We start from the raw sequence: 57,671 nt of genomic DNA on the forward strand, positions 1-57,671 counted from the left end.
GGCGAACGCTCCGGGCACCTGCTGGCGCTGGCGCGCGAACTGGAATCCCGGGCCGAACTGCTGGCCGCGGTGGAAACCGCGCAGACCGGCAAGAGCATCCGCATGTCCACCGAGTTCGACGTGCCCGGCTCCATCGACAACGTGAACTTCTTCGCCGGGGCGGCGCGCCACCTGCAGGGCCTGGCGGCCGGGGACTACGCCGGGAACTCCACCTCAATGGTGCGCCGCGAGCCGGTCGGGGTCATCGGGTCAATCTGCCCCTGGAACTACCCGCTGCAGATGGCCGCGTGGAAGATCCTGCCGGCGATCGCCGCCGGGAACACCATCGTGCTCAAGCCCAGTGAGCTCACCCCCGGCACCACGCTGCTCTTCGCCGAGGCCGCCCACGCCGCCGGGCTGCCGGCCGGGGTGATCAACGTGGTGGTCGGTCCGGGGCCGAGCGTGGGTGAACAGCTCGTGGGCCACCGGCTGGTGCGGATGAGCTCCTTCACCGGTTCCACCGCGGTGGGCCGGCGCATCATGGCCCTGGCCGCGGAAACCGGCAAGCGGGTGCACCTGGAACTGGGCGGCAAGGCCCCGTTCGTGGTGTTCGACGACGCGGACCTGGAGGCCGCGGCACACGGCGCGGTGGCCGCCTGCACCATCAACGCCGGGCAGGACTGCACGGCCGCCACCCGCGCCTACGTGCACAGCTCGGTCTTCGAGGCGTTCACCGCCCGGGTCACCGAGCTGATGGAAACCATGGTGGTGGGAGATCCCACGGACCCGGACACGGACATGGGGTCCCTGATCAGCGACACCCACCTGCGCCGGGTCGCCGCCATGGTGGACCAGGCGCTCGCCCAGGGCGCCACGGTGCGCACCGGCGGAACCCGGCTACCGCGCCCCGGCTCATTCTTCCGTCCCACGCTGATCACCGGGGCCCGGCAGGATTCGGCGATCGTGCAGCAGGAGGTGTTCGGCCCGGTGCTGGTCGCCCTGCCCTTTGACACGGACAATGAGGCGATCACCCTGGCGAACGACACCCCCTATGGCCTGGCGGCCAGCGCCTGGACGCGGGATGTGAACCGGGCCCTGCGCGCCGCGGCGGAGATCGAGGCAGGCTGTGTGTGGATCAACGAGCACATCCCGATCATCTCCGAGATGCCGCACGGCGGCTACAAGGCCTCGGGGCAGGGCAAGGACATGAGCCAGTACTCCTTCGACGAGTACACGAACATCAAGCACGTGCTGCTCTCCCACGAACGGGCCGCGCACCGCCCGTGGCAGGACACGGTGTTCCGCCAGCGCTAGGAGCCGCAGACCAGCCGGCCCAGCAGCTCCGTGGCCTGCCCCGGGGTGGTGGTGGCGAAGAAGTAGCTGGCCAGCTCCTGCTGCCCGGCACTGCCGGCCCGGCCCAGTTCCAGGACCCGCTCGGCCAGGTCCTGGCCCGCCGCCGCGGAGCCCAGCAGCTGGTCGGCCGGCAGCCGGCGGGTCAGTTCGCAGTCCTGGCTGCCAACCGCCAGCAGCGGCACATTCAGCGCGATCGCGTCATAGGCCATCGCCGAGATGTCGCAGATCGCCACGTCGCTTTCGGCCAGGGACTGGCCGGGGTCGGCGACCGGGTCCAGGTGCGCGGCGTACTCCCGGCGCAGCCCGGCCAGCAGCTTGCCCACCGGCGCCGAGGTGTCCCCGGTCTTCGGGTGCGGCCTGAAGCGCAGCTCAATGCGCTCGTCCCCGGCCAACGCCTCCAGCAGCTGGGCGCCATGGGTTTCCAGCGAGGTGTAGCCCATCGCCTTCGAATCGCCCTCCCAGGTGGGGGCGTAGAGCACCCGCAGCCGGCGCAGCCCGGTGGTGCGGGTAATCCCATCCAGCTGTGGGCGCCCGATCGGCACCAGCGCGGCCGGGTCAAAGCGCGGGATGTGCGCGGTGATGCGCTCGATGGCCGCCGGCCCGGCCACCGCCACCCGGTCGTAGGCCTTGAGCTGGTTGGAGACCATGGAGATCTTCTCGCTCTCCCCATGGTTCAGGTGCACGTGCAGCGGGCCGTTCATCCGCAGCATCGTGAAGTTGCCCTGCGCGTTGTTCACGTAGCAGATGGTCCTGGTCCCGGCCTTGGCCAGGCGCTGCTCGACCTGTTCCATGGAGCGGGAGAAGAACACCGGCAGCCCGGTCATCTGAAGCAGCTGGCGGGCGGTGAGCGCGTTCATCACCACGATTCCGATCCGCGCCCCGGATTCGGCCAGGGCCTCGAAGGGACGCAGCCACACCTGCAGCTGGTAGATCTGGCTGGGCGGTTCGGAGAAGAACAGGACCGTGTGCGCATGGCGCAGTTCCCGGTGCTGGGCGTTGATGCTGCGGCGCACCGCCGGTTCGGCGGCCAGGGCTCGGGCCCGGCCCACGGCCAGGCGCAGTTGTCGGGTGATCAGGGACATGGCTTAAGTCTACGGAACCACCGCGCCCGCCCTGCCCGGCGCGCCACGGGCCGGTGCTCCACGGGCCGATGCGACCGCCGGCTCGACCGCCGGCTCGACCGCCGGCTCGGGGGGCTCCTGCGCTATTTGCCTGCCGCGGCGGCCAGGTCATCGACCTGGGCGCCCATCCAGCCGACGTAGTCCTCATCCGGGCCCATGGTCTCGGCGAAGTCGACCACCGGCACCGAATGGGCCTCGGCGGTGGAGCGGATCGCGACGCTGTCGTGCCCCTCGGTCTGGATGTTGTAGGCCAACAGGTCAATCTGTCCGTCGGCGAGCGCATCGTTCATCTTCTTCAGGGTCTGCGGCGGAATGTCGCCGCCGGCCTCGACCGCTTCGCTCAGCCCCTGCGGGGTGGCGTCGTGCATCCCGGCGTCCTTCAGCAGGTAGAAGGGCACCGGCTCGGTCATCGCAAAGCTCTTGCCGTCCAGCCCGGCGGCCGCCGCCCGGTCCTTCAGCTCCTGCAGCTCGGTGCTGAACTGCTCGGCGTTGGCCTGGAACTGCTCGGCGTGCTGCGGGTCGAGTTTGCCGAACTCGCTGGCCAACCGCTCCCCCAGGGCCTGCATCGAGTCCAGGTCGAACCAGACGTGCTCGTTGTACCCGGCATGCTGGTGGCCCTCATGCCCGCCATGCTCGTGCTCGTGCTCTCCCTGTTCATCGTGCCCGGCCTCGGCGCTCTCTTCGACGGCCTCGGGCGAGGTGTCCACGGCGTGGATCTGCTGGGCCACCTGTTCGGAGGGCATCGAGGAGATCAGCTGGTCCATGAAGGCGTCGTAGCCGCCGCCGTTGGCCAACACCACCTCGGCCTTGGAAATGGTCAGCTTGTCCCGTGCGGTGGGCTCATAGGAGTGCGGGTCCTGGGCCGGGGAGGAGATGATCTCGGTGGCCTGCACGCGGTCGGCGCCGATGCGCTGGGCAATGTCACGGTAAACGTTGGTGGTGGCGACCACCTCAATGGCATCGGGGTTCTGCTGCTCCTGCGGGGACTGGGCGCTGCCCTGGGCGCACCCGGCCAGGATCAGTGCGCCCACCGGCAGCAGCAGAAGCGTCGGGGTCAGGTGGCGTGCGGTCACGGGCGGCTCCATTCCAAAGAATCACTAATGAGAACTATTCTACATTAATGTGAGAATGGTTCGCACCAGCGGTTTCGGTGCCGGCTCGCCGGGCCCGCGGCAGGGTCCCATGGGCTCCCCCGGTTCCGGTGGCCTTGACCACCAGCACCGCGATCAGCGTGGTCACCGGGATCGCCAGCACCAGCCCGATCGAGCCAATCAGGATGCGGATGACCTCCTCGGCCATCGACCCGGTGCTCAGCGTGCTGCCCACCCCCTGGTTGCTCAGCGCCGCGATCGCCAGGATCGGCAGCGCCGCCCCGGCGTAGGCGAAGGCGATCGTGTACACGGTGGAGGCGATGTGGTCCCGCCCGATGCGCATCCCCTTGGCGAACAGTTCGCGGGCCGTGGCCCGCGGCGCGGCCTCGGCCAGTTCCCAGACGGTGGCGGACTGGGTGATGGTCACGTCGTTGAGCACCCCCAGCCCGCCGATCAGCAGCCCGCAAATCAGCAGCCCCGTTAACGACACCTGCGGCGCCACCGTGGACAGGGTCATCGCGTGCTCATCGGTGGCCCCGGTCAACGCCGCCGCATCGGTCAGCCACACGGCCAGCCAGGCGGTGACGCCCAGCCCGAAGAGGGTGCCCAGCAGCGCCGTGGAGCTCTTCGCGTTCAGGCCGTGGGCAAAATACAGCGCCCCGAACATGATCACCGTGGAACCCACCAGCGCCACCAGCACCGGGTTCTGCCCCTCCAGCAGGGCCGGGACCATGAACATCATCATGAACGCCACCCCGCCCAGCAGCCCGATCAGTGCCCGCCCGCCACGCCACCCGGCGACCAGCACCACCACCAGCGCGTAGGCCAGGGCCAGCAGCACCATCGGCGTAGTGCGCACGAAATCGACGAAGACATAGGGCACCGCCTCGGTGCTGGCCCCCGCCAAATCCAGGTAGCGCACCCGATCCCCGGAACCCACATCCCGGGAGCTGAGCGTTTCGGGCGGCACCTCCAGCTGAATCTCCGCCCCGCCGCCGTCGGGCATCACGTAGGTGACCGGGCACTGCAGCTCCTTGCCGCCCACCTCGTCCAGCCCCTGGCTGGAGGGGCAGATCTGCGACTCGGTGCGGGTGACCGTGCCGGTGGACATCTGCACCGACCCGCTGGTGTCCATCGGGCCGCTGAGCGCGAAGCGATCGTAGTTTCCCTGGGGCCACAGCACGATCACCATCACCAGCGCAATGGCTCCCACCGGCGCCAGCAGCGCCCAGAGGATGATCGAGGCGCGCTTGCGGCGCCGGGGATCCAAGAGGATCTGCGAATGTTCGTGATGGTGATGGCCCACGTGCCTGCCTTTGTCGTCCTGCCCGAAATGGGCCGCTGCGTGCCCGGATGTCGCGGCACCCCATCGAAGACGATGCGCAATGGTGCCCGCACCAGTGTAGCCAGCGCGCCGGGGCCAGGGCAGCGGCGAATCGCGCACCGCCCGTGCGGTAACGTCCGAGGGGATGAGCAAACAAATCCACCCAAAGGTTCATGGGTTTACCCCACCGCACCAGCGAGAATTGCCTTATGACCAGCCAGCCAGATCGCCTTGAGCCTTCGCCTTCCCCTGCGGGCGCCGATCCGCATACCGAACCCCGCTACGCCTTTCACCGCCTGATGCGCCGCGACCGGCAGTACCGGTGGTGGCGGCCGCTGGCAGTGGGCGGCACCACCCTGGGCTTCTATCTGGCGCTCACGGTCCTGATCGTCATCGCCATGATCGCGATGATGCTGGCCTCCCCCACCGCGTGGATGGACACCGGCACCGGCGACCCGTTGGCGGCCAGCGAGGAACTGGCACTGGACATGAGCAATCCCTCGGATTTCATCCTGACCATGCTCTCGCTCATCCTGCTGATCCCGGCCTGCTTCTTCGCCTACCTGCTGCTGGGCCCCAAGCCGGTGGGCCTGCTGTGGTCGGTGACCGGCAGGCTGCGCTTCCGCTGGCTGGCGGTGTGCCTGGGTGCGGCGCTGGGGGTGTACCTGCTCTACTTTGGCGGCGGGCTGCTGCTGGAAAAGACCGGGGTGCTGCCCTCCGCGCCGGTGCCCGCCCAGAGCGTGCCCGATTCCCCGGTGCTGATGGTAATCCTGGTGCTGCTGCTGGTGCCGTTCCAGGCACTGGCCGAGGAGTACCTGTTCCGCGGGATGCTGATGCAGATCATCGGCGGCTGGCTGAAACATCCGCTGTTCGCGATCCTGCTGCCCCTGCCGTTGTTCGTCTTCGGGCACCTCTACGACGTCTACGGCCTATTGGATGTGGCGGCCTTCGCGCTGGCCGCCGGCTATCTCACCTGGCGCACGGGTGGGCTGGAGGCGGCCATCGGGATGCACGTGGTGAACAACGTGCTCCTGTTCCTGATGGGCGCGGCCGGGCTGATGGACATGAACGCCACCGAGGGATCCCTCGCGGCCCTGCTGCCCTCACTGGTGCTGACCGCGGTCCTGACCTTCCTGCTGGTGCGCCTGGCCAATCGTTTCGGCGTGCAGCGCACCGCCGGGTCGGCTCCGCTGCCGCCGCAGCCGGAATACCTGGTGCCGTGGTCAACCGGCGGTCACCCGCATTTCCCGCAGTACCACCAGCAGCAGTACCCGGAGCAGCAGTACCCGGTGCCGGGGCACCCGGCCCAGGGGAACTACCCGCCGGGCCAGGCCCCGCACCCCGGGCACCCCACGGGCGCCTATTGGGCGCCGCCGGCCGAACAGCTTCCGCCGTACCCGAACCCACCGCAGCAGGGACCGGGCACTGCGGGGCAGGGAACCGAGGACCCGCCGGAGCAACAGCCCGGCAGCTAAGCGCCGCCCCTGGCGCCCTGGTCGGCGGCGGGCAGGGAAAAGGCGTGAGCATTGGGTAATGCTCACGCCTTGGGACTAGTGGGATCAGTGGTTGTTGCGCGGCCAGCGCAGCAGGGCAGCGATGCCCACCCCGTTGGGCAGCAGCCCGTCGGGGACGTAGCGGATGGTCGCATCGGTCAGCGCGGTGGCCCGCAGCAGCACCTCAGGCGCCGGCCATTGGCCGATGACCAGTTCGGCGTGGTTCGGATCATCCTCCACCGCCACCCAGGGTTCGGCGCTCAGGGCCCGCAACGTGTGCTCATCCTGGTACTGGCTGACCAGGATCGTGTCGGCCTGCGCCTGCTGCAGGGCCTCCACCACCTCGTTGATGCCCAGGGCCAGGTTCGCCCGCGAGTTGCCCGAGTTGTCGGCCACCCGCTGGGAGAGCGTCTCCAGCTCGGTCGCGGTCACGGTATCCACCAGCTTGCGGATTTCCGCGTCCACGGCGTTGCGGTCGGCCCCGCCGGTGCGGGTATTGGCCTCCAGCATGGCCACCAGGGGCCGCAGCGAGGAGTGCACATAGTCGCGCACCATCTCCCGGGATTTCACATCCCCGGAGATCACGATGAGCCGCACGTAGTTATCGTGCGCCATCTCCCGGATCAGGTCGGCGACCTCCTCGGCGTTGCGCCGGGCCATTTCTTCGGCCGCGGCCTGGTTCTTGGGCTGGTCGTATTCCCCGGGCACCTTGCGGGCCACGTGGGTTTCCTCCGGCACGCCCACGATGCCCCGGCTGGCGACCCGTTCCGGGGAGGTGGTGTTGTACAGGTGCACTTCACCGCCGGCCCGCCCGGCCTCGGCCACCAGATAGGAGAAGGCCCCGCCGCGGGCGCGGGCCAGGGCCACAAAGTTCGGGAACGGTCCGGTGTCCACCGCGGTGTTTTCCACCTTCAGGCCCGGGATGATTTCATTGAGCACCACCTGTCCGTCGTGGACGGCAACCATGCGGGCCACCGGGGCGCGCAGCCCCTCGACCGGCTGCAGGGCTTCGGTCATTGCTGAGATGTCGCGAGGATCCGCTTGCTGACTTTTGAGGGTCTTGGCAACTTCATCAGGTAGCCGGTCAGCGGCCTCCTGCGCCGCCGTGGTTCCCAGCGAAGCATCTGCCAAAACAGTGCTCCAAGAGCCGGTCTTTCGATAGAGCGAAGCGTCGATTCCATTAGAATCCGCGCGCAGTGCCATGCTGACTCCCTTCCGCACGCGACCGTTGCAGTCGCGCAGCGACTAGATCCGTGTGACTAACCTAACACCCCAAGTGGTTCCCCGGAAGAGGTGCGGCTCATCAGCTGGTGTCTTGCCAGTCTGCCCCATCGCAACGGATCATGGCACCGCAGAAGACCGGTTCTGCGGTGCCTTTGAGGGAACTACCAGCGCCCGCGCCAGTAATGCGGTGGGATGGCAGGTTCGGCCTGTAGGGTGTGCGCGGCGCGGTTGGCCCACTGCGGGTCGCCCAGCGCGGCCCGTCCGATGCTCACCCCGTCCGCAGCGCCGGTGACCAGGACCTGTTCGGCCTGCACCGGGTCGGTAATCGCCCCGACGGCGGTGACGAACGCGTCCTGCGGCAGCCCCTGGCGCACGGCGGCGGCCAGCGGCACCTGGTAGCCCGGGCCGCTGGGGCCGTGGAAGGCGCCGATCCCGGCACTGGAGACGTCAAAGGCCCGCACCCCCATCTGGTACAGCTCCCCGGCCAGGCGCACCGTGTCCGCAATCCCCCAGCCCTGCGGCACCCAGTCCTCCCCGGAGAAGCGGATGCCCAGCACCTTCTCCTGCGGCCAGACCTCGGCCACCGCCTGCACCACCTGCTTCAGGTAGCGCACCCGGTTCTCGTAGCTGCCGCCGTACTCGTCGGTGCGCGTGTTGGACAGCGGGGAGAGGAACTGGTGGATCAGGTAGCCGTGGGCGGCGTGGATCTGGATCGCGTCGAACCCGGCAACGTCGGCCCGCTGCGCGGCCGCCGCCCAGTCGCGCACCGAACGCTGGATCTGCTCGATGCTCATTGCGGTGGACGGGGCCAGCCCGTAGAGGTCAGAGGGGCTGGAGGTATAGGTCTGCCAGCCGCCGTCCTGCTCGCCGATGCTGCCGGTCTTGCCGTCCTTCGCCGGGCCGGGCAGCCAGGCGTAGGTGGAGGCCTTCGCCCCGGCGTGGGCCAGCTGCACGCTGATCTTCGCGCCGTGGGAGTGGACGTAGTCCACGATCGGCGCCCAGGCCCGCTCCTGTTCGTTGTTCCACAGCCCGGCATCCCGATCCGAGATCCGCCCCTCGGCGGCGACCGCGGTGGCCTCGGTGTGGATCAGGGAGAACCCGCCGTGGGCCATCGAGCCCAGGTGCACCAGCTGCCAGCTGGTGGGCACCCCGTCGCGGGCGTCGACCGCGTACTGGCACATCGGGGCCAGCACCACGCGGTTGCGCAGCTCAAGGCCCTGCCCGTCGCGGGTGGGAATGGTGATGGGGGTGAAGAGTTTGCTTTGCGCCATGCTAGGTGTGACACCGCGGCCGGCGGCATTATTCCGTACCGCACGCGCTTGGCGCCCAAATGTTGGCGGTGTCACACCCCAGCGCCGCTACATCCCGCCGAAGTTTTGCACCACGCTCATGGCGACGCTGAAGTACACGACCAGCCCGGCCGCATCGACAAACGTGGAGATGAACGGGTTGGAGAACACCGCCGGATCCACCCGCAGCAGCTTGCCGATGATCGGCATGATCCCGCCCACCGCCGCGGCGATCGTGCACAACGCCACCAGGGTGACGCCGATGATCACCGCCACCTGCAGGTCAAAGACCAGGCTGGCGATCAGCAGCGCCAGCGAGCCCAGGCACAACCCCAGGATCCCGCCCACGCGCACCTCGCGCAGCAGCACCCGGCCCAGGTCCGCCACCCGGATGTCCCCAACCGCCAGGGCGCGGGTCACGGTGGTGGCCGCCTGGTTGCCGGTGTTCCCGCCGATGCCCACCACCAGCGGGATGAACAGGCTGAGCACCACCATGGACTCCAGGGTCTCCTCGAAGCTGGAGAGCACCTGCACGGTCAGGGTCGCGCCGATGCCCAGCACCAGCAGCCACACCAGCCGGGACTTGACCAGTGAGCGGATCGGGGTGGTCAGGTAGGGGCGGCGCAGCGGCTCGGTGCCGGCCCCGCGCGCCGAGCGCTCCTCTTCCTCCAGGTCGATCAGCCGGATGGCATCGTCGATGGTCAGCACCCCCACGACCCGTTCCTCCAGGTCGAGCACGGGCATGACCATCACCCGGGTGTCGATGGTGCGCCGCGCAGCGACCGCCACCGGTTCGTTGGCGGTGGCGGTGTAGGGCTCGCTGGCCAGTTCGCCGACCAGCTGCTCATCATCGGCCCCCATCAGTTCACGCAGGCTGATCACCCCGACCAGGCGCCGCGCGCCGTCGGTGATCAGCACGGTGTAGATGCTTTCCACATCGTCCATGACCCGGTGGATGCGCCGCATCGTCTGGGCGACGCTGAGACCGGGGTGGGTGGTGACGAAGTTCGGGCTCATCACGTGGCCCACCACCCCGGAGGAGTAGCCCAGCAGCACATTGGTTTCACGCCGTTCACGCTCCCCCAGGCCCTGCAGCAGTTTCGCGGCGACCTGGGCGGGAAGCTCATCCAGCAGCGCCACCCGGTCATCGGGGTCCATCGCGGCAAAGACCTCGGTGACCGGGTGGCCCTGCATGGCCTCGAGCAGTTCGGCCTGCACGGGGGCGTCGAGCATCTCGAAGACGTCCATGGCCCGGTCCTTGTGCAGCATCCGGTAGGCGATCGCCGAGTCCTTCAGCGGCAGGCTTTCCAGGTGCTCAAGCACCTCGGGGACCTCCAGGGCGTCCAGCACCCGGGACAGTTCGGCCATGTCGCGCTCGTCAATGGCGCGACGGATCATACGGGAAGTAGTTGAGAAATCTACCTTGTCGGTGGTGTTCACTGGCATCAGTCCAAAAACGGTTCAGGGGCGCGCCGAGACCCGCCCTTCCGCAGATTTCCGCGGGCTTTTGCAGGAAGCCCGGAACGAAGCCCGCTTCTTGGATGCGGGGATAAATCTACTGGTCAGGCAGCTGGCGCGCTGGCGAATGGGGTCATGGTCGCGAGACCCCCGTGCATGACTGAGTACTTCCGGGCTAGTGGGCCAGGAACAAAGAGGGAACGGAGGTTCGCGTGGTGGTAGATCGACTCGGTCCGTCTTCCATGCGGTTCACCTCCTGGATTGGTCGGGGATCGGCACCCCGGAACGTAGCCTTACCTTTTAGTTCTATCACCGAACGGTTGCTTTCCCGAATCGGTGCCGCGAATCTCACAGCCCGTGACGCCCCGGCAGGGCCGCATTCGGTGGAACGCTGCCAGGCATCGAACGGTGCAGGATGAGCGCTTTACAGGTGTGTCCCCATTAATGACGGCGCGGTCAAGGGGTGTTTCTCCCGTCCCGGCGCTCACCGCGTTAAAGGACAACGGGTGGCGGAGCATTCCGCCACCCGTTGGGTGTCCGCGGCCGCCGGCGGTGCTGCCCGCCGCGGCTCAGGCGTCGGCGATCAGCATTCGACGACGTTGACGGCCAGGCCGCCCATCGCGGTTTCCTTGTACTTGTCGCTCATGTCCTTGCCGGTTTCGCGCATCGTGATGATCACTTCGTCCAGCGTCACGTGATGCTGCCCGTCGCCCATCAGGGCCATCTTCGCGGCGTTCACCGCCTTGGCGGCGGCGATCGCGTTGCGTTCGATGCACGGTATCTGCACCAGTCCCCCGATCGGGTCGCAGGTCAGACCAAGGTTGTGTTCCATGGCGATCTCCGCGGCGTTCTCCACCTGGGCGGGGGTGCCGCCCAGCACCTCCGCCAGGCCGCCTGCGGCCATGGAGGAAGCCGAACCGACCTCACCCTGGCAGCCGACCTCTGCCCCGGAGATGGAGGCCTGCTCCTTGTAGAGCACGCCGATGGCCCCGGCGGTGAGCAGGAACTTGACCACGGCCTCGTGCTTTTCCTCTTCGTTCCAGAACTTGGCGCCCGGAGCGTAATGGGTGGCGTAGAACAGGACGGCTGGGATGATGCCGGCGGCCCCGTTGGTCGGGGCGGTGACCACCCGGCCACCGGAGGCGTTTTCCTCGTTGACGGCCAGCGCCACGAGGTTGATCCATTCCTGCCAGTAGACCGGGTCGCGGTCCTTGTCTTCCTTGCGCAGCCGGGCATGCCATTCCGGCGCGCGGCGGCGGACGTTCAGCCCACCGGGCAGCACCCCGGTGCGTTCCAGCGCCGAGTCCTTGCACTGTTCCATGACGTTGTAGATGTGCACCAGCCCGGAGTAGATTTCCTCCCGGGTGCGCCAGGTTTCCTCGTTGGCGAGCATGATCTGGGCGATCGACTTGCCGGTCTCGGCGCAGTAGTCCAGCAGCTGCGCGGCGGTGGTGAACGGGTAGGGCTGGGCCTTGACCTTTTCCTCGAGGTTTTTCTCGATCCGTTCCTCGGCGCCGTCCTTGACGATGAACCCGCCGCCCACCGAGTAGAAGGTCTCCTCCAGCAGCGTTTCACCGCTGGCGTCCAGCGCCGCGAATTTCACGCCGTTGGTGTGCCGGGGCAGGATGGTCAGCGGGTGTTGGATCATGTCGGGCACCGAGTAGGCGATGTCCTTGCGGGAGCCGAGCTGCTCGGCCAGGCGCAGCGGTGCGCCGGATTCGATGTCGGCCAGGCGCTCATCGACCTGTGCGGGCAGGATGCTTTCCGGCTCGTAGCCCTCCAGCCCCAGCAGGATGGCGGTGAAGGTGCCGTGTCCCCGCCCGGTGGCAGCCAGCGAACCGTAGACATCAACCCGCACGGTTTCCAGCTGCTCCAGGTATCCCTTGTTCACGACATGGGAGATGAAGGCATGGGCCGCGCGCATCGGGCCCACGGTGTGGCTGGATGAGGGGCCGATACCCACAGAAAACAAATCAAAGACGCTGATTGCCATCGCAGATCACTTCCTTAGGTATAACGAGACCGGCCGGGCCGGCCCTAAATAGGTGCGGGTTCCAGGACTCGGCCTGGAAGACCCGCGGTGTGGGAACGCGAAGTTCCCGTGATGACGAAGGGTCCGGAAAGTGCGTCCAGCGCACTTCCCGGACCCCTCATCGGGTGTTACCGGGTGTTACTTGGACACCTTCGGCAGCTCCGGGTAGAGCGGGTGGGCCGCAGCCAAATCCAGCACCCGCTGCTTCAACTCCCCAAGCTTGCCCGTACTACCCTCCACACCAGCAATCAACGTCTGCGCAATAACCTCAGCCACCTCAGCAAACGCCTCCTCCGAGAAACCACGAGTCGCCAACGCCGGAGTACCAATCCGCAACCCCGAAGTCACCATCGGCGGACGCGGGTCGAACGGCACCGCATTACGATTCACCGTGATCTCCACCTGCGCCAACAAATCCTCCGCCTGCTGGCCATCGAGCTCGCTGTTACGCAGATCCACCAACACCAAATGCACATCAGTGCCGCCGGTCAGCACGCTGATACCCTTGGCCTCGACATCGGCCTGGGTCAAACGCTCCGCCAGAATCCGCGCACCGGCCAACGTCCGCTCCTGGCGTTCCTTGAACTCTTCCGACGCGGCGATCTTGAACGCCACCGCCTTGCCCGCGATCACATGCTCCAGCGGGCCGCCCTGCTGGCCCGGGAAGACCGCCGAGTTCAGCTTCTTGGCAATCTCCGCGTCATTCGACAGGATGATGCCGCCACGCGGACCAGCAAGGGTCTTATGCGTGGTCGAGGTGACCACATGCGCATGCGGCACCGGCGACGGATGCAACCCCGCAGCCACCAAACCGGCAAAGTGCGCCATGTCCACGAACAGGTACGCACCCACCTTGTCCGCGATCTCACGGAAGCGGGCGAAGTCCAGCTGGCGCGGGTACGCCGACCAGCCGGCCACGATCATCTTCGGGGAATGCTCAACCGCCAGACGCTCGACCTCGTCCATGTCCACCAGGTTTGTCGCCTCATCCACCCCGTACGGCACGATGTTGAACAGGCGCCCGGAGAAGTTCAGCTTCATCCCGTGGGTCAAGTGCCCGCCGTGGGCCAGGTTCAACCCGAGCACGGTATCCCCCGGACGCACCAGCGCGTGGTAGACCGACGCGTTGGCCTGCGCCCCGGAGTGCGGCTGGACGTTGGCGAACTTCGCCCCGAACAACTCCTTCACCCGCTCGATGGCCAAGGTCTCGATCACGTCGACCTCTTCGCAGCCGCCGTAATAGCGGCGGCCCGGGTAGCCCTCGGCGTACTTGTTCGTCAGCACCGAACCCTGCGCCTGCATCACGGCCTGCGCCGTGTGGTTCTCCGAGGCAATCATCTCCAGGCCACGCTGCTGACGCGCCAACTCAGCATCAATCCGCGCCGCCACCTCAGGATCAAGCTCACCCAACGACTGGGTCAGCGAGGCGGGGGCCATTGACTGGAAAGTGGTGTTGCCCATTTACTCGACGCTCCCGCCGTTGGCGCTGGCGTAGTCGGCGGCCGAGAGCAGCGGGCCTTCCTCGCTGACCTCGACGGTGAACAGCCAGCCGTTGCCGTACGGGTCCTCGTTCAGGATGGCCGGGTTGTCCACGGCCTCCGAGTTGACCTCGACGATGGTGCCGGTGACCGGGGAGTACAGGTCGGAAACCGACTTGGTCGACTCGACCTCGCCGCAGGTCTCACCGGCGGTGACGGAGTCGCCGACCTCCGGCAGATCCACGTACACCACGTCGCCCAGGGCATCGGCTGCGACCTGGGTGATGCCGACCTTGGCCGGGCTGGAATCGTCAATCCACTCGTGCTCGGCCGAGTAGCGCAGGCTTGAAAGAACTTTACTCATGATGGTTCCTCTCCGAAGGGAATCAATGGGCGCTGTGCGACGCCCGTCGGTATCAACGTTACTTGGCGCGGGTGTAGAACGGCAGTTCGACAACTTCAAATGGCAAAGTCTTACCGCGCAGCTCCACTTCGAGCTGCGTGCCGACTTCACTGTGTGCAACATCCACGTAACCCAGGGCCACCGGGTAGCCCAGGGTTGGCGAGGGCAGGCCGGAAGTGATCTCGCCGATGACTTCCCCGTCCTTCAGGATCGGGTAGCCGGCTCGCCCGGCCCGCTTGCCCAGGCCCTTCAGGCCCACCAGCTTGCGGGCGGTGCCGTTGGCGCGCACCTCCTCCAGGGCCTGGCGGCCGATGAAGTTCTCCTCCTTCTTGAAGGAGACCACCGGGCCCAGGTTCGCCTCGAACGGGTTGCGTTCGGTGGACAGCTCGTTGCCGTACAGCGGCATGCCGGCCTCCAGGCGCAGCGAGTCGCGGGCGGCCAGCCCGCAGGGCACCAGCTCGTGGTCCTTGCCGATCTGCACGATCTGCTCCCACAGGCCTTCGGCGTCCTCGTTCGCGATGATCAGCTCGAAGCCGTCCTCACCGGTGTACCCGGTGCGGGCCAGGATGGTGTCCACCCCGCCCAGGGCCAGACGGGCGGCGGAATAGTACTTCATCTCCTCCACGACGCTTGCGCCGGCCTCGTCGGCGGCCAGCGCCTTGACGATGGCCTGCGCGTTCGGGCCCTGCACGGCGATCAGCGAGGTTTCGGCGGTGACGTCCTGGACGGTGGCGTCAAAGCCATTGGCGCGTTCGGCCAGTTCGCGGGCGACCAGTGCGGCGTTGCCGGCGTTCGGCACGACCAGGAACTTTTCCTCCTCCAGGCGGTAGACGATCAGGTCATCGAGGATTCCGCCGGCCTCGTTGAGGATCAGCGAGTACTTCGCCTTGCCCAGCTTCACCACCCCGAGGTTCCCGGCCAGGGCGGTGTTCAGCGCGGTGGCGGCCTGCGGGCCGCTGACCCACACCTCGCCCATGTGGGAGAGGTCGAACAGGCCGGCGGTGGAGCGCACCGCCTTGTGCTCGGCCAGTTCCGAACCGTAGCGCAGCGGCATGTCCCAGCCGCCGAAGTCGGTGAAGTTCGCGCCGAGCTGCTCGTGCTTGGCGTGCAGCACGGTGTGCTTGATGTCAGTCACGGTAGTCATGTCCTAGTCTTCGAAGGCTTCAGGGGCGGGGCAGGAGCAGATCAGGTTGCGGTCGCCGGCGGCGCCGTCGATGCGGCCCACCGGCGGGAAGTACTTGTCCTGCTTCAGGCTCGGCACCGGGAACACGGCCTGCTCGACCGAGTACTTGCGGTCCCACTTGCTGGTGATCACCGCGGCGGCCGCGTGCGGGGCACGGCGCAGCGGCGACTCGGCGACCTCGTACACCCCGGCCAGCACCTCCTCCATTTCCTGGCGGATGGTGATCATCGCCTCGATGAAGCGCTCGATCTCGGCCAGGTCCTCGGACTCGGTGGGCTCCACCATCAGGGTTCCGGCCACCGGGAAGGCCAGGGTCGGGGCGTGGAAGCCGAAGTCGATCAGGCGCTTGGCCACGTCCTCGGCGGTGACCCCGGTCTTGGCGGTCACTTCGCGCAGGTCCAGGATGCACTCGTGGGCGACCAGGTTGCCGTTGCCGGTGAACAGGATCGGGAAGTGCTCGTTCAGCCGGGTGGCGATGTAGTTCGCGGAGAGGATCGCGGTCTTGGTGGCCTGGGTCAGGCCCTCGGCGCCCATCATGGCGATGTACGCCCAGGAGATCGGCAGCACGCCGGCCGAACCGAAGGCGGTGGCCACCACCGGCACGCCGTCACGCTCGGTGTAGGCGCCGTTGGCGTCCCCGGGCAGGAACGGCACCAGGTGCTCGGCCACGGCCACCGGGCCCACGCCCGGCCCGCCGCCGCCGTGCGGGATGCAGAAGGTCTTGTGCAGGTTCAGGTGCGAGACGTCGCCCCCGAACTGGCCCGGCTGGGCCAGGCCCACCAGGGCGTTCATGTTCGCCCCGTCGATGTACACCTGGCCGCCGGCGGCGTGGACCTTGTCGCACACCTCGCGCACGTCGGTGTCGTACACCCCGTGGGTGGAGGGGTAGGTGATCATGATCGCGGCCAGCACGTCCTTGTTGGCCTCGATCTTCGCGTCCAGGTCGTTCGCGTCGATGGTGCCGTCGGCGGCGGTCTTGACCACCACCACCTTCATGCCGGCCAGCACCGCGGAGGCGGCGTTGGTGCCGTGCGCGGAGGCCGGGATCAGGCAGACGTTGCGCTGCGCCTCGCCGCGGGAGGCGTGGTAGCCGCTGATGGCCAGCAGCCCGGCGTACTCGCCCTGCGATCCGGCGTTGGGCTGGATCGAAACCCCGGCGTACCCGGTGATCGCGGTCAGCCGGCCCTCCAGGTCGGCGATCAGCTCACGCCAGCCAATGGACTGCTCGGCCGGGACGAACGGGTGGATGCCGGCGAATTCGGGCCAGGTGATGGATTCCATCTCGGCGGCCGAGTTCAGCTTCATGGTGCACGAGCCCAGCGGGATCATGGTGCGGTCCAGCGCCAGGTCGCGGTCGGACAGGCGGCGCAGGTAGCGCATCATCTGGGTTTCGGAGGTGATGGTGTTGAAGATCGGGTGGGTCAGGTAGTCGCTGGTGCGCACCATCGCCTCGGGGATCTCAAAGCCCTCGGGGGCGCTGAGCTGCACGCCGAACACCTCGGCCAGGGCGGCGATGTGCGCGCTGGTGGTGGTTTCGTCGGTGGAGACGCCCACCTGGGTGTCGCTGACCTTGCGCAGGTTGATCCCGGCCAGGGAGGCCTGGGCCAGCACGGCGGAGGCGTCCTGCACGTTGACCACCACGGTGTCGAAGAACGATTCGGCGGCCAGGGTGTAGCCCCCGGCGATCAGCGAGCTGGCCAGCACCCGGGCGTGGTTGTGGGTGCGGCTGGCGATCTGCTTCAGCCCGGCCGGGCCGTGGTAGACCGCGTACATGGAGGCGCAGATGGCCAGCAGCGCCTGGGCGGTGCAGATGTTGGAGGTCGCCTTCTCGCGGCGGATGTGCTGTTCGCGGGTCTGCAGCGCCAGGCGGTAGGCCGACAGCCCGGCGTCATCGGTGGACACCCCGACCAGGCGTCCGGGCATGGAACGTTCCATGCCCTTGCCCACGGCCATGTAGGCGGCGTGCGGGCCGCCGAAGAACAGCGGCACCCCGAAGCGCTGGGTGTTGCCCACCGCGATGTCAGCGCCCTGCTCCCCCGGAGGGGTGATCATGGTCAGCGCCAGCAGGTCGGCCACGACGGTGACCATCGCCCCGGCGTCCTTGGCGGCGGCGATGATCTGCTGGTGGTCCACGATCGCGCCGTCGTTGCCCGGCTGCTGCAGCACGATCCCGGAAATCTCGCCCTCGGGCAGCCCGGCGCCCAGATCGGCGATCTCGATCTCGAAGCCCAGCGCCTCGGCGCGGCCCTGCACGACCTTGATGGTCTGCGGGAAGAGGTTCGAATCCAGCACGGTCTTGCCGTTGGCCTTCTTCTTGTTGGCCCGGCGCATCATCAGCACGGCCTCGGCCGCGGCGGAGGACTCATCGAGCAGCGAGGCGTTGGCGATCGGCAGGGCGGTGAGGTCCATGACCATGGTCTGGAAGTTCAGCAGCGCCTCCAGGCGGCCCTGGGAGATTTCCGGCTGGTACGGGGTGTAGGCGGTGTACCAGGCCGGGTTTTCCACGATGTTGCGGCGGATCACCGGCGGGGTGATGGTGTCGTAGAAGCCCTGGCCGATCATCTGGGTCTTGAGCACGTTCTTCGACGCGATGCCGCGCAGGGTGGCGAGCACCTCGGTCTCGCTCAGTGCGGCCGGCAGGTGCAGCGGCTCGCCCTGGCGGATGTCCGCGGGCACCGCGGTGTCGACCAGCTCATCCAGGCTGGAGTACCCCAGGGTCTCGAGCATGGTCTGGATGTCGGATTGACGTGGGCCGATGTGGCGCGAGACGAATTCGCTGCTCGTCGATGGCGAGGTCTGCGTGATGGTCATGGTGCAGGAAACTCCGTGGGATCTGTCAAGGCGCATGCCAATGGAAGGTCGTTTCCCTCCCCATCCCTGTTGTCATACCTGAGAGTTTTACGTAGCCGGCAAACGGATGCGACTACTTGCACCTTCGGTGAACCGGTCAAACCGGCTGCTTTCCAGAGTTGCCTCTTGATGGCGGTACGGTGGCCTGAGAGTTTCCCGGGGAGGAATTGCTCCTTCGGCGCCCTTCCGTGGCGTGGGAGGGTCTCTCCCGCCATCCGTCAGCGGCGTGGATCCCGGGGCCAGCCCCGGAACTCCTCGTTAAGGATAGCCGGTGCGTGGCGGAACCCACAACACCGGCTGTCAGCCGCGCGCCCGGCACAGATGCGCCCGGCGCGGGCAATGCCGCGGGCTACTGCCCGGTGCCCAGCGTGATGTAGTGCGGATACTTGGCCTGCAGGGTGTCGCCCGAGGAAGTGCCGGTCAGCCGGCGTTTGATCCACGGGGCCAGGTGTTCGCGCGCCCAGCCCAGGTCCTGGCGGATCTTTTCCCCGCGCGAGTTCTCCGGCACCGGGGCCAGCACCGGGGCCGGGATCTGCTCCTGCCAGGCTTCGGGCACCACGCCGTGGGCGCCAAGCACCCCCAGCACGCGCCGGGCCATCATCGTGTGCCCCAGCTCGTTCATGTGCAGCCGGTCCACCGCCCACAGGCGCGGGTCGCTGAATTCGCGCCAGCGCCAGTAGTCGGCGATCATCGCCCCGTGGCGTTCGGCGATGGTGCGCACCAGCTCGTTGTACAGCGCGGTGCGCGGGCGGGTGCGGGAAAACAGGGGCGAGTCGGCCGTGTCGAACCCGGTGAACAGCACCACCTTCGCCCCGGAGTCCGTGAAGCGCTGCACCATGCCCTCATACCCGCCCATCAGCGAGTTGATGTCGACCTTCGGACGCAGGATGTCGTTGCCGCCGGCGTAGATGGTCACCAGGTCCGGCTCCAGGGCCAGGCCCGCCTCCAGCTGCTGGTTGATGACCTGGCGGATCTTCTTGCCGCGGATGGCCAGGTTCGCGTACTGCCAGTCCCCCTGGGCGCACAGCACCTCGGCGACCCGGTCCGCCCACCCGCGCACCTGGTTTGGGCGCAGCTGGTCCACGTCGCCCACCCCTTCGGTGAACGAGTCACCCAGTGCCACGAACTTCATTACTTCTCCTTCGCTTGCAGAATCTGGCGGATCGTTCGGCTGAGCTGGACCCCGGTCGGGTTCTGGGTCTCGCCTTCCGGCCCGGCCGGCAGGTAGGCGACCGCGAGCTTGTGCGCCGGATCGGCGAACGCGATCGACGAATTCGCCCCGTTGTGCCCGTAGGCGAAGATCGAGCCGTACTCCTGGCCGGGGGTGCCCTTGGTGAACCCCAGCCCGAAGGACTGCGGCTGCCCGCTGATCCGGTCCGGGCCGAAGACCCGTTCGCGGGAGACCTGCGCCCAGATGTCCGGATCCAACAGCCCGCGCTCGATACCCAGCTCCGGCACCGGCCCAAAGGAGGCGGCGTAGATCGCCGCCAGGGCCTGGGCGTTGGCCACCCCGCCCAGGCTGGTGGGCCCGGCGGCGCGCACGTTGGGCTTGTTCGCCCACGCCAGCAGCCCGGCCTGGCCGTGGCGCACGCCGTCCACGGCGAACCCCGCCCGCGAGTTCAGCGACATCCCGGACAGTGACAACGGGTCCACGAACGTCTCGGGCGTATTGGTGATCAGGGTGGGGCGGAAGCGCGGCTCCAGCTCGGCGGGCTGGCCGATGTAGGCGTCCACGCCCAGCGGCCGGCGGATGCGCTGTTCAAAGATCTGCTGCAGCTCCTGTCCGCTGACCCGGCGCACCAGTTCCTCCATCAAGGTGCCCATGCTCAGCGAGTGGTAGCCCACGATGTGCTGGCTCAGCGGCCAGTAGCTGGGGATCTGGGCCAGCATCCCGGCCAGCCGGCGCGAGTCCAGCAGGACCTCTTCCGGCACCCCGCCGGGCACCCCCAGCACCCCGGCCTGATGGCTGAGCAGCTGCCCGACGGTAACCTGCTCCTTGCCGGCGACCGCGAATTCGGGCCAGTAGCGCCCCACCGGGGCCTCGGGGTCCAATTTGCCCTCCTGCACCAGCAACGCGATGACCAGCGCCCCCAGCCCCTTGGTCACCGAGTAGATGCAGGTCAGCGCGTCCCCGGCCAGGTAATCTCCGGCGGTGTGGCTGAGCACCAGTTCCCCGCGGTGGTAGACGGCCAACTGGGCGCAGAATTCGGTACCCTGCCCGGCCCGCTCATCGAGCTGCGCGGCCAGCTCGGCGAACTGCTCGGTGATCACTTGTTTCATGGTTTCCGATCCTATCGCGGCTGTTCGGCGGTTTCCTGCCGGAAGCGCAGCTTCCAACCCTGCTCGGTCTGCTGCCACCAGGAGGAGCACACCAGCGTCGCCGACCCGTCGGCCGGCTTCATCCGGTAGGCGAGCAGCACCAGGTCATCGGCCAGCGCGTGGGCGGTGAGCAGCTGGGTGGGACCGGTGGCCGGCAGCCGCTGCCCGGAGTCGAGCACCTGCTGCACGGTGGCCACGTCCAGCAGCCCGCCGTGGCGGCTGACCTCCTGGTATCCGGGGTGCAGGAAGTCGACGAACTCCTCAAAGGAGGTGCGCACCTTCCCATCGAGCATCCCCCGCTCCAGGCCGAACACCATGGCGGTGGTTTCCGCTCCGGCCGGCTCCGCCTGGCCCGATGCGGCCAGCTCCCCGGGCGCCGCGGCATGCGACCCGGTGTGCACCGGCGCGGCCTGGCCCGCGCCGGTCTCAGCCTCGGTCTTCGCTGTGGTCCTCGGCCCCGCCGCGGACACCGTCGTGGCCGCCGTCGTGGCCGCAGCCGCCGACCCGGGGGCGGCGTCGCGGGTGAAGCCCGGCCCGTGCGGGACCGGGGCGGAGCGCTGGTGGGCGGTGGCCGCGGCCCGCGCCCGCTCATCGGCCGCCTCGTTCAGCTCATGTCCGGCGTGGCCGCGCACCCATTCGAAGGTGTAGGAACGGTTCTGGATCGCCGCATCCAGCTCCTTGAGGATTTCCTGGTTCATGACCGGCTTGCCGTCGGCCTTCTTCCAGCCGCGCTTCTTCCATCCGGGCATCCACTTGCTGATGCAGTTGATGGCGTACTGCGAATCGCACAGGATCCGCAGCTCCTCGCCCGCCAGGTGCTCGGTGGCCCGAAACAGTTCCAGCACCGCCTGCAGCTCGCCCATGTTGTTGGTTCCGTGGTCCCACCCGCCGGCCGCCCAGTTCTGTTCGTCGATGTACCAGGCCCATCCCGCCGGCCCGGGGTTGCCCAGTGCCGATCCGTCCGCTGCAGCAATGATCGTCATGGGTTTAATCCTGCCACGCGACGCCCACGGTTTCCGCTTTGCGCCCCGGCGCGGTACGGGTGTGGCGCGGGCACGGCACCGGCAGGACAGCGGTCCGAAAATTGTTATCCACAGATTTGCTTCATCGGCTCCAGCCGCCGGTTTTTGCGGGCATCATCGGGTCATGGCATCAACACTTCCCGGTTCGCTCATGGACCGGCTCACCCAGCTGGTCACCGGCGGCGAGGCCGACTCGCCCTCGGGGCGCGGCCTGCGTGTGCTCGCGCTGCTGGATGCCGCCGCCCGCCAGGTGCTTGACGGGCTGGATGATGAGCAACTCACCGCCGCCGAGGCGCTGAGCATGCTGCGGGTGACCGAGTCGCTGCAGCGCAGCGCCACCTATGCCCGGGTGCGGGCGGCCGGTGCGGTGGCGGGCACCGCCGCGCACCGGTTGCAGGCCGACTCGCTTTCCCATGCGCTGGATACCTCCACCACCGAGTTGGCCACCGGGGCGCCGCTGCCGGTCAACGCCAAGATCCCCGCCGCGGCCAAGTCCCGGTTCCGCTCGGAAATTGACCTGGTGGCCCGGGTCATCGACGCGAACTTCTTTGCCGCCAAGGCGCTGGTGCGCACCCACCGCCAGCTGGTGGGCAGCGGCAGCCGTCCGGCCCAGTTCACGCAGCTGTCCAGCCGTTTTGCCGACGCCTCCCAGAACCCGGCCACCGTGGGCGCGGCCGCCGCGAAGCTCGGTTCGCTGCAGCTGTCCGGCGCAAGGCTGCGCGATGCCGAACGCCGGGTGGACGGGGCCGCCGCGCAGGGGCATTCGGCCGTGAAGTCGGAGCTGAAGTCGATCAGCGAGGAGCTCAGCACCCCGGATCTTGCCGAACGCGAAGCGGTGCATGAACGCTGCGCGGGCCTGCGTTACCGCGGGCTGGGCCCCTACGGACACGTGTGGGAACTGACCTGCACGACCACGGATCACGAACTGCTGCTGATGACCGCCGACCGCTTGTCCAACCCGAACCTGGCGGCCAACCGGCAAGCCCGGGCCTCAGCCGGTGCCGCCCCCGAAAGCCCGAGCGGAGAGACCACCGACCCGAGCGCCGTGCGCGCCCGCAAGCTGCTGCGCACGCTCCTGGACATCGTGCGCCAGTCCCTGTTCAGCCCCCGTCCGGCCACCGCCACGCGGCGTGGTCCCGGGGAGCCGGCCTCCATCGCGGTACCCAACGGCTCGGGTCTGGTGCTGCCCTCGATGGTCGACCTGCTGGTCACCATCGAATACGACGCACTGCGCGGAATGACGGACGCGGCGGGGCTAACCAGTCACGGCCAGCGGATCAGCGCCAGCGAACTGCGTTGCAGCGCCTCCATCGGCGGAATCATCCCGGGAATCCTGGGCGGGGCCGGCGAAGTGCTGGACCTGGGACGACGACGAAGACTCTTCACCATCGGGCAGACCCGCTCGGTGGTGGCCCGAGACCGTGGATGCATCAATCCCGGTTGCACGATGCCGGCTCACCGGTGCGAGGTGAACCACTGCCAGCCCTGGGTGCTGGGCGGGAAAACCAGCGTGGACAATGGATGCCTGCTGTGCAAGTCCTGCCACCTGGCCTTCCACGCCGGTTTCCTGAAAATCCGCATGGTCAACGGGGTTCCCTATGTGCTGCAAAGTCCGCAGCAGGATCCGGAGCAAAGATACCGACGCAACTGGGTCTGGCACCCCAACCAGCCGGCATTGGCGGCGTAGGGCCACTACCGGCTGGGGCGTCGCCCGGGCTGGGGGCACCTGGGGCGTCGGACTAGGCCGGGTAGAGCGGGTTGTGCCCGGCCGGAACCCGTTCCTCCTCCCGCACCGGATCCGGTGCGGTGCCGTCCAGGAACTGGGGACCGTTGGCCAGCGACTCGCGCCCGTGGGGTTCGAGCCACACGGACAGGTCCGGGCCCTTGGGCACGATCTGGGTCGGGTTCACGTCCTCGTGCACGATGTAGTAGTGCTGCTTGATCTGCACGAAGTCGATGGTGTCGCCGAACCCCGGGGTCTGGAACAGGTCCCGGGCGTACCCCCACAGATTGGGCATCTCGGTGAGCTTGTTGCGGTTGGACTTGAAGTGTCCGTGGTAGACGGCGTCGAAGCGCACCAGGGTCACGAACAGGCGCACATCCGCCTCGGTGATGTGGTCCCCCATCAGGTAGCGGCGGGTTTCCAGGCGCTCCTCGAGCTGGTCCAGGGCCGCGAACAGGCGGTCGTAGGCATCCTCATAGGCCTGCTGGTTCCCGGCAAACCCGGCACGATAGACCCCGTTGTTCACCTCGGTGAAGATCAGCTTGATCAGCGGCAGCATTTCCTCCACCTGCTCACGCGGGAACAGGTTCGGGGCCCCTTCGCGATGGAGCTGCTTCCACTGGGTGGAGAAGTCCCAGGTGATCTGGGGGTAGTCGTTGGTGACCACGCCGCCGCTGGGGATGTCCACAAGCGCCGGCACGGTGATGCCCCGCGGGTAGTCGGCGAAGCGCTTGAGGTAGTTTTCCTGCAGCCGCTCGGTGCCCAGCACCGGGTCGCGGCCATCGGGATCCAGGTCGAAGGACCAGCTGCGGGCGTCGTGGGTGGGCCCGGGCATGCCGACCGAGATCGCGTCTTCCAGGCCCATCAGCCGGCGCACGATCAGGGTGCGGTTCGCCCAGGGGCAGGCGCGTGCCGCGATGAGCCGGTACCGCCCGGCCTCCACGGGCCAGGTTTCGGCGCCCTCGCCCAGCGCGGCGTCCGGGTGGCCGATCTTGCTGTCCGACGGGCCGGTGGCCTGCTCCAGGTCGGTGTCCGCGGCCACGATCCGGTCCTGGATGTAGTTGGTGTCCCGCTTGAACTCGTCGCCGGTCACATAGGTGCCCTTGGTGGAATGTTCCTCGCTCATGATGCCCTCCTGCAATCATTGGTCACGGATGCAGCTCATTGATCACACCCTAACGCGTTGGCATGGCAGCGCAATGAGCGGGGTCGCTGAAAAATGTTAATGCTCGGTGGAAAACGTTAAAGCACTGGCGCGGGGGCGGGGAGGCGCTGCTCCGCGCACTCCCGCGCCGTGCGATGGGTTATCGGTGTGCCCGCCTTCGCGGCTCGCGGTCGGTGACCGGCTCGCGCGAGGCGGCGTGCAGGCTGCTAGGCGTCGGCCAGGGCCGGCTTGCGCACCGAGTTCATGGCGGTGGTCCAGGCGGCGAGCTGGTCAAACATCGGTTCCACCGAGGTGGCCGAGATCTCGGTCGGGGCGAAGCTGGTGAAGTTCTCAAAGTCGGTGAACAGGGAGAACAGCCCGGTCTTCTGCACGTGGGCGACCTGCAGTTCGGAGAGCATCCCGCGCAGGTGCTCGATCGCGCGGGCGCCCATGGCCGAGCCGTAGCCCACGATGCCGGCGGCCTTGTTGTTCAGCTCCAGGTTCACGTAGCTCAGTGCGTTGGCCAGGGCCGGCTGCACGGAGTGGTTGTACTCGCCGGTGATGAAGATGTAACCGTCGAATTCCTCCAGCTTGGCGGCCCAGGCCTTGGTGTGCTCCTGCTGGTAGTTCTGGTAGGCGGCCGGGAACGGCTCATCGAGCACCGGCAGGTTGAAGTCCTGGATGTCGACGATTTCATATTCGGCGTCCCCGCGCTGCTGGGCACGCTCCAGCACCCACTGGGCAACGGAGAGGTTCAGGCGTCCGGGGCGGGTGGAGCCGGTAACGATGGCGATCTTGTTCATGTGCTGCTTTCCTCACTGGGTCGAACTGCGCCATCAAATTGACGCGTCATCTATGTTTGCCAAAAACAGAATGCCACGGAATAATTGATGTGTCAACAACATCTAGCATTCCGGGGTTCCGACGAGGAGATGACGGCACATGGCCGAGGAAACGCGCTGGCTCGATGACCAGGAGCAGCGCCTGTGGCGCATCATCCGCGAGTTCCTGTGGCACTTTCCCAGTGCCATGGACCGCCAGCTGATGCGGGATTCAAAGATGCAGTCCGGAGAGTACTCCGTACTGGCCACCCTATCGGAATCCAGCTCCAAGCAGCTGCGCCCGGCCGATGTGGCGCGTGAACTGGATTGGGACCGCTCCCGCCTGTCCCACCTGTTGCGCCGAATGGAGAACAAGGGGCTGATCGAACGCTGCACGGACGCCCGCGACGGGCGCGGCAACCTGATCAGCCTGACCGAGCAGGGCTGGCACACCATCCGCACCGCCGCCCCCAGCCACGTGAACTTCATCCGCGAAGCCATCTTCGATCAGCTGGAGGCCGACGAGCGCGAGGTCATCGGCCGCGCCCTGACCGGGATCCTTTCCAACCTCGACGGCCAGCAGCCCGGCGGGCAGCCGGAGGCTAACTGCTGAGCTGGCGCGAGTAGTCGCTGCTGCCCAGCAGCCGGGCAAAGGCGCCGCCGGCGGCAGCCAGCCCATCGAACGAGCCTTCTTCCACGACGCGCCCGGCATCAAGCACCACGATCTTTTCCGCCCGGGCAATGGTGCTCAGCCGGTGGGCGATCAGCAGCGTCGTGCGCCCCTGGGCCAGGCGGTCCAGGGCCCGCTGCACCTGCGCCTCGGTCACGGTATCCAGCGCACTGGTGGCCTCATCGAGCACCAGCACCTTCGGATTGCGCAGCATCGTGCGGGCGATCGCCAGGCGCTGCTGCTCCCCGCCGGAGAAGCGGTGCCCGCGCTGGCCGACCATGGTCTCCAGCCCCTCGGGCAGCGAGGAGATCAGCTCGGCGATCTGCGCATCCTCAAGCACCTGCCACATCTGCTCCTCGGTGGCCTGCGGTGCCGCCCAGGACAGATTCTCGCGGATCGTGCCGTGCAGCAGGTAGCTCTCCTGGGAGACCACCCCCACCACCGCGGCCACATCCTGCGGGTCCAGGGTGCGAAGATCCTGCCCGTCCAGCAGCACCCGGCCGCTGGTGGGATCGGCCAGGCGCGGGATCAGCGAGCCCAGGGTGGACTTGCCCGAGCCGGTGGCCCCGACCACCGCGGTCGTCTGCCCGGCGACCAGTTCCAGGTTGATCCCGCGCAGCGTGTCCTGGTGCCCCTGCGGGTAGCGGAATCCAACGTTCTCCAGGCGCACCTGACCGCGCACCCGCGTCGACTCCAGGCGCACGGGCCGCTCCGGCAACGGCAGCGCCTGGTCGGTATCCAGGTACTCAAAGACACGGCTGAACAGCGCCAGGGCGGAAACCCACTGCACCGAGACGCTCATCAGCCCCATGACCGGGCGGAAGATCCCGGCCTGCAGCCCGGTGAAGGCCACCAGCGTGCCGATGGTCATCCCGCCGGAGGTGGCCGGCAGCCCGGCGGCCAGGTAGAGCAGCGCCGGCACCACCGCGAAGATCACCGACATGGTGGCCATGCGCCAGCGTCCGGCCAACTGGCTGCGCATTTCCAGGTCGATCAGCCGGGCGCTGGATTCGGAGAAGCGGGCGCTGTCCGCGGCGGTGGTTCCCATCAGCTTGGCTAGGCGCACCCCGGAGATGCTCAGCCGCTCCTCGATCAATGAGGTGAGCGTGGACATTTCGGCCTGCCGCCGGGAGGTGATCCGGCGGCGCAGCTGCGCGACCTGGCGGGCGAGGATGATGGCCGGGGGCAGCACCACCAGGGAGATCAGGCTCAACCGCCAGGAGATGGCGACCATCGCCGCCGCGGTGGCCACCACCGTGGTCAGGTTGGAGGCGATGGTCGTCGCCGAGTTGGTGACCACGGACTGCATCTGGCCCACGTCGTTAATGAGCCGGGACTGCACCTCCCCGGAGCGCGACCGGGTGAAGAACGCCAGCGACTGGCGCTGCAGGTGGCTGAACAGTGAGGTGCGCAGCCCGTGCATGACCTTTTGCCCCATCAGCGTGGCCCGCCAGGTCTGGATCACCCCGAACAGCGCGGTGACCACCGCAACCCCCACCAGCCCGGCGGCACCCAGCACCAGCGCGCGCACGTCCTGCTGCGGAATGGCGTGGTCGATCAGCTCGCGCACGATGAACGGCTGGGCCAGCCCGATCAGCGAGGAGGCCACGATCAGCAGCACCACCACGATCAGCGTGGCGCGGTGCGGGGCGAACAGGGCCCCGATGCGGCGCAGCGAGACCGGGTGCTGCTCAAGCTGGGCGCGGTCCTGGCGCAGCTTGCGTTCGCGGTTGGATCCGCCGGCGCGCTCGGTTCCGGGCGCTGCCCGATGGGTTTGGCTCATGTCCGCCTCCTGGGTGCGGGAAAACTTACCACCCAATAATAACAGAGGTAACCTCACTATGTGGCTGCATCTTGAATTTCTTGGCGGCACTGCCATATTCTGAATCCATGCCCGATGCGAAAACACAGCCCGACTTGGCCTCCCTCTTCCACCGTGCGGCCCGGTCTGTGAGGCGGCAGACACGCCTGGCCCTGGACCCGCACGGCATCACCCCGCACCAGTCCCGGGCGATGATGCTGCTCGCGCGCGCCAGCCAGGGTGGGGATGGCCCCGGCGGGCTGCGCAATTCCCAACTGGCCGAACAGCTGCGCATCGCGCCGCGCTCGGCCACCGAGGTGGTTGACCAGCTGCAGGACAAGCAGCTGGTGCGCCGCACCCAGGACCCGGCCGACCGCCGTGCCTGGCTGATCAGCCTGACCCCGGCCGGCGCGGAACTGAGCGCCGTGCTGCGCGAGGACCGCCGCGTGCAGATGAACGACTTCTTCGCCCGGCTGGACCCGGCGGACCAGGCCCAGCTGGCCCGGATCCTCACCGCGCTGATTGACGACGACTGCTAGGCACGCCCCTTGGCGCAGCGCAGCGCACCGCACCGCACCGCATCCGCGCCGGGTTCGGGTTAACGACCGCGGGGCAGGAGCGCGGAACATCCGCACTCCTGCCCCGGCAGCAACTCCGTCTGGCGTCGAAAAAGGGAGGGTGGCAGCCTAGTTTTCGGTCTTCCCCTCGCGCCAGTAGCCCATGAAGGCCACCTGCTTGCGGTCGATGCCAACGTCCTTGACCAGGTAGCGGCGCAGCGTCTTGACCGCGGAGGCCTCCCCGGCGATCCACGCGTAGAACGGCCCGGCCGAGCCGCCGCCGGTTTCCCACAGGATCGTCGAATCGATGTCCACGTCCTCCGGGTCGGCGTTGGTGTGCACCACCCCCGCCGCGGGGATCGCCACCGCCTCCCGCACGGCGGACTCCAACAGCTTGCCGTGCGGCTGGGTGCCGCGGGTCAGCCACTGCACCGACACCCCGGAGGCGGTCGTGGTGCCCAGGATGTCCCCGGCCTCCGGGACCTCGATGAACGCATCGCCGGTCACCGTGGAGGGCAGCGCCTCCAGGATCGAGCAGATCGCCGGCGCGGCGGTCTCATCGCCCACCAGCAGCACGCGGGTGGCGTTGCCGGGCCGGAATTCGATGCCGCCGTAGCTGGCGTCGTTCAGCGCCTTGTTCGGCCCCAGCAGGAGCATCCGGTCCCCGAGCTTCGCCCCGGCGCCCCATTCGGTGGCCGGCCCGCCCTGCAGGTGCCCGTCCACGTAGCGTCCGTGCAGCACGAAGTCGATGTCCAGTTCCGGCCAGTCCCCGCTTTGGTTGTCGCGGTGCCCGGCGTCGCGGAAGGCGCGCACCGTGTAGGTGCGCATCACCCCGCGCTCCTGCGGGTCGATCGCCAGCCAGCGCTGGTACCAGCCGGCCTGCTCGGCGGGGCTGGTCAGCCCGGCCGGGCGCATCGCGGCCAGCTCCTGGGGCAGCATGCCGGCCTTGTTGGTGGCCAGCAGCAGCTTGATGCGCATGTCCAGCGGGTGGCTGTTGGTGCCAAAGTGCTCCAGGTCCGGGCCGGCCAGGGTGATGCGCCGGAAGGAGTGGGAGATGTTCTCGGCGCGCACCACCTCGGTCTCAAACGCCAGGGTCGGGCAGTGCTCGGCGCTGGGCCGCAGCTCGGCGGAGAGCTCCTGCCGCCCCGCCGGGGTCCGCGGCTGCTTCGCCGGCTGCTCGGTGACCTCCGGGGTGGAGATGTCCCGGCGCACGATCCCGTTCGCGGCCAGCAGGCTTTCGGCGCGCAGCACCCGGTGCTTGCCGATGGGCAGCACCAGCGGGGTGCCGGCCACCGGGTCGGGGATGACCCGCGAGGGCATCCCGAACACCTCCTTGACGGTTTTCTCGGTGACCACCACGCTGGGGTGCCCGGAGGCGAAGACCTTCCCGTCCTTCAGCGCCACCAGGTGGTCGGCGTAGCGGGCGGCCAGATTCAGATCGTGCAGCACGATCACCACGGTGATCCCGCGGGTGCGGTTCAGCTCGGCGATCACGTCCAGCACCTCGAGCTGGTGGGCGATGTCCAGGTAGGTGGTCGGCTCATCCAGCAGCAGCAGCCCGGTTTCCTGGGCCAGCGCCATCGCGATCCACACGCGCTGGCGCTGCCCGCCGGAGAGCTCATCGACCGGGCGTTCGGACAGCTCCGAGGTGCGGGTCAGCTCCATGGCCCGGGCCACGGCGGCCTCGTCCTCCGCGGAGAAGCGCTTGAACCAGCCCTGGTGCGGGTAGCGGCCGCGGCTGATCAGCTCGCGCACGGTGATCCCGTCCGGGGCGTTGGGGGTCTGCGGCAGCAGCCCCAGCTTCTTGGCCACCTCCCGCGCCGGGCGGGTGTGGATGTCCGAGCCGTCCAGCAGCACCTGGCCCTGGGCGGGCTTGAGCAGCCGGGCCAGCGCGCGCAGCAGCGTGGACTTTCCGCAGCCGTTGGCGCCGACCACCATGGTCACTTCCCCGGTGGGGATTTCCAGTGAGAGTTCATCGACGATGGTGACCTTGTCGTAGGCCAGCGTCAGGCCTGTGGCCCGCAGATCGGCCATGGGTTATCCCCCGTTTCCAGTTGAGTTGGCACGCACCAGGACCCATAGCAGGAACGGTGCGCCGAATGCTCCGGTGATCACGCCCACCGGCAGGGACACTTGCGCAAAGAGGTTCGCGGCCGCGAAGTTCGCCACCACGACGATCACCGCGCCGGTCAGGGCTGATAATCCAATGTTAATGGCCGATCGGGTCAGCGCGGCACTGATCGGCCCGGCCAGGAAGGCGACGAAGGCCAGCGGGCCGGTGACAGCCACCGGGATCGCGCCCATCGCCACCGCGGTGAACACCAGCAGCGCGCGGGCCGCCGGAACGTTCAGCCCCAGTGCCGCGGCGGTGTCCTCCCCCAGCTCCAGCAGCTTCAGCTGGCGCACCACCACCGGCACCAGCACCAGGCCCACCACCCCCAGCCCGAGGCCCAGCACCGTCGCCGCATCCCAGGTGGCGGCGGACAGCGAGCCGGTCAGCCAGCGGATCGCGTCCCCGGCGGTGTTCAGCTGGGCCTGGGTGAGCAGGTACTGGATCACCGCCTGCAGCATCGCCCCGATCGCCAGCCCGGCCAGGATCAGCCGCGGGCCGGTGCGGGTGCCGGAGGCCGAGAGCCAGTAGATCACCGCCGCCACCCCCAGCCCGCCGGCCAGGGCGGCGGCGTTCATCGCCCAGCCGTTGACCCCGAAGTACACCATCGCCACGATCGCCGCGGCCGCCGCACCGTATCCGACGCCGATCACGTCGGGGCTGGCCAGCGGGTTGCCCAGCCAGCGCTGGAACAGGGCGCCGCTGACCCCGAAACCGGCCCCGGCCAGCGCCCCGACCACCAGGCGGGGCAGGCGGTCCTCCATCACGATGAACGAGGTGCCCGGCACGCTTTGCCCGCCCAGCACGGCCAGCACCTCGCCGGGGTCCAGGGCCTCGCGCCCCCAGAACAGGTAGGCGGCGGCGCCGCCCAGCAGCGCCAGCACCAGCCACAGGGCGCTGGCCGCTGCCCGGGTGCGCCGCGGGGCGCGTTCGGCCAGGGCGGCGGTGACCCGGGATTTTGAGGTTGGCAGGTTCACAGGCTCACCGCCTTCATGCCGCGGCGCATCAGCGCGATGAACAGCGGCGCGCCAACCAGCGCGCACATCACCCCGGCCTGCACTTCCCCCGGCGGGGCGATCAGCCGTCCAAGCACGTCGGCGGCGAGCATCAGCACCGGCCCGGCCAGCAGGCACCCCGGCATCAGCCAGCGGTAGTCCGAACCGATCAGCAGGCGCACCGCATGCGGGATGATCAGCCCGACGAACGCGATCGGCCCGGCCACCGCGGTGGCGGTCCCGGCCAGCAGCACGATCCCGATCGACCCCAGCAGCCGCATCCGGCCCAGGTTGAAGCCCAGCGCGGTCGCGGTCTGCTCGCCCATCGCCACCGCATTGGAGACCCGGGCGGTGCCCAGCACGATGAGGCAGCCCAGCAGCACCACCGGCAGGGCGGTGAGGTAGGTGTCCACCCCGCGCGCGGCCAGGGTGCCGATCTGCCAGAACCGGAATTCGTCCAGCGCGGCCCGGGAAATCATCAGCAGCGCGTTGGTCACCGCGGTCAGCCCCACCGCCAGGGCGGCGCCGGCCAACGCCAGCTTGATCGGGGTGGCGCCCTCCCGCCCGATGGAGGCGACCAGGTAGACCAGGGTCATCACCGCCGCGGCCCCGGCAAACGCGGCCAGCATCATCCCGCCCAGGCCCAGCGAGCCGAACAGCGCGATCGAGGCGACCACCGCCAGCGCGGCGCCGGCGTTCAGCCCCAGGATCCCGGGGTCGGCCAGCGGGTTGCGGGTCAGCCCCTGCATCCCGGCCCCGGCCAGCCCCAGCGCCGCGCCGGTGACCAGGGCCCCGACGGTGCGCGCAATGCGCGAATGCACCACCGCATGTTCCGGGTTGGCCGCGTCATAATCGGCCAGGGTGCCCAGCACCGAGGCCAACGGCACCGGCCGGGCCCCCAACGCCAGGGAGGCGCCCACGCCCAGGATGAGCAGCAGCAGCAGGCCCAGGCACACCCCGAGCTTGCGCCCGGGGCGGATCGCGGTGCTGCGCGTTGTACTTTCGATCGCGCTCATTGCTTCCTACACTCGTTGCTATGAAAGATCTTGCCAGTCCCACCATTCTGGGCCCCGGGCTCGCCGTGCTGCGGGCCGCGAACCCCTCGCAGATGACCCTGGAGGGCACCAACAGCTACCTGCTCTTCGACGTCCACGCCACGCTGGGCTCCGGCAGCCCCGTGGTGCTCATCGATCCGGGCCCGGACCTGGAGGAGCACCTGGCCGCGTTGGCCGCCCACCGGGTGGTGCTGGTGCTGATCACCCACCGGCATGCCGATCACACCGGCGGGATCGACCGGCTGCACCGGCTGACCAACGCCCCGGTGCGCGCGCTGCTGCCCGAGCACTGCCGCGACGCCGCGCCGCTGTCGGACCGGGAGGTCATCGACGCGGCCGGGGTGCGGCTGCAGGTGCTCACCACGCCGGGGCACACCTCCGATTCGGTGTGCTTCCTCCGCCAGGACGCGCCGGGGCTGTTCACCGGGGACACGATCCTGGGCCGGGGCACCACCATCCTGGAGCACCCGGACGGCACACTGGTGGACTACCTGGATTCGCTGCAGCGCCTGGCCGGGTTGCCGGACCTGCCGCTGCATCCAGCCCACGGGCCGCAGCATGCCGGGTCGCACGCGCTGATCGCCGCCTACCGGCAGCACCGCGAACAGCGCCTGGAGCAGGTGCGTGCCGGGTTGCGCGCATTGGGCAAGGCCGGGGCCCACGCCACGCCCGCTGAACTGCTGGACCTGGTGTACCCCGACCTTGATCCGCGCCTTGTCGGCGCGGCAACCCATTCGCTTGAGGCGCAACTGCACTACCTGGCGATCAACTCCTAGCCGCAAACGCGGCGCTACTTGGCCTCGGCGGCCTTCTGGGCGGCGTCGGCCAGCTTCGGCACGACGTTGTCGATGGCCCAGGACAGGGACAGCGGGGAGGCCGCGGAGACCGAAAGCACCTGCTGGTCGTTCTCCATGGCCACCAGCCCGCCGGTCTTGGAGGCCGGGATCTGGGCGAAGAGCTCGTTGCTCTTCAGCGCGTCCTGCACGGTGGTGCCCGAGGCAACCGAGGCGAAGAAGATGTCGGACTTCAGCTCATTGGCCTTCTCCGGGGACCATTCGAAGTAGAAGGAGCCTTCCGGGGTGTTCTGGGTGACCACTTCGGCCTGCTTCATGCCCAGCGAGGTCAGGAAGCGCGGGCGGTTGTCCTCCCCGGCGTACAGGCTGATGGTCTTGGGCTGGGACAAATCCCCGGCGATGAAGCTGGTGTCCTTGAAGACCGGGTACTTCTCGGCCTGCCCGGCCAACTCACCTTCCAGGTCCTCGATCAGCTGCTGCGCCTGCTCGTCCTTGCCCAGCAGCTCGCCGGCCGCTTCGGTGGTCTGCTGCCAGCTGGTCAGGTAGTTGGCCTCGATCGGCCCCACGGTCGGAGCGATCTTGGACAGCTTGTCGTACTCCTCCTTGGTCAACCCGGAGTACGCAGCGAAGATGGCCTGCGGCTTGGCCTGGGCGATCGCCTCGAAGTCGATCCCGTCGGCGACGGAGAACTGCGTCGGCGCGTTCTCGGAGCCGATCTGCGCGCCCAGCTCCTTGAGCTTGGCGTCCTTCCAGTCGGTCGAGTTATTGGCGTTCTGCCCCCAGATGTCGCTGTCCATGCCGACCGGAACGGTGTCCAGGGCCAGCAGGGCGTCGGCATTGACCCAGGAGATCGTGGCGATGTCCTCGGGCACCTGGTCGAAGGTGGTTTCCCCATAGATGTGCTCGATGGTGATCGGGCCGGAGGCGGCAGCGCTGCTCTGCTGCGCCTCCTTCGCGGTGTCCGCGGCGCAGCCGGTCAGGGCCAGCGCGGTGGCGGCCGCCGCGGCGACCAGGGTATGACGACGAGTTAGTTTCATCTTGTTTCCATCTGCAGTAGCAAGGGACCAAAAACCGGCCAAGGTTGGTTAGGCAAACCATACCTGGACCGGATGCAACATTACGCGGTGCCGCATTCATTAGGCAACACGCGTCAACTGTAATTCAGGCCACAGCTTCGAGTGGGTTTCCGCCATCCCCGGTTTTCCGGTGCGGTGCGGCCACCGGCGCGGATGAACAAATATTGCGCCCCAACCCGGAACCGCCCCGCCAGACGTTAAGGGAACGGGTCGGCGGCAGCCCGATGCCCGCCGCCGACCCGTTCCGGGCCTGCCCGGTGCCCGCCCTATTCGGCGAGCGCGTGGATCCCCCCGCGCTCCCCGGCCGAAAGCAGGCGTTGCGGGGCGGCAACGGAAATCGCCAGGCGGACCAGCAGCAGCCCGGCGCCGGTCGCCCCGACGCAGACGGTCAGCACGGTCAGCGGCTGCATGATCAGGGCCATTCCGGCCAGCGGGAACACCAGGACCAGGGAGGCCAGCCCAAACCCGATGGCCGCGGTGAGGGTGGGGATCATGACCGACTTCACCCGGGCCCGGTTCATCAGCTCGTAGGGCATGCCCAGCCGGTTCAGCCCGTGGTACAGGTCCGCCCGGTCCAGGGTGGCGGCGGCCTGGGTGATCGTGCTGGAGGCGGCCACGCAGATGAAGCTCACCGCCAGGGTCAGCAGCACCCCGCTCAGCACGTCCTTGCCCAGGTGCTGCTCCCATCCGGCGCTGCCGGTGTCCCCGGTCAGCTGCATCATCGCCGCGCCGGTGCCGCCGACCACGGCGATGAAGGCGGCCATCGCCACCCCGGAGACCTGGCGCCAGGCCTGCTGCGGGGATTCCAGGATCATCCGGGCCGCCAGCAGTTGCGCCCCGTCCTGGGCCTTGCGCAGCTTGGCACGGCCCACCATGGCCACCAGCCACGGGCCGACCAGGTTCATCACGCCCAGCCCCATTCCCATGCCGAGCACCAGGATCACCAGCATCGTAGCCAGATCCCGGGCGATGACATCCAGGTAGGTGAACACGTTGTACAGCACCACCAGCACGCCCAGGGCGATCAGGGCGCGCACCCAGCGGGGCTTGGGGGTCAGTGCGCGGCGGCGCACGGCCAGCGGGGTGATCACCAGTTTGCGCAGCCCGATCAGTGAGCTGATCACCGAAAGCACCGCCACCGCCAGCAGCACCCCGACCACCACCAGCGCGGAGGCGTAGACCGCGTTGCCCAGCGCCCGGCCCTGGAAGTGGATCAGCCCCACCAGCGGGGCCAGCAGGTAATACAGCCCCACGCCCAGCACCGCGCCGGCCATCGCCGCGGCCACCGCCTGCAGCACGCTGATCCATCGCACCTGCCCACCGGTGGCGCCCATCAGGCGCAGCGAGGACAGGGCCCGGTCGTGGCTGCGCGCCGAGAGCTGGGCCGCGGCCCGTCCAAGCACCAGCAACGGGATGATCAGCAGCATGACCGCCAGTGCGGCCAGGGACAGGTAGGTGCCCTGGGCCTCGGCCGGCAGCTGGCGGAATGCCAGCGCTCCACCGACCACGGTGAGCACCAGGGCGGTGACCACCGCGTAGCTGGTGATCGTCAGCAGCAGGGGCCCGCGCCGCCCGCTGGTGCGCCGCCCCAGCAGCCAGGCCAGATACAGCGAGTTCATCAGCGCAACACCCCGTCGGCCTGGCCGAAGAGCGAATCGCTGGCGATCCGCCCGTCGAGCAGGCGCACCACGCGGTCGCAGCGGGAGGCGACCTGTTCGTCATGGGTGACCATCACCAGGGTCTTGCCTTCGGCGACGGTGCCGGCAAAGAGCGCGTCCAGCACCTCGGCCCCGGTGGCCGAATCCAGCGCACCGGTGGGCTCATCGGCGAAGATCAGCTGGGCGCCGGTGACCTGGGCGCGGGCGATCGCCACGCGCTGCGCCTGCCCGCCGGACAGTTCACCGATCCGCCGCTGCTCCATGCCGGCCAGCCCCATCCGGACCAGCGCCTGGCGGCCCAGTTCGATGGCCCGCTGGCGCGGGGTGGAGTTGATCAGCAGGGCCATCGCCACGTTCTCCTCCGCGGTCAGCTCCGGGATCAGCAGCCCGGACTGGAAGACGAAGCCGAACGCCTCACGGCGCAGCTTCGAGCGCTGCCCCTCCCCCAGGCCGGTGATTTCCACCGGGGCCCGGCCGGGCAGAGCCAGGGTGACGGACCCGGAGTTCGGGGCCTCGATCCCGGCCAGGGTGTGCAGCAGGGTGGACTTCCCGGATCCGGAGGGCCCCATGATGGCCAGGGAGCCTCCGCGCGCCACGTCCAGGTCCACCCCGTCCAGGGCGGTGGTCGAACCGTAGCGGCGGGTCAAGGCCCGGGCACTGAGAACAGCAGTATTTTCAAGCATGATCCCAGCTTTCCAGCCGCACACCCACCGCGTCCTCGGCCGAGCGGGCGAAAAACGCCGCCCGTTTTCTCCTACCGTGGTAGCACTCACGGCGGGCCGGGCCAACGCCCGGGTATGCTGGGCGCACCATGGTTTTGGAACTCTACACCCAGCCGTTTTGTGCCCCCTGCGTCCGTGCCCGCCAGGTGGTGCGCCGGGTGGCGGAGCTGGTCCCGGCGCTGGAGGTGCGCGAGGTCGACGTGGTGGCCCAATGGCAGCTGGGCCGGGAACTGGGGATCAGTTCCACCCCGGTGATCCGGCTGCTGGATGAGGACCGCCAGCTGCTGCGCGCCGAATCGGTGCCCACCGTGAACCAGCTGCTGGCAGCGGTCGCCGAGCACCTCTAGGTCCGGCGCTGGCCCGCCGGTGTGACGCATCCCGGATCCCGGGTGGTGCGACTCGCACCCCGCCGAAGCCGGGTTTCGACCCCCGGATGGGGAACAATGGGACGGGTGAGTGTTGCTTCTTCCCTTGGTTCGCCGGTCGGGTCCCCTGCGGGGCATGAGTGCTTCCAGCGGGTGCTGGCCGATTCGTCGAACCGCATTGAATGGCTGCGGGCCCGCTCACAGGGCATTACCGCCACCGACGTGGCCAAGCTGTCCACCGAACGCTCCATCAAGTCCGCGGCCTGGGACAAGCTGTACGGTTCCGGTTTTTCCGGCAACCCCTACACCGAGCACGGCCGGCGCCGCGAGCCGGTGATCGCCAACTGGGTGCTGGAGAACTTCAACATCTTCCCCTCCAGCCAGCTGTTCCATTCCCGGGAGAACCGCCTGCACCTGGCCACCCCGGACGGGCTGGGCTTCGATGCCCAGGGCACCCCGGTGCTGGCTGAAATCAAGACCACGAACAAGCCCTTCAACCGGGTTCCGCGCCACTACCTGCGCCAGATCCTGTGGCAGCAGTACGTGATCGGCGCCGAACGCACCCTGTTCGTGTGGGAACAGCACGAGAACTTCGTCCCGCTGAACGCGGTGCCCGAATTCCGTTGGGTTGAGCGCGATGACACCATGATCGCGGACCTGATCGCCAAGGCAGGGTCGCTGATCGACGAGCTGCGCCGCCGCACCCTGCGCCAGCAGCAGCTCGACGACTACGGTCCGGCCGCCCTGCGCCTCTAGGCGTCCTGCTTCCGCCGCTACCCCCTGCGCCGGACCCTGCCCTTAACGAACAGCGGCGCACCCACGCTCTGCCGCCCAGGGCTGCACGGGCGTTAAAGAGCGACGGCGCCGGCAGCACAGGCTGCGGGCGCCGTCCTCAGCTGCGGCCGGCCGGATGCGGCTAGAAGCCGATCTCGGGCTGGATCCGCGGGTCGGGCAGGCTTTCGGGGTAGTCGGCCACCAGCTCCGCGAGCAGCTTTTCGCGCACCATGTTGCGCAGGTCCCACAGGTCGCCGGCGTTGCGGGCCGATAAATAGATGGTCACGGTCTGCAGCCCGCCGACCGCGTCGGTCACGACCAGGGAGTTGCTGCGCCCGTCCCACAGATCCGAGGACTCCAGCAGTTCGGTGGTGCGCTTGCGCAGGTAGTCCACCGGGGCGTTCCACTTCAGCTCCAGCACCACATTGCCGCTGATCTCGGTGGAGCGCCGCGACCAGTTCTCAAACGGCGTGGTGGTGAAGTAGGTGGAGGGCAGGATCATGCGCCGCCCATCCAGCAGCAGGACCACCACGTAGCTCAGGGTGATCTCCTCCACCGAGCCGCGTTCGCCTTCCACCACGATGGTGTCGCCCACGCGGATCGAGTCGGTGAAGGCCACCTGCATGCCGGCAAAAACATTGGACAGCGGGGTCTGCACCGCCAGGCCGACGACCACCGACATCAGGCCGGCGGAGGCCAGAATACCGGCGCCCAGCGCCCTGACCTGTTCGATTGTCAGCAGGATCGCGGCGACCGCCAGCACCACCAGGATCGCGGCCAGCACCCGGCGCAGCAGCCCGATCTGGGTTTCCACCTTCGCCAGCTTGCGTCCGGTGCCGATCTTCTTCTGCAACCGCTCCAGCATGAAGTTCTCGATCCCCTTGGACAGGCGGATCAGGAACCAGGTGACGCAGGTGACCAGCACGACCAGCCAGGCGAACTGCCAGAACTGGTATCCGGTCTGGTCCCGGCGCAGTGCCAGCAGTGCGCTCTTGACCACAATTGCGGCCAGGGCGCCGAAGAACGGCAGCCGGGTGGCGGCAATGTCGTTGGACATGGTCTGGCTGCGGTGGAAAATCCGGGTGAACGCGAAGCTGAGCACGAAGGTCAGGACCGCCGCCAGCAGTAACCCGACCGCGATCACCGCCCAGAATCGCAACGATTCGGGTAGGAACCCGGAGGCTTCGACAACGTCGGTGACTTTGCTTTCGAGGTCTTCAATCGGTGCAGTAGGACTGGGAAGCATGTTCACAGCATGTCACAGTCGGCTTTAACGTTGCTGGGCGACATCCGAATGTACGCCCAGCGTGGAACCGCGCAAAGTTCCTAGGTATCGAACCGATACCGTTTGGGCGCCGAATCCAACAGTCCCTTGTTTTCGTGGGGCACACCACCTGTACTGGTTTCATGGATCACTGTGCTGTGGTCCAGGCGCTCAAACAGAAGGGAAGCCGGTGAGGGCAATGCGCCGCAAGAAGCTCGGATTAGCCGCGGCAATAATAGCAACAGGACTCATGACAGTGGCACCATCGGCCACTGCAGTATCGGTGCCGGCAGCGTCGCCGGCCACCGCATGCGCCACCGTCTACTGGGGATCGCTGACCAAGACGGTGTCCACCCATGCACGATCCACCAGCGTTGACGATGTGCGTACCGGACGCCACGCCTGCTTCGACCGCCTGGTCATTGACCTGACGGGCAAGAAGACCGGGTACACCGTCAAGTACGTCAACGCGCTCTACGCCCCGGGCAGCGGCAAGAAGGTCACGCTGCGCGGCGGGGCCACGCTGTCCATCACGGTCAACGCCCCGGCCTACAACTCCAAGGGGCAGCCGACCTACAACCCGGGGGCGACGATCCGCTCCCTGGACTACACCACCTTCCGGCAGCTGGCCTACCTGGGCAGCTTCGAAGGCCAAACCGACTGGGGCCTGTCCACCCGGGCCCGGCTGCCGATGCGGGCCTTCACGCTGGATGGACCGGGCACCGGTTCACGGCTGGTGATCGATGTCGCCCACCATTGGTAGGCAGCCTGTAGGCCGTCACCCGGCGGCTGTCAGTTTGCCCCTCCGGCCCGCGGGCCGGCAACGCTAAGGGTCAGCCGGTGTCATGCGCCCACTTCAGTGCGTAACACCGGCTGACCCGCGCGCACGGATGTGCCACCATGCAATATATGAACCCCGTCTTCGCCTATCAGCAGGTTGATGTGTTCGCGCCCACCGCCTTCAGCGGCAACGGGCTGGCCGTGGTCTTCGACGCCGATGAGCTGGACACCGAGGCGATGCAGAGCTTCGCACGGTGGATGAACCAGTCCGAAACCGTTTTCTTCATTGCCCCCACCGAGCCGGGGGCCGACTACTCCATCCGGATCTTCACCCCCAGCACGGAGCTGCCCTTCGCCGGGCACCCCACCCTGGGTGCCGCCCAGGCCTGGCTGGAGGCCGGCGGGCAGCCGGCCCGCGACGAGCACCTGATCCAACAGTGCGCCGCGGGCCTGATCGAGGTGCGCGTCGAGCGGGAGGCCGGGGCGAAGCACCTGCGCCGCCTTTCCTTCCTGGCCCCGCCGCTGACGCGCAGCGGGCCCGTGGAGGACGATGTGCTGCAGTGGGCGATCAGCGGGCTGGGGATCAGCCCGAAGGACGTGCTCGCCCACCAGTGGCTGGTCAACGGGCCGAACCATGTGGGGCTGCTGCTGCGCGATGCAGACGTGGTGCTGGGCATCGAACCGGACTACCCCGCCCTGGAGGGCCTGGAGCTGGGGGTGATCGGCCCCTACACCTCCTCCAGCGTCACCTTTGGTTCCTGGCAGCCGCGCGGCAGCGTGCTGCCCCGCGTGTCCGGAACCCGGGAGGAGCTGCGCCCGCTGGATGCCTCGGACCGCTACCGTTCCGAGGAGCGCTTCGGCTCGGTGGTGCTGCAGCCTCCGGCCGACTTCGAGGCCCGCTCCTTCGTGCCCAGCGAGGCGATCCAGGAGGACCCGGCCACCGGCTCGCTGAACGCCGGATTCGGGCAGTGGCTGACCGAGGCGGCCCTGGCCCCGCAGCGCTACACCGTCCGCCAGGGCACCCGGGTGGGGCGCTCGGCGATCCTGCACGTGGAAAACGACGGTACCGGCATCTGGGTGGGCGGGGATGTGGTCACCCGGATCTGCGGCAACGTGGAATTCCCCTCACCCTAGGCCCAGGGAACGGCATGCCGGGCCGCAGGGGTCTAAGCTTGGCAGGTGACTTCCCCCGAATTTGACTCCAAGGCCGCGTGGCGGGCGCTATGGGCGCTGGTCATCGGCTTCTTCATGATCCTGCTGGACACCACGATCGTGTCCATGGCGATGCCGGCCATCATGGGGGCGCTGCACGCGGATTTGACCGCGATCATCTGGGTGAACAGCGCCTACCTGCTCACCTTTGCAGTGCCGCTGCTGATTACCGGGCGCCTGGGTGACCGCTTCGGCCCGCGCAACATCTACCTGATTGGCCTGGTGCTGTTCACCGGCGCCTCGGCCTGGTGCGGGCTTTCCCCCAGCATCGGCTCGCTGATTGCCGCCCGCGCCGTGCAGGGCTTCGGCGCGGCGATGATGTCCCCGCAGTCGATGACGATGATCACCCGGCTCTTCCCCTACCGTCACCGTGGCGCGGCCATGGGTGTGTGGGGCGCGGTGGCCGGGGTGGCCTCGCTGGTGGGCCCGATCGCCGGCGGGCTGCTGGTGGACACCCTGGGCTGGGAGTGGATCTTCTTCATCAACCTGCCCGTGGGCGTGCTGACCTTCATCCTGGTGATGCGCTGGGTGCCCAAGCTCCAGCCGCACTCGCCGACCTTCGACACGCTGGGCGTGATCCTCTCCGCGGCGGCCATGTTCGCCCTGGTCTACGGCATCCAGGAGGGGGATTCCACCAACTGGGAACCGTTCATCGGGCCGATCGGCTCGGTGCACCTGATCATTGCCGGGCTGGTGCTCTTCGCGGCGTTCATCTGGTGGCAGTCGCGCACCGCCAAGGAACCGCTGGTGCCGCTGGGCCTCTTCCGCGACCGGAACTTCTCCCTGGCGAACCTGGGCATCAGCTTCATGGGCCTGGCCATCACCACGCTGAGCCTGCCGATGATCTTCTACCTGCAGTCGGTGCGCGAACTGAGCCCCACCCAGGCGGCGCTGCTGATGTCACCGATGGCGGTCGTCTCGGCCGTGTGCGCACCGTGGGTGGGCAAGCGCGTGACCGCCCACGACCCGCGCAAGTTCGCGATCCCGGGCTTCGCACTGTTCGGCGGGGGCATCGTCAGCTACGCGTTCCTGATGCACGCCGACACCCCACTGTGGGTGCTGCTGCTTCCACCGGTGCTGCAGGGGCTGGGTTCGGCCATGATCTGGCCGTCGCTGTCGCTGACCGCCACCCGCGACCTGGGCCCGGCCAACGCCGGGGCCGGTTCCGGGGTGTACAACACGACCCGGCAGATCGGTGCGGTGCTCGGCTCGGCGCTGATCGCGGTGATGATGCAGTCGCGCATCTCGGCGCAGGTGCAGTCCCAGGCCGGCCCGGACGCCCCGCTGCCCGATGTCTCCGGGGAGCTGACCCCGGGCGCGGTGCTGCCCGACTTCCTGCATGAGCCGATCTCGGTGGGCCTGGGGCAGGCAATGCTGCTGCCCGGGCTGGTGGCCCTGGCCGCCATCCTGGTGGTCGTCTTCTTCCGCGGTCGCCCGGCGGAGCAGCCGCAGCAGGCCAAGCAGCCGGTCCAGCAGGACTAGGCGCAGACGCAAAAACCGCGGTGTTGGCATGACCGAAACTGGTCCTGCCAACACCGCGGTTTTGCTTAAGCCACCCCGAACCACCGCGCCCGCCCCGGCCGGGACGGACATCGGCGATGGCGGGGCACCCGGTGGGTACGGCCCCGAAAAGCCTACTTGCTGTTGTTCTTCTTCTTTTGCTGCCGGTAGGAGCGGCGCCCGAAGATCAGGGCGACGGCGATTCCGGCCAGCCACACGTCCTTGGCCAGGGTGCCGCCCTCGGCGGTGGGGCGGATGCCGTCCGATTCGGTCAGCCCCGGGGTGCGCAGGTACATGCTGAGCATGACTCCGGAGAAGCCGGCCAGCCCCAGTCCGGCCAGGCGGGAGGGAACCAGTGGCAGCAGCAGCGCAGAGCCCAGCGAGATCTCGGTGGCGGAGACCGCCTTGCCGAACGCTGCCGGTTCCATGTTGCCCAGCTGCGGCACGCCGTTGGAGGCCATCTGCTGCAGCCCGGCGGCGCTTTCCTCATCCAGGCGCAGCTTGTTGATGCCGCTGTTGAGGATGTACGCACCGCTGACCAGACGTAGTGCGGCATTTGCAATTGAGATACCCATCGATCCTCACTTCTTTCGTTTCAGGTCGTGCTTCGGGCCGATGACCACACCATGGTGCGGCGCATCATGTTGTTTAGCCTAATCACGGCGGCGGCCTATCACAATCTCAACGCGGCCCCACACTGGCAGATCCCAGCTTCGGCCCAGCGCCCCGTCCCACTGCGAAGCTGGGGCACCGCCGTCGTGGCCGGGGTGGTGCGCCCGGTTCGGACGGGGCGGGAAACCGCGGAAACATGCTAGATTCAACAAATCATGATCACTTCTTCCGCCGTGCCCGTTGCCGCCCTCGAACTGCTGATCGACCAGGGATTTGACGCCACCAGCGTCGATGAGCTGGCCAACGCCGCCGGCATGTCCCGTTCCACGTTTTTCCGCCGTTTCGGTTCCAAGGAGAATATGGTCTTCGCGGACCAGGAAATGATCATCACCCATCTGCAGACGGTGCTGGGCACCAGTTCGGCCCCGACCATGCAGGCGCTGACCGAGGCGGTGTCGGTCGTGTTTGACCAGTACACCGCCAATCCCCCGGCAGCGGAACTGCGCCACCAGCTGCTGCAGGAGGTGCCCGCGCTGCGTGACCGCGAGCTGGTTTCCACCCACCGCTTCGAACGGGCCTTTAACGACTATCTGCGCGCCAAGGGATTGTTTGCCGCACCCGGGGAGCGTTCCCTGCGCCTGGGGCTGAGCGCGGCCCTGGTCTCGATCCACAACGATCACCTGCGCACCTGGCTGCGCGACCACGCGGCGACCGGCCGTGATGAGCTGGCCGCGGACGTGCGCCGCTTCCTGAGCCGCTTTGCCGACCTCATTTCCCCGGAGCAGGCCGAGACGGCTCCCGGGCAGCGCACCACCGTGGTGGTTTCCGTGATCAACCCCGGCGGCGACCAGCAGGCCGTGCTGGATGAGGTGGCCCAGGCGCTGAAGCAGGCCGGCGGGATCTGAACCGCGCCGCCGAGGGCGGCAGAAGAAGATCTGACACAAAGTTTCTTGACATGAAACTGAGTTCCATTAGGCTGGTGGACGAGAGATTCACCTTCGCCGATGGAGCAACCTGCCATGACCCAAGAAACCACCTACGAATTCCCCACCGGTGTCACCGAGCCGGACTACGAGCTGTGGACCACCGACGTGGAGATCGATCCCACCGGCGTCTTCGAGGACCTTGAGCCCGAGGACCGGGCCTGGTGGGACAAGGCCCGCGCCTTCACCCTGGATGAGGTGCGCCCGGTCGCGCACGAATACTGGGAGACCGCCGACTACCCGCTGCACCTGGTCAAGAAGTTGGGCGACGCCGACCTGCTGCGCGACGGGCAGACCCCCAAGGGGTACGCCCCGATGAGCGCCATGGCCGCCGGGCTGGTGAACATGGAGCTGCACCGCGGCGACGGCTCGGTGGGCACCATTGTGGGCGTGCAGGCCGGGTTGGCACTGCGTTCCATCCTGCAGTGCGGCAGCCCCGAGCAGATCGAAAAGTTCGGCGTGCCGATGCTGCGCGGGGAACTGCCCGGCGCCTTCGCCCTGACCGAACCCACCCACGGTTCGGACTCGGTGTCCCTGGAAACCCGGGCCACCCGGGTGGAGGGCGGCTACGTGCTCAACGGCGAGAAGAAGTGGATCGGCAACGGCTCGGTCGGCGGGATCAGCGTGGTCTGGGCCCGCGATGACGAGGGCAAGGTGCGCGGGTTGCTGGTGGACCAGCAGTCCGCGGGCTACACCGCGACCACGATCAAGAACAAGCTGTCGCTGCGCGCCATCTGGCAGGCGCACATCCGCCTGGAGAACGTGTTTGTTCCCGATGAGATGGTCCTGCCCGGCGCGAACAGCTTCAAGGACACCGCCGCGGTGCTCTTCGCCACCCGCCTGGGCGTGGCCTGGGCGGCGGTTGGGCATGCGACCGCCTGCTATGAATCCGCGGTGGCCTACGCCAAGCAGCGCGTGCAGTTCGGCCGCCCGCTGGCCGCCTCCCAGGTGGTGCAGGAGCGACTGGCGCGCATGCAGTCCGAGCTGGCGACCATCCAGCTGCTGGCCGTGCAGTCCACCCGCCGCGAAATGGCGGGCAAGCTCACCGGCCCGGCCGCCTCGCTGGCCAAGTACACCGCCACCCGCACCGCCCGTTCGATCGCGGCGAACGCTCGGGACCTGTTGGGCGGCAACGGCATCCTGACCGACAACCGGGTGGCCCGCCACTTCGCGGACATGGAGGCGCTGCACACCTATGAGGGCACCGAAACGGTGCAGGCGCTGATCATGGGCCGGGAGATCACCGGCATCTCCGCCTTCGCCTAAGACCAGGCCTTCGGCGACCCCGTGGCACCAGTGATCCCCGCCAGCTGCACCCAACTGGCGGGGATCACCCGTTCCAGGCGGCCGCAAGCACTGCCCGCCGGCACCTAGCGCAACCGGTTCTTGGTTTTTGCGGTGGCCACGTGCTCCCAGGGGTTTTCCGGCCACGGATGCTTTGGATAGCGCCCGCGCATCTCGGCGCGCACCTGTCGGTACGGGCCATCCCAGAAACTGCGCAGGTCATCGGTGACCGCCAGGGGCCGGCCGGCCGGGGAAAGCAGGTGGAACTGGATCGGCACCTGCCCGTGCAGCAGCCGCGGCGTTTGGGCCAGCCCGAAGCATTCCTGCAGCTTCACCGCCGCCACCACCCGGCCCTGCGCCTTGCCCGGCTCGGGGTACTGCAGGGCGATGCGCGAGCCGCTGGGAACCTGCAGCCGCTCGGGCAGCAGCTCATCCAGGTCATGGGCGTGCTGCCAGGGAATCAACGAGCGCAGCGCCTGGGCCAAGTCGACCTTTGCCGCCGCGGTCCCCCGGGCCATCTGCAGCAGCCCCTCCTGCAGCCACTCATCAGCCCGCTGCAGCAACGCCGGTTCATCCATGGCCGTGAACGGTTCGCCCAGTTCCCGGTGCGCCAGCGCCAGGCGGGCGCGCAGCGCCTGGAACTTCGGCTGCTGCCCGAAAATCCCCAGGCCCTCGGCCTGCAGCGCCCGCAGCACCGCGGCCCCGGCCTGCTCGGCGGTGGGTTTGACCGGGCGGGTTGAAAGCTCGATGGCGCCCAGCAGCTGTACCTGCCGCGCGCTCACCTTCCCGGCCGTGAACTCGGCCCGGGTCTGCACCCGGTGCATCTGCGGCAGCAGTTCCAGCAGCAGCTCCAACTCGATCCCGGCGGCGGAGCGGATCACCGCCCCGGCCCCGGCGCGGGCCACATCGGCGATGGCCAGGAACTCATGCCCGTGCAGCGGGCTGTGGCGCGGCAGGCTGGCCCGGGTGCCCGAGGCCAGCAGATACTCGTCCCCGGCCACCAGCCGTCCCACCCACTGCGGGTAGGCCAGGGCCATCACCCCGGCCAGCGCCGCGGATTCCGCGCCCGCCCCCGGGGTGGGCGCAACCTCGGCCGGGGCCTGCTGCCGGCGCAGCAGCTGGGCAAAGCGCCGGGTTTCGGCGGCCCAGGGGCCGTGGCCAGGATGCCCGCCCCGGCGCAGTTCGCGCAACAGCGCCCCGGCATCGGCGCCGCCGGCCCGTTCGGTGCCGCTGAGCATGGCCACCGCCTCGGCGGCCGCGCGGGGCCCGAAGCGCCGTGCCCCTTCCAGCAGGGCGCGGGCCAGCCGCGGGTCGGCCGGCACCTGCACCAGGCGCTGCCCGGCAGGGGTCAGCTGCCCGGTCTCGTCGATCGCGCCCAGTGAGCGCAGCACGGATTCGGCATCATCCAACGCGGCGGCCGGAGGCTGCTGCCACAACTCCAGCCCCTCCCCGCGCGGGGTCCCCCACGCCGCCAGGTACAGCGCCGCCTGGGTCAGCTCCGCGGTGGCGATCTGCGGGCTGGTGAAGGCCGGGGCGGCGGCGAAGGAACGCTGATCCAGGGTGCGCACCACCCGGCCGGGCTCCAGGCGTCCGGCACGGCCGGCCCGCTGGGTGGCCGAGGCGCGGCTGGCCACCACGGTGACCAGCCCGCTCATCCCGCGCACTGCGTCCCGCCGCGGTTCCCGGGCGTACCCGGCGTCCACCACCAGGTTCACCCGCGGCACCGTGAGGGAGGATTCGGCGATCGGGGTGGAAATGATGATCCGCGGCCGCGCCGCGGGGCCCGGGTCCTGCAGGATCGCATCCTGCGCCGCGGCCTCGACCTGCCCGTGCAGGGCCAGGACCTCAAAGCGCGGATCGCCGGCCGCCAGCGCCCGCACCCGCTCCACCTCCCCGGCCCCGGGCACGAACACCAGGGTGTCCCGGGCCGGGCCCTGGGCGGTGTTGCGGGCGGTCTGCTCGACGGCGGTGGCCGCCACGTGGTCCAGGTAGCCGCGCTCCAGCCCGCGTTCGGCGTTGCGGGTGCCGCTGTAGGAACAGAATTCCTCGGCGACCGGATGCTGGATGCCGGACCCGGAAATGATCCCGGCCGCTGCCCCGCGCCCCAGATAGCCGGCCAGGTCCTCGGCGTGCAGGGTTGCGCTCATCACCAGCAGGGCCAGGTCATCGCGCAGCTGGTTGACCTGGTTGAGCATCGCCAGCACCAGGTCGGTTTCAATGGAGCGCTCATGGACCTCATCGACGATCACCGCGCCCACCGAGGCCAGGTCCGGGTCGGCCAGCAGCCGGCGCAGCAGCAGCCCGGCGGTGACGAACTCAATGCGGGTGCGCGGACCGCTCAGGCTTTGCCCGCGCACCGAGAAGCCGATCCGCTCCCCCAGTTCGCTGCCGTCCAGCTGGGCCAGGCGGCGGGCCGCGGCCCGTGCCGCCATCCGGCGCGGCTGGGTGACGATCACCCGTCCGCCCAACCCTGCGGCGGCCAGGGCGTTGGCCACGGTGGGCGGCACGATCGTGGTCTTGCCGGAGCCCGGCGGGGCCTGGATGACCAGCGGGGCATCCACCGCGTCGCCCAGGCGTCGGCTGATTTGGGTGTGCGCCGGGCCGAAGGCAAGGCCCCGGCCGATCGCGGCAAGGTCAAAGGGGGCGCTGGCGCGGTTCACCATCATCGGCTCCTACCGGTCGTGGCGGTCCAGGAACTGTGCAATCTGGGTGGCTCCCGGTTCGATCGGGAACAGGGTGCTGCCGTGGGTGCGGTCGACCAGCGGCACCAGCCGGGCGTGGGGCATGGTGCGGGCCATCACCTTGTTGTGTTCAAAGCGCGGCTGGTCGCGGGTTCCGGCCAGCAGCAGGGTCGGCACCCGTAGGGCGCGCAGCTGCTCCAGTTCCAGGCGCTGCAGGGTTTCGGCGGCCTCGAAGTAGGCGGCCAGGGCCAGCGGGTCGTTGGCCAGGAACGCCATCCGGGTCGCCGGGTCCAGGCGCCCCTGCCCGCTGACGAAGCCCTCGATGTCCCCGGCGCGCAGGACCTGGAGGTAGCCCTCGAAGAACAGCCCGTCGATCTCGCCGCTTTCAATCGCGTAGGTTCCGCCCAGCATGCTCAGGCTAAGCACCCGTTCGGGCTGCTGCAGTGCGATCGACAGGGCGGTGCGGCTGCCAAAGGAGTACCCCAGCAGGTGGGCCCGCTCGATACCCAGGGAATCCATCACGGCCAGCACGTCCCCGGTGATCAGCTCCATGGTGTAGGACTCGGTCCGGTGCGGCTTGCCGGACTTGCCGTGCCCGCGCAGGTCGATGCGGATGTTGCGGCGTCCGGCCCCCACCGTCTTGGTGTAGCCCAGGCCGCGCCAAATGGAGCGGGAGAGTGCTGAACCGTGCAGGTAGACGACGGCCTCGCCCGCGGCGCGGTCATCGTCGAAGAAGATCTCGGTTCCGTCGGCTGGATTCGTGATGCTGGGCATGTCTCGATTAAAACCCAGTGCGGGCGGCGCCGCCCAATCCTGGGCGGCGCTGCTTCCGCCTGCCACCGGCGGGCAGGGGCCGATCCCTCGACAACCCGGACGAAAAGTAGAACACTGAAAGTACCTCAGGATTGCCCGTTAGGGCACCAGCGGAAGGAGGGGCCATGACACAGCAGCCTCAGGAACGAAGCGACGAGGACGTCCGGCACGACCATGATGAGGAACTGGTCGAGGAGTGGGAGGACGAATCCTTTCCCGCCTCGGACCCACCCTCGAACTACTAGCGCCTGGTTGAGCGCCGGGCATCGTCCCGCCCTGGCACCGGGACCAGGGTTGTCCCCGGCCCGGTGCCAACCGGCGCGCACAAAGCATTGCCGCGGCCGGACCCGCCCCGCTCGCGTCACGCTTTCTCTATGTGACCGCTCATTCGACGCACAGCTAATAACAAGAATCGCTTCCTATAGTGGTTATTACCTTCTCAAGGTGCGAGTGATCTAGAAGAACCGATCCGAAGCGGCGTTACCTCCTTGGCCGCCCGGGTCGGTTCTTCATGTTAAGCACCGTGAACCATGGGGCACCGGTGGGTGCGTCGTGGCCCCGATGAATCGGATCCGGCCCTTTTCCTGCCCTAGTCTTGAACTTGTGCAATGGCATCTGCCGCCAAGAAGAGAAAGGTGCACCGTGGAGTACGAGCGCTTCCAACCAGTTGTTGATTCACACCGCCCATGGGTCGCGTCAGAAGACCGCTACGAGCATTTCGGCTACCGCCGCGTCGGCGCCTCCGGGCTGCTGCTGCCGCCGATCTCGCTGGGTCTGTGGTGGAACTTCGGCGACAACCGAACCTTCGACTCCCAGCGTGAAATCCTGCGCCATGCCTTCGACTCGGGCATCAACCACTTCGACCTGGCCAACAACTACGGCCCGCCGGCCGGTTCGGCGGAGGAGAACTTCGGCCGGATGCTGCGCGGGGACTTCCGCCCCTACCGCGATGAACTGATCATCTCCTCCAAGGCCGGCTGGGACATGTGGCAGGGCCCGTTTGGCACATTTGGTTCGCGCAAGTACCTGATGGCCTCCGCCGATGCGTCCCTGGAGCGCCTGGGCGTGGACTACGTGGACGTCTTCTACTCGCACCGCTTTGATCCCAAGACGCCGCTGGAGGAGACCATCGGCGCGCTGGATACCCTCGTGCGCCAGGGCAAGGCCCTCTACGTGGGCATCTCCTCCTACTCGGCCGAACGCACCGCCGAGGCCGCCGCGATCGCCAAGGACCTGGGCACCCCGCTGGTCATTCACCAGCCCTCGTACAACATGCTCAACCCCTGGGTGGAGCACGGTCTGCTGCAAACCCTGGAGCAGGAGCGGATGGGCTCGATCGCGTTCACCCCGTTGGCGCAGGGGCTGCTGACCAACAAGTACCTGGGCACCACCGACGTCGAACGCTCCGGCGGGCGCCGCTCGCTGCAGGACCAGCTGACCGAGGAGAACCTGAAGAAGATCCGCAGCCTGAACGAGCTGGCACAACAGCGTGGCCAGTCGCTGGCGCAGATGGCGATCGCCTGGCTGCTGCGCGACGGCGCGGCCACCTCGGTGCTCATCGGCGCCTCCTCCACGCAGCAGCTGGATGAGAACCTGGCGGCGCTGCAGAACACCGAGTTCACCACCCAGGAGCTGGAGCAGATTTCCACCATCACCCAGGGCGATGCCGGCATCGACTGGTGGAAGAGTTCGGCCATCGGCTAAATCCACACCCCATGCCAGGGCCGGGAGCACCGCTTCCGGCCCTGTTTCACGCTTTGGCGCTACGGTTTCCGAATCGAAAATCTGCTGTACGTACTGAATTCGTAGTAGCTATATTCTCGTACGGACGATATGCTCAGAGGAGAGCTTCGTGACCGGGTTCACAGCCCTCCCGATCGGAGGGTTCGGGCACGGACACGAGCGCCAGCTGACAGTCCATTGCATGCACTATGACAGGAGCGAGAATGAGCGCCCAAACCTATAAGGTCCTGAATCCTGCCACCGGCGAAACGGTCGAGGAATTCCCGGTGGCCACCGATGAGCAGGTGCAGGAGACCCTGAGTGCAGCCTCCTCAGCCTACGAGTCGTGGGGCAAGACCGACATCAACGAGCGCGCCAAGATCGTGCACCGCATCGCCGAGCTGTTCGGCGAGCGTGCCGAGGAGCTGGGCAAGATCATGACCACCGAGATGGGCAAGCCGCTGTCCGAGGCCGTCGGTGAGGCAGAGTTCTGCAAGGACATTTTCGAGTACTTCGCCACCGAGGGCCCGACCCTGGCCGCCGACCAGGAAATCAAGTCGCTCTCCGGCGGCCGCGCGGTCGTGCAGAAGCGTCCGATCGGCCCGCTGCTGGGCATCATGCCGTGGAACTTCCCGCTGTACCAGGTGGCCCGCTTCGCGGCGCCAAACCTGATGCTGGGCAACACCATCATCCTCAAGCACGCCGAGTCCTGCCCGCGCTCCGCGCTGGCCATCCAGGAAATCTTCGACGAGGCCGGAGTACCGGCCGGGGTCTACAACAACCTGTTCGCCACCCACGACCAGATCTCCACCATCATCGAGGACCCGCGTATCCAGGGTGTCTCGCTGACCGGTTCCGAGCGCGCCGGCGCCATCATCGGCGAACAGGCCGGACGCAACCTGAAGAAGGCCGTCCTGGAGCTGGGCGGTTCGGATCCGTTCGTCGTCCTGGACTCGCAGAACATCTCCGACATCGCCGAAACCGCGTGGGGCTTCCGCATCGACAACACCGGCCAGGCCTGCAACTCGAACAAGCGAATGATCGTCATGGAGGACATCTACGACGAGTTCGTCTCCGAGCTGACCAAGCGCGCCGAAGGCCTTCAGCCCGGCGACCCGATGAAGGAAGAGGATGGGACCTTCGCCCCGATGTCTTCCCGCAAGGCGGCCGAGGACCTGCACGAGCAGGTCCAGGACGCCGTCTCCAAGGGTGCCACCCTGCACGCGGGCGGTGTGCTGCACGACGGCCCGGCAGCCTACTACTCCCCCGCCGTGCTCACCGGTGTCACCAAGGACATGCGCGCCTACTACGAGGAGCTCTTCGGGCCGGTTGCCGTGGTCTACAAGGTCTCCAGCGATGAAGAGGCGCTGGAAATGGCCAATGACACCGTCTACGGCCTGGGTGGCTCGGTGCACTCCGAGGACCGGGCACGCGCGGAGAAGGTTGCCATGGGCCTGCAGGCCGGCATGGCCAGCGTGAACGCCGCCAGCGCCGAGGGCGCCGAGATGCCGTTCGGCGGCGTGAAGCGTTCGGGCTTCGGCCGCGAGCTTGGCCCGCTGGGTATGGACGAGTTCGTCAACAAGCGCCTGTACTACATCGGCGAGTAAGCCCTACTCTCCATCTGGGCCTGGGATCCGAGCGCGGTTCCCAGGCCCAGACCTGTTTAACCCGTCCTGTGGGTCCTCCTCGCTTGCCTCAACACGGGTCGCAGGCAGATGCTCTGAGGCTGCAAAGAGGGAAAAACCAGCTTCTTCCGTCGGCGGCGCGATGAAACTACCGCAGCACCGAAGCTTTGCGGTGGGCACCGTCCAGGACGCGAAAGCAGCCGCCGTCAGCGCTCGGAAAGGCGCAAAGTGGCTCTTCGCAATTGAGGGTGTAGGGCAGCACTGCCGCTGATCTGATTTCGGGGCGTGTCGCAGGGCAGTAAAAAGTCGAGGTCTTCACAAGAATGGAAGTTCCTACACAACCTTCTTGAAAGACCCCGACGTTGTCCCATACTACCTTTACCGCCCCGGATCTGACCACGTTCTGCCGGCTGGACGAGCTGGGCCTGACAGCCTGCGGTCAGCGGTTGTTGCCTGAACGTGCCGAGATCCTATGCAAGGTCACCGAAGCGGATCCGTGGTGCCGTAACTGCGGGCAGCCGGGAACGCCTCGTGGCACCGTGGTGCGCCGGCTGGCGCATGAGCCAGTCGGCTGGCGGCCGACCACGCTGGTGATCCGGGTGCGCCGGTACCGGTGTGCTGACTGCGGTACTGTGTGGCGTCAGGACACCAGCCAGGCTGCCGAGCCCCGGGCGAAGATTTCTCGTGGCGGGTTGGGTTGGGCGCTGACCGGGATCGTGTGTCAGCACTTGTCCATGGCCCGGGTTGCTGAGGGGCTGGGCGTGTCCTGGAATACCGCTAATGACGCGGTGTTGGGTCAGGGGCAACGAGTGCTGATCAACAAGCCTGAACGGTTCAACGCAGTAAAAGTCATTGGGGTGGACGAGCACGTATGGCGCCACACCCGTGCTGGAGGCAAATACGTCACCGTGATCATTGACCTGACCCCGGTCACCGAAGGTGCTGGCCCGGCCCGGCTGCTGGACATGGTCCAAGGCCGCTCCAAGGCCGTGTTCAAGTCCTGGCTCGCGAACCGTCCCCAAGAATGGCGGGACGGGATTGAAGTGGTGGCAATGGACGGTTTCAGCGGCTTCAAAACCGCCGCCGCGGAAGAGCTACCGGACGCGGTAGAAGTGATGGATCCCTTCCATGTGGTGCGCTTGGCTTCCGAAGCATTGGATAAGTGCCGTCAGCGGGTGCAGCAAGACACCTGTGGGCACCGTGGCCGCAAGGGTGATCCGCTCTATACGGCACGGCGCACGCTGTTGACCGGGGATGGTTTGCTGACTGAGAAGCAGATTGAACGCCTTGATGCCTTATTTGCTGATCAGCAGCACGAACCGGTGCAATTCACCTGGAACATCTATCAGCGCATCGTGGACGCGTACCGGCAAAAGGAGAAGAGTATCGGCAGGTGGTCGATGGAGCAGGTCATCGAGCTGATCAAAGCAAAAATTCCTACCGGGCTGCCCGAACTGGCGTCCCTGGGCCGCACCCTGAAGCGCCGGGCCGGGGATATCCTGGCTTACTTTGACCGGGCAGGCACCTCGAACGGCCCCACCGAAGCGATCAATGGGAGGTTGGAACACCTGCGCGGCAGCGCTCTGGGGTTCCGGAGCCTAGCGAATTATATTGCCCGTTCGCTCTTGGAATCTGGCGGGTTCAGACCCGTTTTACACCCTGGATTGTGAAGAGCCCGCAAAGTTTGCAACCGGGTTCAGTTGGCCGTGGTCGCCACAGAGGCGGCGCCCATCCGCGTCAGGGATCTGGCCGAGGAAAATCGCTGAACAGCAACTAGTAAACGGTTCTGAGCTGGCTGGCGGGAACCCACATCTGCTCCCCGTCCCGCTCAATCTTTCGCCATGCACCCTGGCGAGCGGTGACGACCACTGCGGTGTCGGCCTGCAGGATGCGCACCAGCGGGTAGTGGTCTCCCGGTCCTCGGCGGCCGTTGAGGCTGATCGTTGTCAAGGCCCTCTGCTGGGGCACCGAAATCAGTCCATCACGCGGCGGCCGTTGCGGCAGGGTTTGCAGGTACATGCTCGGCACCCAGCCTTGGGAATCTCCCCATTGAATCTGCGCCCACAGTCCCTGCTGCAGCATCACCTTGACCTTGGCGCCCTGATCCACGACCTTGATGACGGGATAACCGGTGCCGCTTCCCTTGCGCAGGTTCAGGGTGGCAGTGGTTTGGTGCGTGGCCTCAATCAGGGCGTAGCGCGAGGGGACGGCCGCAGCCTTGGGCTCGGCTGGGGATTGCGACGGTGTACTGACCTGCACGTCGGGGATCTGCTCCAGGTAGGCCGCCGGCAGCCAGCCGTAGAGCCCACGCACATACACATGCGCCCATGAGCCGCGGATCTCCACGAGGGCCAGCTCCTGGTGTTCCATCAACTGCGTCTGCACCAGGTAGTGCCGCCCGGCTCCCTTGCGCAGCTTCAGCGACGCGGTCGTGCGGTGCGTGAGCGCCACGGCCTGCGGACTGGCCTGCGCACGTGACGGTCTCGCCCGATCCACAAACACCTCTGAAACTTAAAAACCTAGGGAAGCAACAATCATTGCTTCCCTAAGTTTATTTCATTAATCAATCGCCCGCGGCGAGTGAGGACTTTTTACTCCGCGGAATCGCGGGAGGCCAGTTCCGCCTCGATGCGCAGCAGGCCGCTGCCGTCATCGCCCACCAGGCGCACGCGGTCCAGGATTTCCCCAACGGTCGCCTCTTCCTCGACCTGCTCGTCGATGAACCAGTGCAGCAGCGGCAGGCAGTCCAGGTCCGCTTCATTCTGGGCCACGCGGTACAGTTCGCGGATGGCGGCCGAGACCTTCTGCTCGTGGGCCAGGGAGGCCGCGAAGGCGTCCTCGACGCTGCGCACGTTCAGGCTCGGGGCGGGCTGCTCACCGATCTTCGGGTGGGCGCCGCGGTCGGCCATGTGCATGATGAACTTCTCGGCGTGCACGATCTCTTCCTGCGACTGGGCGCGGAACCAGTTGGCGATGCCGGGGAAGCTGAGCACTTCCATTTCGGCGGCCAGCTGGCGATAGACCGTGGCAGCGGTCAGTTCAAGGGTGATCTGCTGGTTGAAGGCTTCTGCCAGTTTTCCTGTAAGTTCCATGTTTTTACAATAGGCGCATTCGGCGCGCTTGTCACCGAAGTTTAGGCACACTAAGCAGCTGCCGAATTAGCTCACACCAGCGGTCTGACTTGCATTTAGTTGAGGCGTAGCAAACTTTGGTTTGGCACCCCTACCCCACGGGTCCAGGTGGCCGGAGGGTAGGGGGGAGCCAGGGTCGTAGGAGGTTATCCCAATCCGGCCTTGCGCAGCGCCTCGGCCATCGCGGTATTGGCCGGAGCCGATTCCTTGCGCGGCCCCGGCGCCCGGCGGGCGCCGCGTTGGCCCTGGTTGCGCTGGCCGTTTCGCTGCGGATTGCGCTGCCGGGAACCGGCCGGCTGGTCCGGGGTGCTCTGCCCGGGCAGCGGGTCATCCAACCGCAGGTTCAAGGAGATGCGCTTGCGGGCGGCGTCGACGTCCAGGACCTTGACCTTCACGATCTGCCCTGAGGTGACGACCTCGCGGGGGTCGGAGATGAACTTGTTGCTCAGCGCCGAGACGTGGATCAGCCCGTCCTGATGGACCCCGATGTCCACGAACGCGCCGAACGCGGCAACGTTGGAGATCGTGCCCTCCAGGATCATGCCCGGCTTCACGTCGTTGAGGGTTTCCACGCCCTCCTTCAGCGCCGCGGTGACGAATTCCCCGCGCGGGTCGCGTCCGGGACGCTGCAGTTCGGTGATGACGTCGCGGATGGTGGGTTCACCGAACTGTTCGGTGACGAACTCGGCGGGATCCAGTTCGGCCAGCCGGCGGCCTCGCTCCTGGGCACTGTGCTGCAGGGTGCGGGCCAGCGCGTAGGCCTCGGGGTGCACCGCGGAGGCGTCCAGCGGGTCGGTGCCGGACGTGATGCGCAGGAACCCGGCGCACTGTTCGAAGGCCTTGGCGCCCAGGCGCGGCACCTTGAGCAGGTCCTTGCGGGTGACGAAGGGGCCGTTGGCGTTGCGGTGCTCGACAATGTTGCGGCTGAGCAGCGGCCCGACCCCGGCGACGCGGGAGAGCAGAGCCGGGGAGGCGGTGTTCACATCCACGCCCACCGCGTTCACGCAGTCCTCGACCACCGCGTCCAGGGCACGGTCCAGCTTCGCGGCGCTGACGTCGTGCTGGTACTGGCCCACGCCGATGGACTTGGGGTCGATCTTGACCAGTTCGGCCAGCGGGTCCTGCAGGCGCCGGGCGATCGAGACCGCCCCGCGCAGCGACACGTCCATGCCCGGCAGCTCCTGGCTGGCCAGTTCGGAGGCCGAGTACACCGAGGCGCCGGCCTCGGAGACGATCACCTTGGCCGGCTTGGCGCCGGTCAGCTCCTTGATGACGGCGGCGGCCAGCCGGTCGGTTTCCCGCCCGGCGGTGCCGTTGCCCACCGCGATCAGCTCGGTGCCGTGCTTGCGGGCCAGGGCGGTCAGCACCTGCACCGACTGGTCCCACTTGTTGGCCGGGGCGTGCGGGTAGATGGTGGCGGTGTCCACGACCTGCCCGGTGCGGTCCACCACCGCCACCTTCACCCCGGTGCGCAGCCCCGGGTCCAGGCCCAGCACGGCCTTGGAGCCGGCCGGGGCGGCCAGCAGCACGTCACGCAGGTTCGCGGAAAAAATCTTCACCGACTCGTCCTCGGCGGCCTCGAACAACCGGGTGCGCAAATCGGATTCGAAGCGGGTCAGCAGCCGGGCCTTCCAGGCCAGGCGGACGGTCTGGGCCAACCACTTGCCCGCCGGGGCATCGGCGGGGGCGGTGATGCCCAGGCTGCGGGCCACCGCGGCCTCGTAGCCGGAGCGGGCCTCGGCCACGGCGGTTACATCGCGCGGATCGGCCTCGGCCAGCTGCAGGTTCAGCACCCCGTCGCGTTCCCCGCGCAGCAGCGCCAGCGCCCGGTGGGCCGGCAGCGAGTCCATGGGGGCGGCGTAGTCCAGGTAGTCCGCGTACTTGCCCTGCCCCTCGCTTGAGGCGGTGGGGCTGACGCTCGCGCCGATCTTTCCGGTGCTCCACAGCCGTTCGCGCAGCTGCCCGGTCAGCGCCACGTCCTGGGAGACCCGTTCGGTGACGATCGAGCGGGCCCCGGAAAGCACGTCGGTGGTGGTGGCGAAGCCGGCCTCGGCGTTCAGGTAGCGTTCGGCCAGGGCGTCGGGGTCCAGTTGGGGGTCGGCCAGCAGCTGCTCGGCGACCGGCTCCAGCCCGGCTTCGCGGGCGATCTGCGCCTTGGTGCGCCGCTTGGACTTGAACGG

The 57,671-nt window shown here is 68.1% G+C and carries 46 protein-coding genes and 1 riboswitch (2 of these 47 cut by a window edge); of the genes, 16 read left to right on the plus strand and 30 right to left on the minus strand.

The annotated features are described in order from the left end of the window. Nucleotides 1–1,293, plus strand: partial view of a gamma-aminobutyraldehyde dehydrogenase gene (locus AC6I21_RS12135; protein ID WP_497762464.1) — the 3' portion only. 198 nt of this gene lie to the left of the window's left edge; only the last 1,293 of its 1,491 coding nucleotides appear in the window; its start codon lies beyond the left edge, outside the window; its stop codon occupies nt 1,291–1,293. Here AC6I21_RS12135 and AC6I21_RS12140 read toward each other — a convergent pair. From AC6I21_RS12140 to AC6I21_RS12150, 3 genes are all read right to left on the minus strand, one after another. Next, nucleotides 1,290–2,414, minus strand: a complete 1,125-nt coding sequence (locus tag AC6I21_RS12140) for a CDP-glycerol glycerophosphotransferase family protein (protein ID WP_497762465.1) — start codon at nt 2,412–2,414, stop codon at nt 1,290–1,292. The two genes, AC6I21_RS12135 and AC6I21_RS12140, sit on opposite strands and share 4 nt — an antisense overlap. Nucleotides 2,415–2,536: 122 nt before the next feature. Next, complete coding sequence (locus AC6I21_RS12145) at nt 2,537–3,526, minus strand: metal ABC transporter solute-binding protein, Zn/Mn family (protein ID WP_171021211.1); 990 nt, start codon at nt 3,524–3,526, stop codon at nt 2,537–2,539. Nucleotides 3,527–3,560: 34 nt separating this feature from the next. After that, nucleotides 3,561–4,850, minus strand: coding sequence for a YibE/F family protein (locus tag AC6I21_RS12150; protein ID WP_497762466.1), 1,290 nt, complete (start codon nt 4,848–4,850; stop codon nt 3,561–3,563). Nucleotides 4,851–5,077: 227 nt separating this feature from the next. Between AC6I21_RS12150 and AC6I21_RS12155 the strand changes: the two genes are divergently transcribed. After that, nucleotides 5,078–6,343: a CPBP family intramembrane glutamic endopeptidase gene (locus AC6I21_RS12155; RefSeq protein WP_497762467.1), complete on the plus strand. Its 1,266-nt coding sequence runs from the start codon at nt 5,078–5,080 to the stop codon at nt 6,341–6,343. Nucleotides 6,344–6,427: 84 nt separating this feature from the next. Here AC6I21_RS12155 and AC6I21_RS12160 read toward each other — a convergent pair whose 3' ends face one another. From AC6I21_RS12160 to AC6I21_RS12210, 11 genes are all read right to left on the minus strand, one after another. Further along, complete coding sequence (locus AC6I21_RS12160) at nt 6,428–7,378, minus strand: baeRF2 domain-containing protein (protein ID WP_497762468.1); 951 nt, start codon at nt 7,376–7,378, stop codon at nt 6,428–6,430. Between the two features lie 368 nt (nt 7,379–7,746). Next, the gene (locus AC6I21_RS12165; protein WP_346922674.1) at nt 7,747–8,856 is read right to left on the minus strand and encodes an oxidoreductase; all 1,110 of its coding nucleotides are present in this window, start codon (nt 8,854–8,856) and stop codon (nt 7,747–7,749) included. 87 nt (nt 8,857–8,943) lie between these two features. Continuing rightward, complete coding sequence (gene mgtE / locus AC6I21_RS12170) at nt 8,944–10,272, minus strand: magnesium transporter (protein WP_497762469.1); 1,329 nt, start codon at nt 10,270–10,272, stop codon at nt 8,944–8,946. A 643-nt stretch (nt 10,273–10,915) separates the two neighbouring features. Further along, complete coding sequence (locus AC6I21_RS12175; protein ID WP_497762470.1) at nt 10,916–12,325, minus strand: L-serine ammonia-lyase; 1,410 nt, start codon at nt 12,323–12,325, stop codon at nt 10,916–10,918. A gap of 177 nt (nt 12,326–12,502) precedes the next feature. After that, a complete protein-coding gene (glyA, locus tag AC6I21_RS12180) occupies nt 12,503–13,825 on the minus strand; it encodes a serine hydroxymethyltransferase (protein WP_497762471.1) in 1,323 nt (440 codons plus the stop codon). Further along, the gene (gene gcvH / locus AC6I21_RS12185) at nt 13,826–14,206 is read right to left on the minus strand and encodes a glycine cleavage system protein GcvH (RefSeq protein WP_138176587.1); all 381 of its coding nucleotides are present in this window, start codon (nt 14,204–14,206) and stop codon (nt 13,826–13,828) included. It abuts the gene before it with no gap. A 58-nt stretch (nt 14,207–14,264) separates the two neighbouring features. Continuing rightward, entirely contained in the window at nt 14,265–15,389 is a 1,125-nt protein-coding gene (gcvT, locus tag AC6I21_RS12190; protein ID WP_497762472.1) for a glycine cleavage system aminomethyltransferase GcvT, read from the minus strand. Between the two features lie 3 nt (nt 15,390–15,392). Next, on the minus strand, nt 15,393–18,239 hold the full coding sequence (gcvP, locus tag AC6I21_RS12195) for an aminomethyl-transferring glycine dehydrogenase (protein WP_497762473.1): 2,847 nt from the start codon (nt 18,237–18,239) through the stop codon (nt 15,393–15,395). Between the two features lie 162 nt (nt 18,240–18,401). Further along, nucleotides 18,402–18,499: riboswitch (glycine riboswitch) on the minus strand. A 128-nt stretch (nt 18,500–18,627) separates the two neighbouring features. Next, nucleotides 18,628–19,410, minus strand: coding sequence for an SGNH/GDSL hydrolase family protein (locus AC6I21_RS12200; RefSeq protein ID WP_138926729.1), 783 nt, complete (start codon nt 19,408–19,410; stop codon nt 18,628–18,630). Continuing rightward, a complete protein-coding gene (locus AC6I21_RS12205; protein WP_497762474.1) occupies nt 19,410–20,558 on the minus strand; it encodes a serine hydrolase domain-containing protein in 1,149 nt (382 codons plus the stop codon). The genes AC6I21_RS12200 and AC6I21_RS12205 overlap by 1 nt, the downstream gene beginning before the upstream one ends. A gap of 11 nt (nt 20,559–20,569) precedes the next feature. Next, nucleotides 20,570–21,580, minus strand: a complete 1,011-nt coding sequence (locus tag AC6I21_RS12210; protein WP_138176579.1) for an RNase H family protein — start codon at nt 21,578–21,580, stop codon at nt 20,570–20,572. A gap of 163 nt (nt 21,581–21,743) precedes the next feature. Between AC6I21_RS12210 and AC6I21_RS12215 the strand changes: the two genes are divergently transcribed. Next, a complete protein-coding gene (locus AC6I21_RS12215) occupies nt 21,744–23,306 on the plus strand; it encodes an HNH endonuclease signature motif containing protein (protein WP_497762475.1) in 1,563 nt (520 codons plus the stop codon). Between the two features lie 52 nt (nt 23,307–23,358). On the opposite strand, the gene AC6I21_RS12220 is transcribed toward AC6I21_RS12215, so the two are convergent. Both AC6I21_RS12220 and AC6I21_RS12225 read right to left on the minus strand, forming a co-directional pair. Further along, nucleotides 23,359–24,468 carry a glutathione S-transferase family protein gene (locus tag AC6I21_RS12220; protein ID WP_497762476.1) on the minus strand — a complete coding sequence of 370 codons (1,110 nt, stop codon included), beginning with the start codon at nt 24,466–24,468 and terminating at the stop codon, nt 23,359–23,361. A 245-nt stretch (nt 24,469–24,713) separates the two neighbouring features. Beyond that, a complete protein-coding gene (locus AC6I21_RS12225) occupies nt 24,714–25,289 on the minus strand; it encodes an NADPH-dependent FMN reductase (protein WP_138176570.1) in 576 nt (191 codons plus the stop codon). Nucleotides 25,290–25,428: 139 nt separating this feature from the next. On the opposite strand from AC6I21_RS12225, the gene AC6I21_RS12230 reads away from it, so the two are divergent. Beyond that, nucleotides 25,429–25,920, plus strand: a complete 492-nt coding sequence (locus AC6I21_RS12230) for a MarR family winged helix-turn-helix transcriptional regulator (protein WP_497762477.1) — start codon at nt 25,429–25,431, stop codon at nt 25,918–25,920. Here AC6I21_RS12230 and AC6I21_RS12235 read toward each other — a convergent pair. After that, nucleotides 25,910–27,760, minus strand: a complete 1,851-nt coding sequence (locus AC6I21_RS12235; protein ID WP_497762478.1) for an ABC transporter ATP-binding protein — start codon at nt 27,758–27,760, stop codon at nt 25,910–25,912. The two genes, AC6I21_RS12230 and AC6I21_RS12235, sit on opposite strands and share 11 nt — an antisense overlap. A 167-nt stretch (nt 27,761–27,927) precedes the next feature. Between AC6I21_RS12235 and AC6I21_RS12240 the strand changes: the two genes are divergently transcribed. Then, entirely contained in the window at nt 27,928–28,317 is a 390-nt protein-coding gene (locus tag AC6I21_RS12240; RefSeq protein ID WP_246049567.1) for a MarR family winged helix-turn-helix transcriptional regulator, read from the plus strand. A 147-nt stretch (nt 28,318–28,464) separates the two neighbouring features. Here AC6I21_RS12240 and AC6I21_RS12245 read toward each other — a convergent pair whose 3' ends face one another. The 3 genes from AC6I21_RS12245 to AC6I21_RS12255 are packed head-to-tail and all read right to left on the minus strand — an operon-like array spanning nt 28,465 to nt 32,456. After that, nucleotides 28,465–30,369 carry an SIP domain-containing protein gene (locus tag AC6I21_RS12245; protein WP_497762479.1) on the minus strand — a complete coding sequence of 635 codons (1,905 nt, stop codon included), beginning with the start codon at nt 30,367–30,369 and terminating at the stop codon, nt 28,465–28,467. Nucleotides 30,370–30,372: 3 nt separating this feature from the next. Next, entirely contained in the window at nt 30,373–31,422 is a 1,050-nt protein-coding gene (locus AC6I21_RS12250; protein WP_138926738.1) for a FecCD family ABC transporter permease, read from the minus strand. Further along, nucleotides 31,419–32,456 carry a FecCD family ABC transporter permease gene (locus AC6I21_RS12255; RefSeq protein WP_138926739.1) on the minus strand — a complete coding sequence of 346 codons (1,038 nt, stop codon included), beginning with the start codon at nt 32,454–32,456 and terminating at the stop codon, nt 31,419–31,421. Before AC6I21_RS12255 ends, AC6I21_RS12250 begins: the two co-directional genes overlap by 4 nt. Before the next feature lie 20 nt (nt 32,457–32,476). On the opposite strand from AC6I21_RS12255, the gene AC6I21_RS12260 reads away from it, so the two are divergent. Continuing rightward, on the plus strand, nt 32,477–33,271 hold the full coding sequence (locus AC6I21_RS12260) for an MBL fold metallo-hydrolase (protein WP_138926740.1): 795 nt from the start codon (nt 32,477–32,479) through the stop codon (nt 33,269–33,271). Nucleotides 33,272–33,285: 14 nt separating this feature from the next. On the opposite strand, the gene AC6I21_RS12265 is transcribed toward AC6I21_RS12260, so the two are convergent. From AC6I21_RS12265 to AC6I21_RS12275, 3 genes are all read right to left on the minus strand, one after another. After that, nucleotides 33,286–34,326 (minus strand): ABC transporter substrate-binding protein, encoded by a 1,041-nt coding sequence (locus AC6I21_RS12265; protein WP_138176551.1) that lies wholly within the window; start codon nt 34,324–34,326, stop codon nt 33,286–33,288. A 305-nt stretch (nt 34,327–34,631) separates the two neighbouring features. Next, nucleotides 34,632–35,984, minus strand: coding sequence for an FtsX-like permease family protein (locus tag AC6I21_RS12270; RefSeq protein WP_138176549.1), 1,353 nt, complete (start codon nt 35,982–35,984; stop codon nt 34,632–34,634). Then, on the minus strand, nt 35,984–36,706 hold the full coding sequence (locus tag AC6I21_RS12275; protein ID WP_497762480.1) for an ABC transporter ATP-binding protein: 723 nt from the start codon (nt 36,704–36,706) through the stop codon (nt 35,984–35,986). The genes AC6I21_RS12270 and AC6I21_RS12275 overlap by 1 nt, the downstream gene beginning before the upstream one ends. A 128-nt stretch (nt 36,707–36,834) precedes the next feature. On the opposite strand from AC6I21_RS12275, the gene AC6I21_RS12280 reads away from it, so the two are divergent. Together AC6I21_RS12280 and AC6I21_RS12285 are read left to right on the plus strand one after the other, a co-directional pair. Next, entirely contained in the window at nt 36,835–37,092 is a 258-nt protein-coding gene (locus tag AC6I21_RS12280) for a thioredoxin (RefSeq protein ID WP_138926743.1), read from the plus strand. 105 nt (nt 37,093–37,197) lie between these two features. Next, complete coding sequence (locus tag AC6I21_RS12285; RefSeq protein ID WP_391495684.1) at nt 37,198–37,866, plus strand: YqaJ viral recombinase family protein; 669 nt, start codon at nt 37,198–37,200, stop codon at nt 37,864–37,866. Between the two features lie 160 nt (nt 37,867–38,026). Here the strand turns inward: AC6I21_RS12285 and AC6I21_RS12290 are convergent, their stop codons facing one another. Continuing rightward, nucleotides 38,027–39,130: a mechanosensitive ion channel family protein gene (locus AC6I21_RS12290; protein WP_497762481.1), complete on the minus strand. Its 1,104-nt coding sequence runs from the start codon at nt 39,128–39,130 to the stop codon at nt 38,027–38,029. Nucleotides 39,131–39,347: 217 nt separating this feature from the next. Here AC6I21_RS12290 and AC6I21_RS12295 point away from each other — a divergent pair, with 217 nt between their 5' ends. The 3 genes from AC6I21_RS12295 to AC6I21_RS12305 all read left to right on the plus strand — a co-directional run bounded on the left by AC6I21_RS12295 (nt 39,348) and on the right by AC6I21_RS12305 (nt 42,622). After that, the gene (locus AC6I21_RS12295) at nt 39,348–39,911 is read left to right on the plus strand and encodes an AMIN-like domain-containing (lipo)protein (protein WP_138176541.1); all 564 of its coding nucleotides are present in this window, start codon (nt 39,348–39,350) and stop codon (nt 39,909–39,911) included. Between the two features lie 137 nt (nt 39,912–40,048). After that, nucleotides 40,049–41,062: a PhzF family phenazine biosynthesis protein gene (locus AC6I21_RS12300; protein ID WP_346922626.1), complete on the plus strand. Its 1,014-nt coding sequence runs from the start codon at nt 40,049–40,051 to the stop codon at nt 41,060–41,062. A gap of 45 nt (nt 41,063–41,107) precedes the next feature. After that, a complete protein-coding gene (locus tag AC6I21_RS12305; protein WP_497762482.1) occupies nt 41,108–42,622 on the plus strand; it encodes an MFS transporter in 1,515 nt (504 codons plus the stop codon). Between the two features lie 152 nt (nt 42,623–42,774). Here the strand turns inward: AC6I21_RS12305 and AC6I21_RS12310 are convergent, their stop codons facing one another. Further along, nucleotides 42,775–43,215 carry a DoxX family membrane protein gene (locus AC6I21_RS12310; RefSeq protein ID WP_497762483.1) on the minus strand — a complete coding sequence of 147 codons (441 nt, stop codon included), beginning with the start codon at nt 43,213–43,215 and terminating at the stop codon, nt 42,775–42,777. A gap of 252 nt (nt 43,216–43,467) precedes the next feature. Here AC6I21_RS12310 and AC6I21_RS12315 point away from each other — a divergent pair, with 252 nt between their 5' ends. Beyond that, nucleotides 43,468–44,157: a TetR/AcrR family transcriptional regulator gene (locus AC6I21_RS12315; protein ID WP_138176535.1), complete on the plus strand. Its 690-nt coding sequence runs from the start codon at nt 43,468–43,470 to the stop codon at nt 44,155–44,157. Nucleotides 44,158–44,271: 114 nt separating this feature from the next. Then, nucleotides 44,272–45,501, plus strand: a complete 1,230-nt coding sequence (locus AC6I21_RS12320) for an acyl-CoA dehydrogenase family protein (protein ID WP_138176533.1) — start codon at nt 44,272–44,274, stop codon at nt 45,499–45,501. Nucleotides 45,502–45,605: 104 nt separating this feature from the next. On the opposite strand, the gene hrpB is transcribed toward AC6I21_RS12320, so the two are convergent. Both hrpB and AC6I21_RS12330 read right to left on the minus strand, forming a co-directional pair. Then, nucleotides 45,606–48,185 carry an ATP-dependent helicase HrpB gene (gene hrpB / locus AC6I21_RS12325; protein WP_497762484.1) on the minus strand — a complete coding sequence of 860 codons (2,580 nt, stop codon included), beginning with the start codon at nt 48,183–48,185 and terminating at the stop codon, nt 45,606–45,608. 6 nt (nt 48,186–48,191) lie between these two features. After that, nucleotides 48,192–48,974 (minus strand): alpha/beta fold hydrolase, encoded by a 783-nt coding sequence (locus tag AC6I21_RS12330; RefSeq protein ID WP_497762485.1) that lies wholly within the window; start codon nt 48,972–48,974, stop codon nt 48,192–48,194. Nucleotides 48,975–49,655: 681 nt separating this feature from the next. Between AC6I21_RS12330 and mgrA the strand changes: the two genes are divergently transcribed. From mgrA to AC6I21_RS12345, 3 genes are all read left to right on the plus strand, one after another. Beyond that, nucleotides 49,656–50,717: an L-glyceraldehyde 3-phosphate reductase gene (mgrA, locus tag AC6I21_RS12335; RefSeq protein WP_246049572.1), complete on the plus strand. Its 1,062-nt coding sequence runs from the start codon at nt 49,656–49,658 to the stop codon at nt 50,715–50,717. 242 nt (nt 50,718–50,959) lie between these two features. Continuing rightward, nucleotides 50,960–52,342 carry an NAD-dependent succinate-semialdehyde dehydrogenase gene (locus tag AC6I21_RS12340; RefSeq protein ID WP_138926749.1) on the plus strand — a complete coding sequence of 461 codons (1,383 nt, stop codon included), beginning with the start codon at nt 50,960–50,962 and terminating at the stop codon, nt 52,340–52,342. A 380-nt stretch (nt 52,343–52,722) separates the two neighbouring features. Next, complete coding sequence (locus tag AC6I21_RS12345; RefSeq protein WP_138926834.1) at nt 52,723–54,030, plus strand: ISL3 family transposase; 1,308 nt, start codon at nt 52,723–52,725, stop codon at nt 54,028–54,030. A 103-nt stretch (nt 54,031–54,133) separates the two neighbouring features. Here the strand turns inward: AC6I21_RS12345 and AC6I21_RS12350 are convergent, their stop codons facing one another. The 3 genes from AC6I21_RS12350 to AC6I21_RS12360 all read right to left on the minus strand — a co-directional run. Further along, entirely contained in the window at nt 54,134–54,811 is a 678-nt protein-coding gene (locus AC6I21_RS12350) for an SH3 domain-containing protein (protein ID WP_497762486.1), read from the minus strand. 140 nt (nt 54,812–54,951) lie between these two features. Then, nucleotides 54,952–55,452: a ferritin gene (locus AC6I21_RS12355; RefSeq protein WP_138176110.1), complete on the minus strand. Its 501-nt coding sequence runs from the start codon at nt 55,450–55,452 to the stop codon at nt 54,952–54,954. Nucleotides 55,453–55,637: 185 nt separating this feature from the next. Then, nucleotides 55,638–57,671 carry the 3' portion of a Tex family protein gene (locus AC6I21_RS12360; protein ID WP_497762487.1) on the minus strand. 387 nt of this gene lie beyond the right edge of the window, so 2,034 of the gene's 2,421 nt are visible here — the last part of the coding sequence; its start codon lies beyond the right edge, outside the window; the stop codon is at nt 55,638–55,640.

This window comes from Glutamicibacter sp. St.4D3, assembly GCF_059728615.1.

What these genes read in the sequence shown, in the direction of transcription:
- gcvP (WP_497762473.1), bottom strand. Translation starts at nt 18,239, where the DNA reads ATGACCATCACGCAGACCTCGCCATCGACGAGCAGCGAATTCGTCTCG.
- AC6I21_RS12235 (WP_497762478.1), bottom strand. Translation starts at nt 27,760, where the DNA reads ATGAGCCAAACCCATCGGGCAGCGCCCGGAACCGAGCGCGCCGGCGGA.
- AC6I21_RS12165 (WP_346922674.1), bottom strand. Translation starts at nt 8,856, where the DNA reads ATGGCGCAAAGCAAACTCTTCACCCCCATCACCATTCCCACCCGCGAC.
- AC6I21_RS12295 (WP_138176541.1), top strand. Translation starts at nt 39,348, where the DNA reads ATGCGCCGCAAGAAGCTCGGATTAGCCGCGGCAATAATAGCAACAGGA.
- AC6I21_RS12355 (WP_138176110.1), bottom strand. Translation starts at nt 55,452, where the DNA reads ATGGAACTTACAGGAAAACTGGCAGAAGCCTTCAACCAGCAGATCACC.
- AC6I21_RS12175 (WP_497762470.1), bottom strand. Translation starts at nt 12,325, where the DNA reads ATGGCAATCAGCGTCTTTGATTTGTTTTCTGTGGGTATCGGCCCCTCA.
- AC6I21_RS12340 (WP_138926749.1), top strand. Translation starts at nt 50,960, where the DNA reads ATGAGCGCCCAAACCTATAAGGTCCTGAATCCTGCCACCGGCGAAACG.
- AC6I21_RS12300 (WP_346922626.1), top strand. Translation starts at nt 40,049, where the DNA reads ATGCAATATATGAACCCCGTCTTCGCCTATCAGCAGGTTGATGTGTTC.
- gcvT (WP_497762472.1), bottom strand. Translation starts at nt 15,389, where the DNA reads ATGACTACCGTGACTGACATCAAGCACACCGTGCTGCACGCCAAGCAC.
- AC6I21_RS12160 (WP_497762468.1), bottom strand. Translation starts at nt 7,378, where the DNA reads ATGACCGAAGCCCTGCAGCCGGTCGAGGGGCTGCGCGCCCCGGTGGCC.
- AC6I21_RS12320 (WP_138176533.1), top strand. Translation starts at nt 44,272, where the DNA reads ATGACCCAAGAAACCACCTACGAATTCCCCACCGGTGTCACCGAGCCG.
- AC6I21_RS12310 (WP_497762483.1), bottom strand. Translation starts at nt 43,215, where the DNA reads ATGGGTATCTCAATTGCAAATGCCGCACTACGTCTGGTCAGCGGTGCG.
- AC6I21_RS12210 (WP_138176579.1), bottom strand. Translation starts at nt 21,580, where the DNA reads ATGACGATCATTGCTGCAGCGGACGGATCGGCACTGGGCAACCCCGGG.
- mgtE (WP_497762469.1), bottom strand. Translation starts at nt 10,272, where the DNA reads ATGATCCGTCGCGCCATTGACGAGCGCGACATGGCCGAACTGTCCCGG.
- AC6I21_RS12200 (WP_138926729.1), bottom strand. Translation starts at nt 19,410, where the DNA reads ATGAAGTTCGTGGCACTGGGTGACTCGTTCACCGAAGGGGTGGGCGAC.
- AC6I21_RS12275 (WP_497762480.1), bottom strand. Translation starts at nt 36,706, where the DNA reads ATGCTTGAAAATACTGCTGTTCTCAGTGCCCGGGCCTTGACCCGCCGC.
- gcvH (WP_138176587.1), bottom strand. Translation starts at nt 14,206, where the DNA reads ATGAGTAAAGTTCTTTCAAGCCTGCGCTACTCGGCCGAGCACGAGTGG.
- AC6I21_RS12140 (WP_497762465.1), bottom strand. Translation starts at nt 2,414, where the DNA reads ATGTCCCTGATCACCCGACAACTGCGCCTGGCCGTGGGCCGGGCCCGA.
- AC6I21_RS12155 (WP_497762467.1), top strand. Translation starts at nt 5,078, where the DNA reads ATGACCAGCCAGCCAGATCGCCTTGAGCCTTCGCCTTCCCCTGCGGGC.
- AC6I21_RS12260 (WP_138926740.1), top strand. Translation starts at nt 32,477, where the DNA reads ATGAAAGATCTTGCCAGTCCCACCATTCTGGGCCCCGGGCTCGCCGTG.
- AC6I21_RS12255 (WP_138926739.1), bottom strand. Translation starts at nt 32,456, where the DNA reads ATGAGCGCGATCGAAAGTACAACGCGCAGCACCGCGATCCGCCCCGGG.
- AC6I21_RS12215 (WP_497762475.1), top strand. Translation starts at nt 21,744, where the DNA reads ATGGCATCAACACTTCCCGGTTCGCTCATGGACCGGCTCACCCAGCTG.
- AC6I21_RS12265 (WP_138176551.1), bottom strand. Translation starts at nt 34,326, where the DNA reads ATGAAACTAACTCGTCGTCATACCCTGGTCGCCGCGGCGGCCGCCACC.
- AC6I21_RS12330 (WP_497762485.1), bottom strand. Translation starts at nt 48,974, where the DNA reads ATGCCCAGCATCACGAATCCAGCCGACGGAACCGAGATCTTCTTCGAC.
- AC6I21_RS12220 (WP_497762476.1), bottom strand. Translation starts at nt 24,468, where the DNA reads ATGAGCGAGGAACATTCCACCAAGGGCACCTATGTGACCGGCGACGAG.
- glyA (WP_497762471.1), bottom strand. Translation starts at nt 13,825, where the DNA reads ATGGGCAACACCACTTTCCAGTCAATGGCCCCCGCCTCGCTGACCCAG.
- AC6I21_RS12270 (WP_138176549.1), bottom strand. Translation starts at nt 35,984, where the DNA reads ATGAACTCGCTGTATCTGGCCTGGCTGCTGGGGCGGCGCACCAGCGGG.
- AC6I21_RS12245 (WP_497762479.1), bottom strand. Translation starts at nt 30,369, where the DNA reads ATGGCCGATCTGCGGGCCACAGGCCTGACGCTGGCCTACGACAAGGTC.
- AC6I21_RS12290 (WP_497762481.1), bottom strand. Translation starts at nt 39,130, where the DNA reads ATGCTTCCCAGTCCTACTGCACCGATTGAAGACCTCGAAAGCAAAGTC.
- AC6I21_RS12205 (WP_497762474.1), bottom strand. Translation starts at nt 20,558, where the DNA reads ATGAAACAAGTGATCACCGAGCAGTTCGCCGAGCTGGCCGCGCAGCTC.
- AC6I21_RS12315 (WP_138176535.1), top strand. Translation starts at nt 43,468, where the DNA reads ATGATCACTTCTTCCGCCGTGCCCGTTGCCGCCCTCGAACTGCTGATC.
- AC6I21_RS12230 (WP_497762477.1), top strand. Translation starts at nt 25,429, where the DNA reads ATGGCCGAGGAAACGCGCTGGCTCGATGACCAGGAGCAGCGCCTGTGG.
- AC6I21_RS12280 (WP_138926743.1), top strand. Translation starts at nt 36,835, where the DNA reads ATGGTTTTGGAACTCTACACCCAGCCGTTTTGTGCCCCCTGCGTCCGT.
- AC6I21_RS12225 (WP_138176570.1), bottom strand. Translation starts at nt 25,289, where the DNA reads ATGAACAAGATCGCCATCGTTACCGGCTCCACCCGCCCCGGACGCCTG.
- hrpB (WP_497762484.1), bottom strand. Translation starts at nt 48,185, where the DNA reads ATGATGGTGAACCGCGCCAGCGCCCCCTTTGACCTTGCCGCGATCGGC.